The organism is Chitinophaga sp. sic0106 (genome assembly GCF_019219075.1).
Lineage (GTDB): Bacteria > Bacteroidota > Bacteroidia > Chitinophagales > Chitinophagaceae > Chitinophaga.
This window is the reverse complement of the sequence record NZ_JAHUWJ010000014.1, coordinates 57,672-115,342: the sequence shown is the minus strand read 5'-3', so window position 1 is coordinate 115,342 and position 57,671 is coordinate 57,672. Positions and strand designations below refer to the sequence as shown.

53 protein-coding genes and 1 pseudogene (2 of these 54 cut by a window edge) are annotated in these 57,671 nt (G+C 46.0%); 35 read left to right on the top strand and 19 right to left on the bottom strand.

Features of this window, described 5'->3' with window-relative positions; genetic code table 11:
* The 3 genes from KW844_RS19945 to KW844_RS19935 all read left to right on the top strand — a co-directional run.
* Positions 1-1,609, top strand: the end of a protein-coding gene (locus tag KW844_RS19945) for a cadherin domain-containing protein (protein ID WP_218378549.1). Its footprint begins 5,327 nt before the window's first position; only the last 1,609 of its 6,936 coding nucleotides appear in the window; its start codon lies beyond the left edge, outside the window; it ends in the stop codon at positions 1,607-1,609.
* Between the two features lie 13 nt (positions 1,610-1,622).
* Positions 1,623-2,537 (top strand): PorP/SprF family type IX secretion system membrane protein, encoded by a 915-nt coding sequence (locus KW844_RS19940; RefSeq protein ID WP_218378548.1) that lies wholly within the window; start codon positions 1,623-1,625, stop codon positions 2,535-2,537.
* Positions 2,538-2,795: 258 nt separating this feature from the next.
* A complete protein-coding gene (locus KW844_RS19935) occupies positions 2,796-3,026 on the top strand; it encodes a helix-turn-helix domain-containing protein (RefSeq protein ID WP_218378547.1) in 231 nt (76 codons plus the stop codon).
* A 50-nt stretch (positions 3,027-3,076) separates the two neighbouring features.
* On the opposite strand, the gene KW844_RS19930 is transcribed toward KW844_RS19935, so the two are convergent.
* Positions 3,077-3,307 carry a hypothetical protein gene (locus tag KW844_RS19930; protein WP_218378546.1) on the bottom strand — a complete coding sequence of 77 codons (231 nt, stop codon included), beginning with the start codon at positions 3,305-3,307 and terminating at the stop codon, positions 3,077-3,079.
* Positions 3,308-3,404: 97 nt separating this feature from the next.
* On the opposite strand from KW844_RS19930, the gene KW844_RS19925 reads away from it, so the two are divergent.
* On the top strand, positions 3,405-3,758 hold the full coding sequence (locus KW844_RS19925) for a helix-turn-helix domain-containing protein (protein ID WP_218378545.1): 354 nt from the start codon (positions 3,405-3,407) through the stop codon (positions 3,756-3,758).
* Between the two features lie 143 nt (positions 3,759-3,901).
* Here the strand turns inward: KW844_RS19925 and KW844_RS19920 are convergent, their stop codons facing one another.
* Positions 3,902-4,132 (bottom strand): hypothetical protein, encoded by a 231-nt coding sequence (locus KW844_RS19920; RefSeq protein WP_218378544.1) that lies wholly within the window; start codon positions 4,130-4,132, stop codon positions 3,902-3,904.
* 97 nt (positions 4,133-4,229) lie between these two features.
* On the opposite strand from KW844_RS19920, the pseudogene KW844_RS29450 reads away from it, so the two are divergent.
* A pseudogene (locus tag KW844_RS29450) lies at positions 4,230-4,439 on the top strand (helix-turn-helix domain-containing protein); the annotation flags it as partial.
* 24 nt (positions 4,440-4,463) lie between these two features.
* Here the strand turns inward: KW844_RS29450 and KW844_RS29120 are convergent.
* Positions 4,464-4,679, bottom strand: coding sequence for a hypothetical protein (locus KW844_RS29120; protein ID WP_255578537.1), 216 nt, complete (start codon positions 4,677-4,679; stop codon positions 4,464-4,466).
* Between the two features lie 81 nt (positions 4,680-4,760).
* Positions 4,761-5,591 carry a S1 RNA-binding domain-containing protein gene (locus KW844_RS19910; protein ID WP_218378542.1) on the bottom strand — a complete coding sequence of 277 codons (831 nt, stop codon included), beginning with the start codon at positions 5,589-5,591 and terminating at the stop codon, positions 4,761-4,763.
* Between the two features lie 143 nt (positions 5,592-5,734).
* Here KW844_RS19910 and KW844_RS19905 point away from each other — a divergent pair, with 143 nt between their 5' ends.
* Both KW844_RS19905 and KW844_RS19900 read left to right on the top strand, forming a co-directional pair.
* On the top strand, positions 5,735-6,571 hold the full coding sequence (locus KW844_RS19905) for a sulfite exporter TauE/SafE family protein (RefSeq protein ID WP_218378541.1): 837 nt from the start codon (positions 5,735-5,737) through the stop codon (positions 6,569-6,571).
* A gap of 4 nt (positions 6,572-6,575) precedes the next feature.
* A complete protein-coding gene (locus KW844_RS19900; RefSeq protein ID WP_218378540.1) occupies positions 6,576-6,974 on the top strand; it encodes a DUF1634 domain-containing protein in 399 nt (132 codons plus the stop codon).
* A gap of 238 nt (positions 6,975-7,212) precedes the next feature.
* Here KW844_RS19900 and KW844_RS19895 read toward each other — a convergent pair whose 3' ends face one another.
* From KW844_RS19895 to KW844_RS19875, 5 genes are all read right to left on the bottom strand, one after another.
* Positions 7,213-8,919, bottom strand: coding sequence for a RagB/SusD family nutrient uptake outer membrane protein (locus KW844_RS19895; protein WP_218378539.1), 1,707 nt, complete (start codon positions 8,917-8,919; stop codon positions 7,213-7,215).
* Positions 8,920-8,936: 17 nt separating this feature from the next.
* A complete protein-coding gene (locus KW844_RS19890) occupies positions 8,937-12,035 on the bottom strand; it encodes a TonB-dependent receptor (RefSeq protein ID WP_218378538.1) in 3,099 nt (1,032 codons plus the stop codon).
* A 121-nt stretch (positions 12,036-12,156) separates the two neighbouring features.
* Complete coding sequence (locus KW844_RS19885) at positions 12,157-13,680, bottom strand: glycoside hydrolase family 28 protein (protein ID WP_218378537.1); 1,524 nt, start codon at positions 13,678-13,680, stop codon at positions 12,157-12,159.
* Between the two features lie 105 nt (positions 13,681-13,785).
* Positions 13,786-15,180, bottom strand: a complete 1,395-nt coding sequence (locus KW844_RS19880) for an alpha-L-fucosidase (RefSeq protein WP_218378536.1) — start codon at positions 15,178-15,180, stop codon at positions 13,786-13,788.
* A 262-nt stretch (positions 15,181-15,442) separates the two neighbouring features.
* Positions 15,443-16,957, bottom strand: a complete 1,515-nt coding sequence (locus tag KW844_RS19875; RefSeq protein ID WP_218378535.1) for a malate:quinone oxidoreductase — start codon at positions 16,955-16,957, stop codon at positions 15,443-15,445.
* A gap of 329 nt (positions 16,958-17,286) precedes the next feature.
* On the opposite strand from KW844_RS19875, the gene KW844_RS19870 reads away from it, so the two are divergent.
* Both KW844_RS19870 and KW844_RS19865 read left to right on the top strand, forming a co-directional pair.
* Positions 17,287-18,117, top strand: a complete 831-nt coding sequence (locus KW844_RS19870; protein ID WP_218378534.1) for a metallophosphoesterase — start codon at positions 17,287-17,289, stop codon at positions 18,115-18,117.
* A gap of 66 nt (positions 18,118-18,183) precedes the next feature.
* Positions 18,184-18,825 (top strand): SMI1/KNR4 family protein, encoded by a 642-nt coding sequence (locus tag KW844_RS19865; protein WP_218378533.1) that lies wholly within the window; start codon positions 18,184-18,186, stop codon positions 18,823-18,825.
* Positions 18,826-18,918: 93 nt separating this feature from the next.
* On the opposite strand, the gene KW844_RS19860 is transcribed toward KW844_RS19865, so the two are convergent.
* Positions 18,919-19,305 (bottom strand): SRPBCC domain-containing protein, encoded by a 387-nt coding sequence (locus KW844_RS19860; protein WP_218378532.1) that lies wholly within the window; start codon positions 19,303-19,305, stop codon positions 18,919-18,921.
* Positions 19,306-19,408: 103 nt separating this feature from the next.
* Between KW844_RS19860 and KW844_RS19855 the strand changes: the two genes are divergently transcribed.
* The 5 genes from KW844_RS19855 (at position 19,409) to KW844_RS19835 (ending at position 28,515) form a co-directional block, all read left to right on the top strand.
* The gene (locus KW844_RS19855; RefSeq protein WP_218378531.1) at positions 19,409-20,554 is read left to right on the top strand and encodes an FAD-dependent monooxygenase; all 1,146 of its coding nucleotides are present in this window, start codon (positions 19,409-19,411) and stop codon (positions 20,552-20,554) included.
* 132 nt (positions 20,555-20,686) lie between these two features.
* Positions 20,687-23,140 (top strand): glycoside hydrolase family 9 protein, encoded by a 2,454-nt coding sequence (locus KW844_RS19850; protein WP_218378530.1) that lies wholly within the window; start codon positions 20,687-20,689, stop codon positions 23,138-23,140.
* A 45-nt stretch (positions 23,141-23,185) separates the two neighbouring features.
* Positions 23,186-23,971: a DeoR/GlpR family DNA-binding transcription regulator gene (locus KW844_RS19845; RefSeq protein WP_370626504.1), complete on the top strand. Its 786-nt coding sequence runs from the start codon at positions 23,186-23,188 to the stop codon at positions 23,969-23,971.
* Between the two features lie 102 nt (positions 23,972-24,073).
* The gene (locus KW844_RS19840; RefSeq protein WP_218378529.1) at positions 24,074-27,187 is read left to right on the top strand and encodes a SusC/RagA family TonB-linked outer membrane protein; all 3,114 of its coding nucleotides are present in this window, start codon (positions 24,074-24,076) and stop codon (positions 27,185-27,187) included.
* A 20-nt stretch (positions 27,188-27,207) separates the two neighbouring features.
* The gene (locus KW844_RS19835; RefSeq protein ID WP_218378528.1) at positions 27,208-28,515 is read left to right on the top strand and encodes a RagB/SusD family nutrient uptake outer membrane protein; all 1,308 of its coding nucleotides are present in this window, start codon (positions 27,208-27,210) and stop codon (positions 28,513-28,515) included.
* A 95-nt stretch (positions 28,516-28,610) separates the two neighbouring features.
* On the opposite strand, the gene KW844_RS19830 is transcribed toward KW844_RS19835, so the two are convergent.
* The 4 genes from KW844_RS19830 to KW844_RS19815 form a co-directional block, all read right to left on the bottom strand.
* Positions 28,611-29,207: a hypothetical protein gene (locus tag KW844_RS19830; protein WP_218378527.1), complete on the bottom strand. Its 597-nt coding sequence runs from the start codon at positions 29,205-29,207 to the stop codon at positions 28,611-28,613.
* Positions 29,197-29,718 carry an RNA polymerase sigma factor gene (locus tag KW844_RS19825; protein ID WP_218378526.1) on the bottom strand — a complete coding sequence of 174 codons (522 nt, stop codon included), beginning with the start codon at positions 29,716-29,718 and terminating at the stop codon, positions 29,197-29,199. Before KW844_RS19825 ends, KW844_RS19830 begins: the two co-directional genes overlap by 11 nt.
* Positions 29,669-30,514 (bottom strand): alpha/beta fold hydrolase, encoded by an 846-nt coding sequence (locus KW844_RS19820; protein ID WP_218378525.1) that lies wholly within the window; start codon positions 30,512-30,514, stop codon positions 29,669-29,671. Before KW844_RS19820 ends, KW844_RS19825 begins: the two co-directional genes overlap by 50 nt.
* A gap of 105 nt (positions 30,515-30,619) precedes the next feature.
* The gene (locus KW844_RS19815) at positions 30,620-33,046 is read right to left on the bottom strand and encodes an ABC transporter permease (protein ID WP_218378524.1); all 2,427 of its coding nucleotides are present in this window, start codon (positions 33,044-33,046) and stop codon (positions 30,620-30,622) included.
* Between the two features lie 165 nt (positions 33,047-33,211).
* On the opposite strand from KW844_RS19815, the gene KW844_RS19810 reads away from it, so the two are divergent.
* On the top strand, positions 33,212-33,637 hold the full coding sequence (locus tag KW844_RS19810; RefSeq protein WP_218378523.1) for a secondary thiamine-phosphate synthase enzyme YjbQ: 426 nt from the start codon (positions 33,212-33,214) through the stop codon (positions 33,635-33,637).
* Between the two features lie 3 nt (positions 33,638-33,640).
* Here KW844_RS19810 and KW844_RS19805 read toward each other — a convergent pair whose 3' ends face one another.
* Positions 33,641-34,261 (bottom strand): RNA polymerase sigma factor, encoded by a 621-nt coding sequence (locus KW844_RS19805; protein ID WP_218378522.1) that lies wholly within the window; start codon positions 34,259-34,261, stop codon positions 33,641-33,643.
* Positions 34,262-34,524: 263 nt separating this feature from the next.
* Between KW844_RS19805 and KW844_RS19800 the strand changes: the two genes are divergently transcribed.
* The 3 genes from KW844_RS19800 to KW844_RS19790 are packed head-to-tail and all read left to right on the top strand — an operon-like array spanning position 34,525 to position 40,543.
* Positions 34,525-35,544 carry a FecR family protein gene (locus KW844_RS19800; protein ID WP_218378521.1) on the top strand — a complete coding sequence of 340 codons (1,020 nt, stop codon included), beginning with the start codon at positions 34,525-34,527 and terminating at the stop codon, positions 35,542-35,544.
* 29 nt (positions 35,545-35,573) lie between these two features.
* Complete coding sequence (locus KW844_RS19795; RefSeq protein WP_218378520.1) at positions 35,574-39,140, top strand: SusC/RagA family TonB-linked outer membrane protein; 3,567 nt, start codon at positions 35,574-35,576, stop codon at positions 39,138-39,140.
* Positions 39,141-39,145: 5 nt separating this feature from the next.
* Positions 39,146-40,543 (top strand): RagB/SusD family nutrient uptake outer membrane protein, encoded by a 1,398-nt coding sequence (locus KW844_RS19790; protein ID WP_218378519.1) that lies wholly within the window; start codon positions 39,146-39,148, stop codon positions 40,541-40,543.
* Between the two features lie 68 nt (positions 40,544-40,611).
* Here KW844_RS19790 and KW844_RS19785 read toward each other — a convergent pair whose 3' ends face one another.
* Complete coding sequence (locus tag KW844_RS19785) at positions 40,612-41,535, bottom strand: glycosyltransferase family 2 protein (protein ID WP_218378518.1); 924 nt, start codon at positions 41,533-41,535, stop codon at positions 40,612-40,614.
* 169 nt (positions 41,536-41,704) lie between these two features.
* On the opposite strand from KW844_RS19785, the gene KW844_RS19780 reads away from it, so the two are divergent.
* The gene (locus KW844_RS19780; RefSeq protein WP_218378517.1) at positions 41,705-42,589 is read left to right on the top strand and encodes an SDR family oxidoreductase; all 885 of its coding nucleotides are present in this window, start codon (positions 41,705-41,707) and stop codon (positions 42,587-42,589) included.
* Here the strand turns inward: KW844_RS19780 and KW844_RS19775 are convergent.
* Positions 42,574-43,422 carry an AraC family transcriptional regulator gene (locus KW844_RS19775; RefSeq protein WP_218378516.1) on the bottom strand — a complete coding sequence of 283 codons (849 nt, stop codon included), beginning with the start codon at positions 43,420-43,422 and terminating at the stop codon, positions 42,574-42,576. The genes KW844_RS19780 and KW844_RS19775 overlap by 16 nt on opposite strands.
* Positions 43,423-43,512: 90 nt before the next feature.
* On the opposite strand from KW844_RS19775, the gene KW844_RS19770 reads away from it, so the two are divergent.
* Both KW844_RS19770 and KW844_RS19765 read left to right on the top strand, forming a co-directional pair.
* Positions 43,513-43,980, top strand: coding sequence for a hypothetical protein (locus tag KW844_RS19770; protein WP_218378515.1), 468 nt, complete (start codon positions 43,513-43,515; stop codon positions 43,978-43,980).
* On the top strand, positions 43,977-44,492 hold the full coding sequence (locus KW844_RS19765; protein WP_218378514.1) for a hypothetical protein: 516 nt from the start codon (positions 43,977-43,979) through the stop codon (positions 44,490-44,492). Before KW844_RS19770 ends, KW844_RS19765 begins: the two co-directional genes overlap by 4 nt.
* A gap of 34 nt (positions 44,493-44,526) precedes the next feature.
* Here KW844_RS19765 and KW844_RS19760 read toward each other — a convergent pair whose 3' ends face one another.
* Positions 44,527-44,940: a DoxX family protein gene (locus tag KW844_RS19760; protein ID WP_218378513.1), complete on the bottom strand. Its 414-nt coding sequence runs from the start codon at positions 44,938-44,940 to the stop codon at positions 44,527-44,529.
* 130 nt (positions 44,941-45,070) lie between these two features.
* On the opposite strand from KW844_RS19760, the gene KW844_RS19755 reads away from it, so the two are divergent.
* The 3 genes from KW844_RS19755 to KW844_RS19745 all read left to right on the top strand — a co-directional run bounded on the left by KW844_RS19755 (position 45,071) and on the right by KW844_RS19745 (position 48,147).
* Positions 45,071-45,916 carry a helix-turn-helix domain-containing protein gene (locus KW844_RS19755; protein WP_218378512.1) on the top strand — a complete coding sequence of 282 codons (846 nt, stop codon included), beginning with the start codon at positions 45,071-45,073 and terminating at the stop codon, positions 45,914-45,916.
* A gap of 559 nt (positions 45,917-46,475) precedes the next feature.
* On the top strand, positions 46,476-47,345 hold the full coding sequence (locus KW844_RS19750) for a DUF808 domain-containing protein (protein WP_218378511.1): 870 nt from the start codon (positions 46,476-46,478) through the stop codon (positions 47,343-47,345).
* 235 nt (positions 47,346-47,580) lie between these two features.
* Positions 47,581-48,147, top strand: coding sequence for a Crp/Fnr family transcriptional regulator (locus tag KW844_RS19745; protein WP_218378510.1), 567 nt, complete (start codon positions 47,581-47,583; stop codon positions 48,145-48,147).
* A 54-nt stretch (positions 48,148-48,201) separates the two neighbouring features.
* On the opposite strand, the gene KW844_RS19740 is transcribed toward KW844_RS19745, so the two are convergent.
* Entirely contained in the window at positions 48,202-49,581 is a 1,380-nt protein-coding gene (locus KW844_RS19740) for a sigma-54 dependent transcriptional regulator (protein WP_218378509.1), read from the bottom strand.
* A gap of 363 nt (positions 49,582-49,944) precedes the next feature.
* Here KW844_RS19740 and KW844_RS19735 point away from each other — a divergent pair, with 363 nt between their 5' ends.
* The 11 genes from KW844_RS19735 to KW844_RS19685 all read left to right on the top strand — a co-directional run.
* Positions 49,945-51,228: an epoxide hydrolase family protein gene (locus KW844_RS19735; protein WP_218378508.1), complete on the top strand. Its 1,284-nt coding sequence runs from the start codon at positions 49,945-49,947 to the stop codon at positions 51,226-51,228.
* 141 nt (positions 51,229-51,369) lie between these two features.
* The gene (locus KW844_RS19730; RefSeq protein ID WP_218378507.1) at positions 51,370-51,888 is read left to right on the top strand and encodes a YceI family protein; all 519 of its coding nucleotides are present in this window, start codon (positions 51,370-51,372) and stop codon (positions 51,886-51,888) included.
* A 27-nt stretch (positions 51,889-51,915) separates the two neighbouring features.
* Positions 51,916-52,134 carry a 4-oxalocrotonate tautomerase family protein gene (locus KW844_RS19725; protein WP_218378506.1) on the top strand — a complete coding sequence of 73 codons (219 nt, stop codon included), beginning with the start codon at positions 51,916-51,918 and terminating at the stop codon, positions 52,132-52,134.
* 4 nt (positions 52,135-52,138) lie between these two features.
* Positions 52,139-52,873, top strand: a complete 735-nt coding sequence (locus KW844_RS19720; protein ID WP_218378505.1) for an SDR family NAD(P)-dependent oxidoreductase — start codon at positions 52,139-52,141, stop codon at positions 52,871-52,873.
* Between the two features lie 47 nt (positions 52,874-52,920).
* Entirely contained in the window at positions 52,921-53,298 is a 378-nt protein-coding gene (locus KW844_RS19715) for a nuclear transport factor 2 family protein (protein ID WP_255578534.1), read from the top strand.
* Positions 53,299-53,309: 11 nt separating this feature from the next.
* Positions 53,310-54,395, top strand: coding sequence for a nitronate monooxygenase family protein (locus KW844_RS19710; protein WP_218378503.1), 1,086 nt, complete (start codon positions 53,310-53,312; stop codon positions 54,393-54,395).
* A 4-nt stretch (positions 54,396-54,399) separates the two neighbouring features.
* Positions 54,400-55,149, top strand: a complete 750-nt coding sequence (locus KW844_RS19705; protein ID WP_218378502.1) for an MBL fold metallo-hydrolase — start codon at positions 54,400-54,402, stop codon at positions 55,147-55,149.
* 85 nt (positions 55,150-55,234) lie between these two features.
* Entirely contained in the window at positions 55,235-55,927 is a 693-nt protein-coding gene (locus tag KW844_RS19700) for a type 1 glutamine amidotransferase domain-containing protein (protein ID WP_218378501.1), read from the top strand.
* 78 nt (positions 55,928-56,005) lie between these two features.
* Entirely contained in the window at positions 56,006-56,512 is a 507-nt protein-coding gene (locus tag KW844_RS19695; RefSeq protein WP_218378500.1) for a cupin domain-containing protein, read from the top strand.
* A gap of 32 nt (positions 56,513-56,544) precedes the next feature.
* The gene (locus tag KW844_RS19690; protein WP_218378499.1) at positions 56,545-57,393 is read left to right on the top strand and encodes an SDR family NAD(P)-dependent oxidoreductase; all 849 of its coding nucleotides are present in this window, start codon (positions 56,545-56,547) and stop codon (positions 57,391-57,393) included.
* Positions 57,394-57,440: 47 nt separating this feature from the next.
* A protein-coding gene (locus KW844_RS19685; RefSeq protein ID WP_218378498.1) for an enoyl-CoA hydratase/isomerase family protein crosses the window boundary here: on the top strand, positions 57,441-57,671 show its 5' portion. Its footprint extends 636 nt past the window's final position; 231 of the gene's 867 nt are visible here — the first part of the coding sequence; its start codon is at positions 57,441-57,443; the stop codon falls past the right edge of the window.

Genomic DNA, 57,671 nt, shown 5'->3' with positions numbered 1-57,671 from the left:
GGATGCCGGTGACCAGCTTACTTTCAGTTTTGCAGGCGGGGCAGATGATGCGGCCTTTGAGATCAACGGCACTACTTTAGTAACCAAAATTGTATTTGATTACGAAACTAAAGCGCAATTCAATATTAAAATCAAAGTAACAGATGGTGGCGGGTTGAGTTATACCAAGGATTTTGTGATCCAGGTAGTCAACCTCAATGAACCACCTACCGACATTAAGCTGGATAATAATACTATACCGGAATTAAAACCTGTAGGCAGTGTAGTAGGAAATCTGATGGCTACTGATCCTGATGCAAACGAGACCTTCACCTGGACCCTCGTTGGTGGTGCAGATCAAAATAAGTTCAGCATCACGGGTAACCAGGTATTGGTAAATGCCCTGCTGGACTACATGCAGCAGAAAGATTATATCATTCGCGTTCGCGTTACAGACGCTGGTGGTATATGGATGGAGAAGGATTTAACTATTACTGTTACCTCCATTAACTCCGCGCCTACCAACATCTCCCTGGATAAAAATACCATACTGGAAAATGCACCGGCAGGTACGGTCATAGGTACACTGAGCGCCACAGATCCGGATGCCGGAGATGTACTCGCTTATGCGATTGCAGGCGGGGCGGATGCAACCAAATTCAAGCTCAACGGGGCTAACCAGTTGATATCAGATGCGGTGTTTGACTACGAGCAAAAAGATAACTATACCGTTCGTATACGCGTGACCGATAAGCGTGGTTTAACGTTTGAAAAAGATATGGTGATTACGGTAGTGGATGTCAATGAAGTACCTACCATTAACGCAGTAACGAAGCAGGTAGTTTGTGATGGCCATCAGGCACAGGAAGTACGCCTCACCGGCTTAAGTGCAGGTCCTGAATCCGGACAAACGATTACCCTGGTGGCTACCAGCTCGCAGGACTTCTTTACAAGTCTCACCACCCGTGATAACAAAGATGGCACTGGCGCTGTCAGATTTACCTTGAAGGATAATACAAAGGGTACAACCACCATCACGGTGCTTGTGCGCGATAATGGAGGTGTGGCCAACGGCGGAGTGGACCAGGTAGCCATAACATTTGAGTTGCTGGTAAATGAGGTGCCGGATGTGAAAGTGGTGAGCGATAAACCTAACCCTGTACCTGCGGGCAGCATAGTGAAGCTGACAGCCAGTGGGGGCGTGAGCTACGAGTGGGGTGATGGCGCCTATATTATCGATGGTAAAAATACACCGGTGCTTACTATAAAACCAGAGGCGAATAGTGTGTACCTGGTAACGGTTACTAACGTTAACGGCTGTACGGTTACTACCGATGTGAAAGTAGAAGTAAGGGGAGAGGTGCAGGTGGAGGCAGCTAACCTGCTTACACCAAATGGCGATGGTATCAACGACCGATGGGTTGTGAAAAACATTGGCAGGTATCTGAATAACGAGGTGAGAATTTTCGATCGTGCAGGGCGACTGGTATATACCAGAAAGGGCTATAACAACGAGTGGGATGGCAAGCTGAATGGCCAGCCACTGGCGGAAGGTACCTACTATTATATCCTGGATTTGGGTAATGGCAGCAGTATGAAAGGCTTTATCACTATTGTGCGTGAACACTAAACTTAAAGAACTGATGTTAAATAAATTTCTTGGTGGCGTTGTACTATTGTTAACGCTTGGATATATGCCACAGGTGTATGGGCAGGGCTGGTCCAAAGGAACGGCCCCGCTGCAGCCGTTGGGCAGCCAGTATTTCCAGAACCAGTACCTGGCTAATCCTGCGATGGCCGGGATCGACACCGGACTGCATATCAACCTGTCGTACCGAGGACAGTGGAACGATGTACCTGGCTCCCCTGTGACTAAGGCTGGTACAGCGGACTATTATGTAGGAAATCGTGTAGGGGCAGGTTTGAATATATTGAACGACAAGGCAGGGCTGATTAACCGTACAAAAATTGCCATGACCTACGCTTATCATTTGCCGTTGAATGCGAGTGGTAAGGACCAGCTGCATTTCGGTTTATCGTTGGGTATAAACAGTGAGCGCCTGGATAAAGCGGCTATTGTGGGTGAGGTGATTGATCCTGCAATTGGTGCATTTAACCGCAGGGATAATTACTTTGAGATCGATTATGGCATGGCGTACACGAATGGCAATCTTACATTGCAGGCCGCTATGCCTAATATCATGAATAATCTTCGCAGGCAGGATGACCAGACGATTGACGCAACCTCCTATTTTGCGGCGGCCTCGTATAGAGTGCGCATCAGTGATGCGGTGCCGTATGTGGAACCGAAGGTATGCTACCGTGGGGTGCGTGGTTATGATGACCTGGTGGATATCGGGGCCAACATTGTGCTGGCTAATGAGTACCTGAATGTTTTCGGGATGTACCATACCAGCAAGAACTGTACAATAGGTGCGGGTTTTAATTTCCGCTCCATTGCTGGTTTCCAGGTGATGTATACTACACAGACGGCGGGACTGAAAAACTATTCCAGCGGTGTGCTGGAGGTAGGGTTGGTGCTGCATCTGTTCAAATAACTCTATTTGTGAAAACCCACTATTTCAGGCAGTCGCGCCCTCGCGCGACTGCTTCTTTTTTTCTTATCATGATTCCATTGTAATTTGGTAACTTTGAATCTCAGATTTGGACCCAACTTTAGATTTTGAGAATATTTCTTGCATATTAATTCTCCCACATAGCTTACTGAGATATAACTACTTACGCATATAGTTTTAACGAACTAGTGCTGTTGTGCCCGTCTAATCGTGCGTATTCAAGGTATATTTCAAGTTTTAATGCCGGAGAAGAACCCACATATAACCAAAGCCTTTGGTGCTAACCTCAGAAGATTGAGATTGGCGCGCAAACTCACACAGGTAGAAGTGGCATTTGAAGCTGATATGGAGCCCAGTTATATGACCCGACTGGAGAATGGGAAAACAGATCCCAGTTTAAGCACCGTATATGCGCTTGCAGATGCTTTGGATGTATCTCCCAGGGAGTTGCTTCCAGACTTATCTGAATAGCTCAAATCTTTCATAGTCAATGGTTTTGAGGTAATGAATGTTTGTTATGGTTACTGTTCGTAGCAGGTAACATAATAGGGCATTGGTTTACTGCCTTGTTGCTCATGGATGGTTTTGGATACGCCATCTACCTCTAACTGTTGCCTGTAGCCTGCTTTAGGCAGAAATTCTGTTTTAACTGTGAGTGTCACCGTGACAAGGGAGACTGCATTTTGCTCCACAGCAGCTAATTCTGACAGAAATTTTCCAATTATTGCATTTATTTTCTCGTCTTTTACCATTCTTTTTAAGTGAATATAAGTTAAATACACATATTGTACAATATTACCAGTACAATAGTGCTTGACTAAAAATGCTATACGCGATTAAATTGCTTCCATGTTCAATTACATGGAGGAATTATACATTTTTGCCTATAACACGCATGCTGCGCATACGGCCAAAGGTTGGTCGCAGATGCGGTTTGCTGCTGAGGTAGGAGTGGAATCCGCGTACCTGAACAAAATATTAAATGCGCACCGCCAACCAGGATTCGAAATGATCCATCGGATTGCCGATGCGTTACAGATGCCGGCAGGCGACTTACTCAGCAACATTCCGCCCACGGAAGCATTCCATCAGTTTAAGGAGTCACTGATAGCGAAACATCGCAAGAACCTCGAAAAAAAGGCCGCGAAGGCTGCCGCAGAAAAGTCTGCCCCCGTTCGTTCAAAACAAGTTGCCAAAAAATAGAAGTATCACGAGTGAAAAATTCGCCATATGGGTGATCCACGCAGCAAACCAGTGGTATAAGTGATCCCAGCGACCCAAAATTAGGGGCATCAGCGGTAGTAGAATCATTCAGCGGCAAAACCAGCTTACCCAGGCTTGTGGGGTCAATGTTCGTAGCAAGTTAATCTATGGCGGAAGGGAATTCGACCTTCCTGTTCATGAATAGCTTTGGTGATGCCATTTTTTGTAAACAGCTCTATGTTCCCGTTTCTGGGAAAATATTCTCTCTTTAGCGTAATCGATACGCTGACAACAGTAACTGCATTTTGATCCAATGCGGCTAATTCTGATAAAAATTTTCTTAGGATGACATTTAACATCTCGTCTTTTCTCATGTTTTTTATTTGAATATAAGTAATTTATACATATAGTACAATAATGCTAGTACAATAGTGCTTGAACTCAAATGCAGGGCAGGTCTATCTTGCTGAGATGTTTAAATACACAGAGGAACTGATCATCTTTGCTTTTAACGCTGACGCCGCACGGGTGGCTAAGGGTTGGACGCAGGCGACATTTGCCTATGAGGTGGGAGTAGAACCTGCGTATATTAACAAAATACTCAATGCCCGCCGGCAACCGGGGTTTGACATGATTCACAGAATTGCGGAAGCGCTTGGAGTACGGGCAGGAGATTTACTCAATACCATCCCGCCCGAAAATGACTTACTCCATTTCAAGGAGCTTCTGTCGGAGAAGCATTTGAGAAATCAGAAAAGAAGAAACGAGGAAGTAGGCACTGGCGAGCATCATGAGCCCAAGTCCGCCAAGACCAAGCCTGAAAAAGGTTTTGATTCCAATAAGTGAGTTAGTACTGGCAACAAATGCGCTCAGTGCGATGAGGATGCCGAGGGCTGCGGCACCAATTGCGATTTTCTTCATAAATCTATGGTTAGGATAGTAATACTCTAAGATAACACATATGTGTTATCGATGCAAGCGCAGCCCCACGATTTTCCTTTTTTATTCCTCCACAGCTTTGAAACCGGTTTGCGTAAACTCGATCTTTTTTTGCTTGTAAAGGTTCCCGGTAGTCATTTTAAACGTTTTCTTACTCATGCCGAAAAACGCCTGGATCTCTTCCGGGGTGGACTTATCATGATACGGCAGGTAGCCATCATTTTCCTGGAGGAGGCGCAGAATTTTTGCACCTTCATCTTCTACTTTCTTGAAGCCGGGCTGTCCGGGTGCCACATCGATCTTGTTGTCTTTTACCTGACGAACAAAACCTTTCAGCTTGTCACCCACATCTACCGGTTTAAAAATATCACCATGATGCAGGATGCCTAAATGTGCGTTATTCACAATCACCACATAACCGATCTGCGTTCTGCGGTATACGATGAGGTCTACCGGGTCTTTTTCGGTGAGAGATATATTTTCATTGCTGAGCGTGCCCTCGATCCTTTCTGTAGCGGCCACGCGGCCCGTGAGCTCATCCAGATAGATTTTTACCAGGTACTCCTGCCCTGGCACCATCTTGGACAGCTGCTGGGAGGTAGGTACGAAAATATCCTTCATCAGGCCCCAGTCGAGGAAGGCACCCTGGTGCGTAGTACTGACCGCTTTCAGGCTCACAATATCCCCCACCACACCGTAAGGCTTCTGTGTTGTTGCAATTAACCGGTTTTCTGAGTCGTGATAAATAAACACTTTCAGCTCATCACCAACTTTGGTACCTGCCGGTACAAAGCGGGTAGGCAGCAGGATTTCCTGGTCTACGCCTTCGAGGTATACACCAAATTCAGCTTTTTTCTTCACCCGGAGGTAGTTGTATTCACCAACTCGTATCATAATAATCAGTTAATTAACAGCCTGCAAGTTACTTATAGATTGTGGGATTGCCCAGAATCATATTCTGCTTACTTTTGCAACAATCATATAAATTTCAGGGTTTAAGCACCCGGAATTGCATCAAAACACCAACCAACCATCTTATGACGATTTTAGCTTTCACGCTGATCCTGCTGCTCGGTGCATTCACGGCCGGCATGTTGGGGTCCCTCACCGGCCTGGGAGGCGGTGTGGTCATTATTCCTTTGCTCACGCTTGTATTCCATGTCGACATCCGCTATGCCATCGGTACCGCTCTCATTGCTTCCATCGCTACTTCTTCCGGTTCAGCTTCTGCCTATGTAAAGGAAGGGATCACCAATATCCGCCTGGGCATGTTCCTGGAAATAGCTACCACTACTGGTGCCGTGATCGGGGCACTGGTCGCCGTTTTTATGCCCACCAATATCGTAGCCATCATTTTCGGCTGTGTGCTGATCTTTTCCGCGATCATGTCCTTTAAGCCAAAAGCCAATAACGTGAATGAGGAGGATACCAGTGAGCTTGCCCGTAAGCTGCGCCTCAATGGTGACTATCCTACCCCAGCCGGAAAGGTAGGCTATACGGTACACCGCGTAGCAGGCGGCTACTTCATGATGATGTTTGCCGGTATTATGTCCGGATTACTCGGCATCGGCAGCGGTGCACTAAAAGTGCTTGCCATGGATAATATCATGCGGATACCCTTTAAAGTGTCTACCACCACCAGTAATTTCATGATCGGCGTTACCGCCGCCGCCAGTGCAGTGGTATACCTGCAACGTGGCTACATTTCTCCGGGCCTCTGCCTGCCGGTAGTTCTGGGTGTGCTCGCAGGCGCCTTCGGTGGCTCTAAACTGCTGGTACGCGCTAACGTATCAAAACTTCGTTTAGTCTTCAGCGTTGTAATTACGTTCCTCGCCATCCAGATGATTTATAATGGTTATACCGGAAAACTCTAAGCACATGAAACACATTTTTAATAAAGGATATTGGGCAGATAAGGATATTCAGCAACTCATCGGCAAGCAATTGCGGATAGGCGTTGTTACCGCCAGCGTACTGGTGTTTATTGGGGGATTAATCTACCTGTACCGCCATGGCGGCGAACTCCCCGGTTACCGTGAATTCACGGGAGTAAGAGCCGGACTGGACAGCTTTTCGGGTATTATTCAGGGCGTTCGTGGTATACATGGCATGGAAATTATTCAGCTGGGTGTTGTATGCCTCATTGCTACACCCATTATCCGCGTGGCACTGTCTGCATTCGCATTCCTGCTGGAACGCGATTATCTGTATGTGTTTATAACCCTGATCGTATTGGGAGTGATTTGTTTTAGCATGGTAGGTGAACTCGCCGGATAATTTTTTTTTTGGTTCCTGTCTTACACAAACGAATCCAATACCAGGCTTTGGGGAACTGAGTAAAGATGAGGATGTCAAAAGTACGATACACCCTTTTTATTCGGGTACCTGATGGAGACATGTCGACCTTTAGACAACTCTCAGGCGCTTAATTTATTTTTGATACATCCTCATCTTTTATTTTGGGTCAGCCTCGCCGCACTGCGTGCAGTGAGGCTGATCGCCGGTCATTTTAAGTCTACAGCCAATCCTTATTCTGCCCATACGCCGGCCCGGTAGTAACCGCGTTAATCTGATCCAACGGTATTGGTCGCAGCAAATGTTTAGGGCTCTGGAAGCTGGTCCTGCACTCAGGATTATGTTTTCTGATACGCGCCTCCAGTTGCCCGGTACGCGCCAGATCCAGCCAGCGCACATTCTCACCCGCCAGCTCACGGGAACGCTCATCCAATATAAAATCCAGGTTAAGATTCGCTGCTGAAATATCCATCAGTGCTTTGTTGCCGGTAGGATAAGCCGCACGCTCACGTACTGCGTTTACATAAGGCACGGCATCGGCTACACGGCCATCCATCATCAGTGCTTCGGCAGCTATCAGGTAAGTTTCCGCCAGCCTGTAAGCTATTACTGGCCGTACTGACGGTGCATTCATGTCACTGCGTTTTGTATCTATATACTTCATCAAGGCGGGACTCATGCGCGCATTATACTGATCCGAAGGGATCATGGTATACGGTGCTGCTGCAATCTGCTGCGCTGTTTTAGGCGCCAGCGGCAAATAAATAGCCGTATCTCCCAGCTTAAATTTAGGACCACCTGCTACTGCTCCGGCAGGTGCACCCGCAGGCAATGGTGTAGGCCACTTAGGTATACTGTTGGCGTTATTACAATACCATACCGTTTGAAAGGTTTTATGAAAACGTGTGTCGTTCTGCCTTTCAGCAAACACAGTATCCGTAAGCCAGCGGGAAGGCACCGTGCGGATGTAAGGCCGGCCACCCAGAATATCACGCTGCATACCATCCACTTTTTCATATTGGGGAACAAATAAATGTACCAGCATATTATCCGGGGTACGGTTGTCCTGGTTGGGCGATCCGTTGTAGGCCAGGCTGGTGGTATGTTGTACTGCCCATAGTACCTCGGAACTATTCTCATTCCCTTCTGCAAATACACTGGCAAAATCTGGCAGGAGCGACATACCTCCATTGTTGATCACCTCCAGTGCATTCGTATAGGCGTTCAGGTAATCGTCCGGTTGTTTGGCACTGCTGCCTGCACGGGTCAGGTATACTTTTGCCAACACATGCCGGGCCGCCACTACAGTAGCTCTGCCAGGGTCAACTCCCTTGGTGCCGGGACTTTTTGGCAACACAGCAATAGCATCTTTCAGATCCTGGATAATAGTTGTATACACGTCCGCCAGGGGATCGCGCTTAGCGGAGGTAAGCGGTTCTGTGTTAAATTTCGTGGTGAGGGTAACATCTCCCCACAACTGCACGAGCACAAAATAATAATTAGCGCGCAGGAACCTGGCTTCCCCTACCATACGGGCTTTCAGGTCATCTTTAATGCCGGTAACGGTAGCGGCATTTTCAATCACGGCGTTGCAGGAATTGATGTAGGTATAACAGTTGTTCCACAGCGCGGTAACTTTTCCATCGGTGGACTGATAAGCGGTGGACAACAGAAACAAATCCTTGTTGCCATCATTTCCACGCAACCATTCATCGGTGGCAGGGTTAGTGAGTGAAAAATAATCTTCATTGCCCCATACCGTACGTGTGCCGGCGTAGGCCGCATCCAGACCAGCTTTCAGGCCCTGGCTGGTTTTGTAAAAATCAGGCGTAAGTACGCCGTGCGGTTTTTCCTCCAACATTTTTTTGCATCCACCCAGCAACTGTGTGGCAGCAGCGATGCAGCATATATAGAATATCTTTTTCATAACGGAATGCTTTAACATTATAAAGTCAGGTTAATACCAAAAATCATAGACCAGGTGCCAGGCGTATCGGCATTGATGTTGCCGGCCGACTCTGGATCTACCCCATGATATTTATTACGGTACTCAGAGAAAAGAATGAAAGGGTCCTGGGCTGTGGCATACACGCGGAGCGAGCGGGCTTTCATTCGCTGTACAAACGACTGAGGCAGGTTATAACCCAGGCTCAGGCTTCTTACTTTCAGGAAGCTGCCATCCAGGTAGCCGAGTGTGGTATTATATTGGGTTTGGGTAGATGAATTGTTTGGTTTAGGATAATAGGTTTCGCCGTTGGTGGGTGTCCAGTACCGAACATTCAGATTATTATAATTACCCTGGAAGGTATTGGCAAAACCGCCACCATACAGCTTACTGTTCAGCATACCGCCCACCCGCGCAAAAACTACGATCGTGAAGTCAAGTCCTTTGTAGCTGAAACGGTTGGTCATACCACCTTCCCACTTCGGCTGCGGGCTTCCGATCAGCGTTCTGTCCGCCGCGCTGAAAGTGCTGTCTTTATTCACATCTACCACCCGGATATTGCCGATCACGGAAGTAGGGCCACTCACGCTTTGCTTATAAGCTTTGGCAGTGAGGGAATCAATTTTGGTGTTTTGCCAGAGGCCTACCCGCTGGTAGTCGTAGTATTCACCAATGGGATAGCCTACAAACCAGCCGTTGGCAAGATCCTGTTGTATATTATTGTACAGCTGCGTGATCTTCCCGCGATTTACGTACCAGTTGAGGTCAGTGGTCCAGTTGAACCCGTTAGGTTTGTTGGACTGTATATTTACAGTGGCTAAATGAACTTCAACGCCTTTGTTTTCTGTTTTGCCCACATTCACCAGCACGTTGCCGGGAATGCCTGTGGTACCAGGTAGTTTCTGCGGTAACAGCAGGTTACTGGTGTTCTGCGTATAGGCGTCAATGTTACCACTGATGCGGTTATTCAGCAGCGCGAAATCTACCCCGAAGTTGGCGGTAGTAGTGTATTCCCATTGCAGGTTCATATTAGGTGCGGCATTGAGGTAGGCGCCGGTTACATTGGTACTGCCATAGTTGTAGTTGAGCGCATTCAGCGATCCCATGGTTTGATAAGGATCGATGGCCGTATTGCCCACGCGGCCATAGCTGGCGCGTATTTTCATATTAGAGATAATGCGGGAATTGCGGGCCCATTTTTCATTACTCAGGTTCCAGCTTACCACCGCGGAAGGAAATCCTTTGAACTGGTTGCCAGGGGCCAGTCTGGAGCTACCATCCGAACGCATCACGAGGGTGAGCAGGTAGCGTTCATCAAAGCTATAGAACAGGCGACCCATATAGGAGATGATATCCCATTTTGGATCAGTACCGCTGCCGGCAAGGTTGGAAGCGTATTGCGGATTGGCGAATTCGAGATTGTCGGACAGCAGCGTGTTGTTAGTATACTTTGTAGTACGGCCGTCGGACTCCTGGATACTATATAACCCTGTAAAGCTGAGTTTATGTTTACGAATGGTTTTATCGTAATACAACAGATTTTCTACCGTGAAGCTGGTGTTTTGTCCGTAGTTGGTTTCGCTGGTATTGAGGTTGCCGAGGTTATTGGAAGTTTTGCTGGCATAGAAATTACCGTAGTTATCTGTTTTGATTTCAGCACCGGCGTTTAGGCGATACCGTAATCCGGGAAGGATATTCACATCCAGGTAGCCGGTAGTGAAAGTGCCGGTACGCTTGCGTCTTTCTATTACAGCGCCGGGGAGGAAGTTGGCCAGCGGGTTCCAGATCTGCGCGGCGCTGCCGGCAACGAAATCGTTGAGTACATTGCCTGCACTGTCAAAGGCCGGCGCCATAGGACTGGCGCGCAGCACCTGCCCCATAGGGTTGGCACTTTCTCCAATGGTAGTAGAAAAGTTATTCAGTGAGCTGATCCCTACTTTAAAGGTTTTATTGATTTGATGATCCACACCAATTTTTACGCTGAAGCGCTCAAAGGACTGACCAGGATACACGCCGGTTTCCCTATAGTATCCACCGCTGATGCTGTATTGTGTTTTTTCATTACCGCCGGAAACTCCTACCTGGTGATTGGTTTGTATGCCGGTGCGATATACGAGGTCCTGCCAGTCGGTATTGCGGCCGTTAGCGAGGCCCTGGCGCTCTATGGCGTCAAAGCCGTCCTGCATAATTTTGGGATCATCCGGGCTGCTGTACTTCACCGGATCGGCGTTGTAAAAAGCCCACTTTTTTAGTCCTGCATATTGTTCGGAATTCATGAGGTTATACCTGCCGGAAGGCTTTACAAACCCGGCGTATCCACTGTAGGTGACTACTGTACCGCCGGCATTGCCACGTTTTGTGGTAACGAGGATGACGCCGTTTGCACCACGGGAGCCATAGATAGCAGTGGCGGATGCATCTTTCAGCACCTGTATGGAGCTGATATCATCCGGGTTGATATCATTGATATCACCGTTGAATGGAATACCATCTACCACAAATAAGGGAGAATTGGTGGCTTTCAGGGAGCGACTACCACGTATCAGAATCGTGGGTTTGGCGCCTGGTTTACTGTTACCGCCGCTTTTCTGTACATCGATACCGGCGCCTTGTCCTTTCAGGGCCTGGCTAAGGTTGGCTGCTGGTACATCCCGCAGCGCCTGTGAGCTGATACTGGTGATGGAGCCGGTTAGGTCGGATCTTTTTTGGGTGCCGTACCCTACTACCACCACTTCATTCAGCTCTCCTTTATTGGTATTTAGCTGGATGTTGAGATGTGGCATGTCCGTATTGCCGAGGGTAATTTCCTTTGCCAGAAAGCCCGTGTAGGTGATGCGGAGGATGCTGCCGGCAGGAGCGCTGAGCGTGAAACTCCCGTCTACCCCGGTGGCAGCACCTTTGGAGGTGCCTTTAATTTGAACGTTGGCACCAGGGAGTGGCTCTCCACTTTGCGAGGCTACGTTTCCATGGACGTTTATAGTTTGCTGCGCGTATAACGTAGAGGAGTATACGCTGAGTAAAAATACCAGTAACCATTTCCAGCGAAGGAACAGGCCTGGTGGAAGGGCGATTGCTTTACAATCGTACATGTTTTTCATAACGGTGTTTTTTTGGATGAGTAATGGGTGTGGAATGCCTGGCCGGCAACAACGTACGTTGCCGGCAATAGTGAACCGGAACTGCTTTTGGCAGTCCTTGTGGAATTGTTGTTGTTAGTTGCTACTTAGTAATGACGGTGTTTTCCGCTACCTCTTTGTCGGTTGTAACTTTTAGTTTTTTTGCTACAGTAATAGCGGCGTTGTTGCCACCACTAACATGCAGGAAGGTGAGGTGTGCGGGAGCCGTGATGTTGGTAAAGTCTATGTTTTTAGCGTCAGAAATTTTTGCCAGTGGTTCTTGCCCGCTGTTAGCAGGGATTTTCCATTTGCTGATGGTAATGTTTGCCAGGTCGTATCCAATAATTGCCGGTCTTGCGTCTGTATTGTCGGATGTAAATGTTACGTTGTTGAGTCGGATATTGGCTGCATGCCGGATGTAGAGCGCAGATGCAGGGATTTTCTTCCCAAACATTTTGATTTCGGGATAGTCTGCCGGTCTTTCTTCCAATGATAGTTGTGCATCTTCCCGTGTACCCGTTCCCGGTATATTGATGTGAATATTTTCCAGGTTTACGTTTTGGATGGCATGATCAGGAATACCGCTGATGAGCATACCCGTCCACGTGCCATGTTTCACGGTTATGTTGCGGATGTTGATATTGCTGATAGTGCCGGGAGGCTGTTTGGCATCTGCCTCGCGGAAGGTTTTGAGTCGCGCCCCGAGCCGCATGATAACTGGCAGGTGTACCGTATCCATGTCCACATTGGAGATGTTGATGTTACGGATATGTGAGCCATCCACGGAGAATATTTTGATGCCACCTTCGCGGGCGAAATCCACTTTAATATTTTTGACGGTGATATCTTCAAAGTTGCCAGCTGATTCAGTACCGAATTTGATGGCGCCTTCGCCGGTATTGATACGTATATTCGATACCGTTACATTGCGGCAGGGGTACGGGCTGGTGGTTTTAAAGCAGATGGCATCGTCGCCGCTGTTGATGTTGCAATCGCTGATCTGTACATTTTCGCAGCAGTCGATATCGATACCGTCGTTGTTACCGAGGCCGCGACTATAGATCGATACATTTTTGGCGATGATCTGCTGGCAGTGGAAGAAGTGCATGGTCCATGCGGTGGGGCCGGTGAGGTGTACATCCGTAACGCGGATGTTGGCGGATCTGACGAAGCGTACAAGGAATGGGCGGCGTTGATGTCCGCCGGAAGCGTATACCAGCTTACCCTGGCCATTGATGGTACCTTTTCCGGTGATGCCGGTGTTGTGTACTTCTACGGCGCCGATGAGTGCATAACCCATCTGCTGGCCCAGCCCGTCTTTGAAGCCATCTACCACCTGGTAGTCTTTGATGTCAGGGCTTCCGAGCAGGGTTGCATTTTCATCTACCTGAAGGGTTACATCATTTTTTAAGAGGAGTGTACCGGTGAGCCAGTTGCCTGGCGGTACGCGCACGATGCCGCCGCCGGTGCGGGAGCAGCTGTCGATAGCGGATTGTATAAAAGCTGTATTTAACGTTTTGCCGTCTCCGTTAGCTCCAAACGCAACAATGTCGAACAAGGCTTTTTGTGCCTGTGATTTCACTGCAAACAGGATCAGTAAAACAGAGAGTAGGTAGTTCTGTTTCATGGGTTCGCTGGAAAAGAATGAATTTCGAATGGATTCAGGACCGGAGGTCCTGAATCCATTCGAAAAAGTACGCTGCCGAAGGCAGCGTACTTTTTCGAAAAGTGATTAAAGACTTGTTTCTACTTTGATCACCGATGCAATTTGATCAGGTGCCTGTGCTGGCAGTGATACCACCAGTGCATCCGCGTCAACAGCCGTTTTCAGCTTGCTGCCATTGGCGAGCAAAGTAGCTTTTGTTACTTTATTTTTTAGTCCTGGCACTACCAGTTTACCATCTGTTGGCCAGTTAAATACATGTAGATAGTAAGTAGTTTTGTTGCCAGTGGTTTTTTGCGTGCAACGGCCCCAGGTTAAGGCTGGTAGCTGACTTCCGGAGGTGGCGTAGATGGCTTCGCCATTTACTTTCATCCATTTACCGATGCCGGCCAGTCCGTCGATGCTTTGTTGCGGGAAGGTGCCTTCTGCGGTAGGGCCTACGTTGAGCAGGTAGTTACCGTTTTTGGAGGCGATATCGATCAGGTTTCTTACCAGTGTTTCGGTGCTTTTCCATTTGTTATCCCATTCTTTGTATCCCCATGTACCGTTCATGGTCATGCAGGTTTCCCAGTCTCTTCCGTCCAGCTCTTCTTTGGTAGGAATTTTCTGTTCAGGTGTTTTATAATCACCGGGGAAGTTAGGGCGTTTCAGCCGGTCGTTGGTAATGATATTAGGCTGGAGCGACAATGCCTGTTGCAGTTTTTGTGCATATTCATCTGTCATGTTGGTAGGAGTATCCCACCAGAGTACGGCTACATCTCCATAATTAGTTAATAACTCTTTTACCTGTGGCACTGCTACTTTATCGATGTAGTCGGACATAGACGCGGTTGTTTGCAGCGGGTCCCAGTGACCGGTGTTGGCTGCGGTGTAAGCGTCTATTTTAGCGCTGTCCGGGTTAGGCCATCCTTCGGAGGCCACTTTGCGGGCGGCGGCGCCACCAGGGTTATTCCAGTCCTGTGCCTGTGAGTAGTAGAAGCCCAGTTTCACGCCGTGTTTTTTACAGGCGGCTGCGAGGTCTTTTAATACATCTTTACCATATGGTGTGGCATCTACGATATTGAATTTGCTGGCGTTGGATTTAAACATGGCGAAGCCGTCGTGATGTTTGGCGGTGATCACGATATATTTCAAACCGGCGTCTTTGGCCATTTTCACCCATGCGTCTGCGTTATATTTAACAGGGTTGAATTTCTTTGCATATTCCTGGTATTCGGTAACGCCGATTTTTCCTCTGTTCATTATCCATTCCCCGCCACGTTGTACCTGATGCCCTTTGTACCAGCCGGCGGGCACGGCATAGTCGCCCCAGTGTATAAACATACCGAATCTGGCTTCTCTCCACCATTGCATACGTTGCTCGCGGGAAAGTTCGGTGGTAATGGCGGTGGTAGTTTTGGTTTGCGCCGGCAGGCATTGACTAATGGCCAGCAATGCCAGGAGGCAGCAGGTCAGTTTTTTCATAATGGAATTAATTTAATTAATCTATGCAAACGATTGCAAAATGATACCAAAAAATAAGCGCATTTGCGCCTTAATTATTGATTATCAACACTGATTGAGTGTTATTGGTACGCTTGCAAATAATACTACTAAAATCAGTAAAAAACTGATACGATAATGATTTCATTTTGGCTATTGCAGGTATTTTTTTCTCTTAAGAGAAAAACCGCCGCGGTGATAAGCCGGGCGGTTTTAGTCGTATTAAAATTCTGACAGACCTTAATTATGCAGTTTCCATTTGTTGCAGTTCCAATACTGCTGTAGTCCATTTACGCAGTTTAGCGGTAAGTTCAGGATTATTCAGGAGTGACTGGCCGTAGGATGGAATCATTTGTTTGAGTTTCTGCTGCCATGCTTCGGTGTCCACATCTTCTTTGAAGCAGCGTTTCATGAGGTTTAGCATGATAGAAACTGCGGTGGAGGCGCCGGGGGACGCACCAAGCAGTGCGGCGATGGAGCCGTCGGCAGCGCTTACTACTTCTGTTCCGAATTCGAGGATACCACCATGCTCAGGATCTTTTTTGATGACCTGTACACGTTGTCCGGCCATTTCCAGTTCCCAGTCTTTCATTTCTGCATCCGGGAAGTATTCGCGGAGGGCATCCAGTCTGTCTTCCGGTTTCTGACGCACCTGAGCGATCAGGTATTTTGTCAGCGGAATATTATCGAGGCCGGCAGATACCATTGGGTAAATGTTATTGGCTTTGATGGACAGTGGGAGGTCGAGGTAGGAACCATTTTTCAGGAACTTGGTAGAGAAGCCCGCGTATGGTCCGAAGAGCAGGGCTTTTTTACCGTCGATCATGCGGGTATCCAGGTGAGGTACTGACATCGGAGGTGCGCCTACAGAGGCTTTTCCGTATACTTTCGCCTGGTGTTTTTCGATGATCTCGGGGTTATTGCAACGCAGCCACTGGCCACTTACAGGGAATCCGCCGAAGCCTTTACCTTCAGGGATGCCTGATTTTTCCAGCAGTGGTAAGGAACCACCGCCAGCGCCAATGAATACGAATTTTGCGTTGAGTGTATTTTTTTCGCGGGTTTCGCGGTTTTTAACTTTTACGATCCAGCCGCCGTTGTCGGATTTTTTCAGATCACGTACGTCGTGGTTGAAGTGCATGGTAACGCCATCCAGTTGCTGGAGGTAGCGGAACAGCTGGCGGGTAAGTGCGCCAAAGTTTACGTCCGTCCCCATTTCAGTATAGGTGGCAGCTACTTTTTGTGAAGGGTCACGGTGTTGCATTACCAATGGCATCCATTCGCGGAGCTGCTCCTGGTTTTCGGAGTATACCATGGTATCAAACAGGTGGCATTGTTGGAGGGCTTTGAAACGCTTTCGCAGGTAATCCACATTCTCTTCACCCCAAACAAAGCTCATATGAGGAATACTTTGTATAAATTCATGGGGATTGGAAATGATGTTTTTTTCCACCAGATATGACCAAAATTGGCGGGAAACTTCAAACTGCTCTGCAATGTTCACAGCTTTCTTAATTTCTACAGACCCGTCTGATTTCTGTGGTGTATAGTTCAACTCACAGAAAGCAGAGTGTCCCGTACCGGCATTGTTCCATGCGTCGGAACTTTCGGCGGCGGCAACATCCAATCTTTCATAAATGGCGATGGTAAGTTCCGGTTGCAACTCCTTCAGGAGCATCCCAAGGGTAGCGCTCATAATACCAGCGCCTATTAAAACCACATCCGGACCTGTTTCAGACGTACTCTTGCTTCTAAACATAACCCCTATTTAATTCGAGGTGCAAAGTTACAATACAAACAATTAAGCAAGGCTAAATAAATGCTTCTTTTGAAGCAAATTAACAAACTGATTACAATTCTTTCTGAATAAATTGAAAGTTTAATATCAATGACACCGTACAATACGTTATATTAAATAAAATCAAATGTGGGTAAAATATTTTTAGAAATAATTTTTTAATAAACTTATCTAGTTTGATTTCATTCAATTTTTGGGCTTTTTCTGCTCATAGCTAATCTTTGTTTTATATTTATGTTAACCCTGTTTTGAAGCCTATTATCCACCCTTAATCGCTCTACTTTTATATTATGAACAGAAGAGACTTCCTTGGTGGCCTTTCTGCTGCCGTTATTATTTCTGCCTGCGGCTCCATCGCAAAGGCAGCTACCGCCGAACACCTGAATAAAAAGACCGTTTTCCGGTTTGCCGTAGGGTCCGACTGGCACTATGGAGAGCCCAATACGCCCTATGAGCAATATTTTAAGGACCTGAAAGCGGCATTCAACAAAGTACATGCTGCCACACCCTGCGAGTTTTTTGTACTCAACGGCGATGTGATCCACAATGAACCAGACCTGCTGCAGCCGGCAGCACAGCTGTTCAAAACCATTCACCCGAAAGTGTATGCCACCCGTGGTAACCACGACCGTGTAACGCCGGAATCATGGGAGCAGGCATGGGGAAACCCGCTGCAACACCAGCAGACCATAAATGGTAACGTGTTGCTGTTCGGGGATACCTCCAACATCAAGGGCGATTTTCTGGCACCCGACCTGCAATGGTTTGAAGAGCGCCTCGAGGCCAATAAAAAAGCTAAAGCCATTTTTATCTTCCTGCATATTACTCCGGTTAAATGGACGGAGTTTGCCGCGGATTCGCCCGCTTTTGCAGCGTTAGTGCGTAAGTATCCGAATGTAAAAGCGGTTTTTAACGGGCACGACCATGACCAGGATAACGTGAAACTCCTCAATAATAAACTGCCTTTCCTGTTCGACAGTCACATAGGCGGCAGCTGGGGAACCAAATACCATGGCTTCCGGATTGTGGAGCTAAAAGATGACGGTTCAGTACTTACATATATGATGAATCCAGATACAAAAATTAATGAATTCAGTAGCAAAAAAAGTCAGCTGGGATAGTACCTTTTCCCGGTGAAAGTGAGTACCTTGGTACAGCCCAAAAAGCTGCTGAATACTAAGAATACTATGCATCTCGAAGAAATAGAAGACTTGTACAACTTTAGATACCCTGCACTATACAAACAATTATATGCAGATGGTATGCTCAACTGGGGAACGTTTGGTCCGGAATGGCACCAGCGCGTATTGCCGCAGTTACAGGAAAATCCTCCTTTCCTGTTGTATGCGCATGACCTGGAAGTGATCAACACCGCCGCTGTAGCCGATTACCTGGAAGAAGGCATCCTGTTTGCCGATCCGGTACACCGCTTTGTGCCTATTGCCACTACAGGTGCGGGCGATTGGTTTGCGCTCTATTATAATCTGCAGGATGGTGACGATGTGCCGGTAGTGCTGGTATGGCACGATTCAAACGAAGCCTGCATCCTCGCTAAAAACCTGCAGGATTTTATCTTCCTGCAGATGCTGGAAGCAATAACTGATATAGACCCGCATTATCCGGGTTTAATTACAGTGGGAGATATGAAGGTAAATTGTGAGCGCTGGCTCGAATCGCATGAACCTTATCTGACTGCAAGCCAGGTAGCCATACTAAAAGAGGTGTTCGAAAAAGGGAAGTTGACAAATGCTGAACTGAAGGACATCCTGGATGAAGAAATTAATTTCCAGTGGATGGACAGTAGTTTTCCTTACCAGGAGGCAATCTGATATTTTTGAAGGAGCGGGCAGGGGCCGGTGGCCCCTGCCCGCTCCTTTTTTCATCCGGCGCCGAAGGCGCGGGATGAAAAAAGGAAAAATGCATTAATCTTCATAAAACTCAATCAGCGCCCCAAAATACTGGGTCGCCCATCCTTCCGTAATATCTTCAAAAGCCTCATCCGGGATATTAGTATGCTTTAATTCCACATCGGTACCCTTTTTCGATGGATGCAAAATGATCGTTACAATAGAAGGCTCCTCTGCCTCTTCTTCCCCGAAATACCACTCCTGCACAATCTTTCTGCCCTCTTCAAATTCCAGGTTACGACCCACAATGCTGTCCTCCCAAAGGGAGAATTCCGTGCCCGGCTCAGTGCTCATAACTGCCTTTTCGCCAGTCCACAGCTGAATGGTAGCCGGATTGGTGAGTGCTGCATAAACCTCCTCCGGCTCAGCACGTACAATGAAATGCTTTTTGAAATCTTTCATGCGCCAAAGCTAGGCAATTGTTAAAAATAAAAATAAATTAGGCCAAATGTACTAATTTTAAAAGCAGCGTCCTTACCTTTGCATCGGAATAATTCAGATACCCATGAAAGCGATCATCATCGGCGCTGGTATCGGTGGACTCACCACCGCCATAGCGCTGCAACAGCAAGGAATCGACTACGAAATCTATGATGCCGTTCCGGAATGCCGCGCCGTTGGTGCCGGCATCATGCTGGGCGGTAATGCTATGACGGTGTATGAGCGATTAGGCGTAGGTGAAGCCATCCGCAACATTTCCATCTTCCCTGAAAATATTTTTGTAAGCAACTACAAAGGGAAAGTATTGCAGAAAGTGAGCAATGCGTATATCCGGCAACGTTATGGGCAGGGTGCACATATGATTCACCGGGCCACCCTTCAGCAAAAACTGCTGCAAGCCGTAACGAAAGCCGTGCACTGGGGAAAAAACTTTCAGCGCCTGGAACACCATCCCCACGGCGTAGTAGCCTATTTCGAAGATGGCAGCACCGCCACCGCCGATCTCCTGATCGGTGCAGATGGTATCCGCTCTGTAGTACGGGAAAAATATGTGGTACCGGCGCAATACCGCTACTCCGGTCAAACCTGCTGGCGCGCCATCATCCCCATGACCTTATCCCACGACGAACAAATGAACGCCACCGAAGTATGGGGCAACGGTAATGGTTTGCGCGCCTCCTATATGCAGGTAGATGGCGACCTGGTTTACTTTTGGTTTACCAAAAAAATGCCCGCAGGCCAGCCTTTTACCAACAGTGAAGCTATCGCATTTATGAAAAAAGAACTGGCAGGTTTCAGTGAAAGGATGCAACAGATAGTAGCAGCCATCCAGCCGGAAATGCTGCTCCGTGCTGACTTATACGACTTCAAACCTATCAGCACCTGGTACAAGGATAAAGTGGTATTACTGGGCGATGCCTGCCATGCCACCACGCCAAACCTCGGCCAGGGCGCCAGTCAGGCCATTGAAGATGCACTCATGCTGGCCCGCTGCCTGAAGCAGGAAACTACTATTGCGGCAGCTTTTAAAAAATACCAGGACAGCCGGATCGACAGGGTGAAGAAAGTAGTAGGCATCTCCTGGCAGCTGGCGCAAATCACCAACTGGAAAGGCATATTGGCAATCAGTCTGCGTGACAGGTTGGTGCGTATGGTGCCTAACAGCATTACGCAGCAGCAAATGGAATTTTTGTATAGTTTGAAGTGGTAGTCTGCCGGTTAGAAGGGGCCTGCGGCCCCTTCTAACCGTTGTTTTCCGTGCGCCTCAGGCGCACGGAAAACAACGGCCCAAAACCAAGTGAATAACTTTTAATAGCTTTATTCACCTAATCCACGGAAGCTCATGAAAAAACTATTCGCCATAGCATTAACGCTGTTGCTCGCTGGCTTCGCCAACGCACAGCAGCAATGGATACGGATCAACCAGCTGGGATACTTACCAGGCGGCATTAAAGTAGCCGTTTTCGGCTCAAAGGACCATACCACTCCAAAGGACTTTCAACTGATCGATTCCGCGTCGGGCGAAGTGGTGCTCAGTGCCACTGCCAGCAAGGACTTTGGGAGTTACGGGCCATTTACACATACTGCGCGACTTAATTTCTCTCCCTATAAAAAAACCGGTACCTATCGGCTGAAAGCCGGAAATATCTACTCCCCTTTTTTTCGTATAGCCGATAACGTATATAATGGCATGGCGGATTTTTGCCTGCGGTATATGCGGCAGCAGCGTAGCTGGTTTAATCCGGTGCTACGGGATAGTTGTCATACCCACGACGGCTATACGATGTATGGCCCCATGCCCGACAGTACCCGCATTGATGTAGCTGGTGGCTGGCACGATGCCACGGACTACCTGCAATATGTAACCACTTCTGCCAATGCCACCTGGCATCTGCTGGCGGCGTACCGCGATTTTCCGCAGGTCTTTACTGATCAATATGCTGCCAACGGTTTGCCTGGCGGCAATCAGGTGAGTGATGTATTAGATGAGGCCCGCTGGGGCCTGCAATGGCTGCTTAAAATGCATCCTGCTGATAATATTATGTTTAACCAGATCGCGGACGACCGTGATCATAAAGGCCTGCGCCTGCCTAAAGAAGATCCGTTTTATGGGAAAGGTTTTGAGCGCCCGGTGTATTTCTGTACGGGCATGCCGCAGGGCCTGGGGAAGTATAAAAATAAGTCTACCGGCGTGGCCTCTACCGCAGGTAAGTTTTCCAGTGCATTTTCTTTAGCGGCTGGCATTTATGGAGATGCTGATCCTGCGTGGGCGGCACTGCTGCGCAAACGGGCGCTATCCAGTTACCAGATGGGCGTCCGTCAGCCGGGCGTATGCCAAACCGCCTCTGTATTATCGCCCTATATTTATGCGGAGGACAACTGGACAGATGATATGGAGCTGGCTGCTGCCAGCCTGTATCAGCAAAGCCGGGAGTCGCGCTACCTGCAGGATGCCCTGCAATACAGCAGTCAGGAAAAGATTACGCCCTGGTTGGGAAAAGATACCGCCAATCATTACCAATGGTATCCGTTTATTAACCTGGGGCATTATGAACTGGCTAAATCCTTGCCAGCTGCGGAACGTACAACAGTTACCGGCTATTACCGCGAAGGCATCAGCCGCGTGTGGAAAAAGGCGGCCGGGAATGCCTTCTACCGGGCTATCCCCTTTATCTGGTGCAGTAATAACCTGACGGTATCTTTTGCCATGCAATGTTATTGGTACCGGCAGCTCACTAAAGACACCGCTTTTCGGGAGTTGGAGCAGGCGAATATAGACTGGTTGTTTGGCTGTAATCCCTGGGGTACCAGCATGGTGTATGGCTTGCCTGCTAACGGGGATTACCCTACGGACCCGCATGCGGCTTTCAGCACCGTTGCCAAGTTGCCCGTGGATGGAGGTTTGGTGGATGGGCCCGTGTATACTGCCATTTACCAGAACCTGATAGGTATTAAATTATCGGAGCCGGACGAGTACGCGGATTTTCAGAGTAACCTGGCCGTGTATCACGATGATATGGGGGATTACAGTACCAACGAACCAACGATGGACGGTACAGCGTCGCTGGTGTACCTGCTGGCAGCCATGGCCGGCGAGGCGCCGAGGCAGGCCGCTGGTGGCATCATCCGGGGTAACCCTGCTCAAAAGCAGCTGGCACTCGTATTTACCGGCGACGAGTTTGCCGACGGTGCCGCTACTATCTCCCAAAATTTAAAAACAGCCAATATCAAAGGTTCCTTTTTCCTTACCGGAAATTTTTATCGGCATTTTCCAAAAGTTATTCAACAATTAAAGCGGAATGGGCATTATTTAGGTACACATTCGGATAAGCATTTATTGTATTGCGATTGGGTACATCGGGATAGCATGCTGGTAACACGGGATTCGTTTCGAACAGATCTGGCAAATGCTTACCGGGAGCTGGATAAAGCGGGGATCAAAAAAGCGGCTGCACCTTATTTTTTGCCGCCGTATGAGTGGTATAACCAGCAGGTGGCGGACTGGACAACAGCAGAAGGATTACAACTGGTTTCTTTTACCCCAGGTACGCGGTCAAATGCGGATTATACTTATCCCGGTTTAAAAAATTATATAGGTAGCCGGGAGATACTGGAGGCTGTGCTGGCATACGAAAAAGGACATGAGCAAGGGCTCAACGGGTTTATGCTCTTATTACATATTGGAACTGATCCTCGTCGTACAGATAAATTTTACCCCTATTTACCTGCGCTGATCAGCAGCTTAAAGGAAAGAGGATACCGATTTGTGCGGGTTGACGAATTACTCCGGCCTTAATTCCGGCACGAACCCGCAAAATTTTGCGGGTTTATATTTGGTTTCATGCATTTTTTTGCCGAATTTGACGGAAGATTTGTATCCATGTTAAAAGAAGAACGCCAGGCCTATATACTCCATCAGGTAAACCTGCACAATAAGGTATTGTCCTCCCACTTGAGCGAGCAGCTTCAGGTATCGGAAGACACTATCCGCAGAGACCTTACCGAACTGGCCCGGGAAGGAAAGATTCTGAAAGTACATGGGGGCGCATTATCGAAGTCGTACCGCGATGGTATTGTATCCCACGACGTATACGCTGCCGCAGAAAAACGCATTATTGCCATGAAGGCCGTGCAGCTCATACAGGACGGGATGTTTGTACTCACCACCGGTGGTACTACCATCATGGAAATGGCGAGGATGTTACCGGAAGATTTACGCGCCACGTTTATTACCGTGAGTTTGCCGGCCGCCTTTGAATACGCCAATCACCCGAACATCGAAGTAATAGTGATCGGGGATAAGCTGGCCAAAGATTCGAAAATCACCGTAGGAGGAGAAGCGATTACCAAAATCATGAATATCCGTGCAGACCTGTGCTTCCTCGGTGTAAATGCAATAGACGCTGATGCAGGCCTTACAGATAATGACTGGGAGGTGGTGCAGGTGAAGAAAGCTATGATTGCCACCTCCAGGAAAGTGGTGGCCCTATCCATTTCAGAAAAAGTAGATACAGCAGACCGTTTGAAAGTCTGTGATATTGATGCAATAGATATTATAATAACGGAATTACAGCCAAAGGCAAAGAAATTAATACCGTACGGCAAGAAAGGAGTAAAAATCCTGTAATGGAAGCCATCCTTTAATTGCCCAACTATTCGAATGTAACCAGAAGCTTTGCCTGGAACGGGTGGTACAATACCCATTTATCAACAAGTCTAAACAACAATTATGAAATTGCTCCGATTCAAATGGGCAGCGTGTCCGCGCACCATGTTGCTCTTTCTGCTATGCTGCTTCCTGTCCCTGGCAGCATCCGCGCAATTCGTTATTTCGGGAAAAGTTACGGATGAAAAAGGCACTGCAGTTCCCGGTATAACCATTGCCGTTAGAAACACCAACCAGGGCGCACAAACGGATGCGGATGGTAAATATACCGTTCGTCTTACGCAGCCCGCAGGTACTTACACACTTGTGTTTTCCGGCATTGGTTTTCAGCAACAACAAAAACAGGTGACCGTTAGCGCCAGTGGCAGCACTACTGTAGATGCTACTATGGCAGAAGACGTATCCAAACTGGATGAGGTAGTAGTAACCGGTACTTCTGCCGGTACCACCCGCCGCCAGCTGGGTAGTTATATCAGTTCTGTAAAAGCAGATGCATTGAACAAAGGCGCTACCAGCAACGTGCTCACCGCGTTGCAAGGTAAAACCGCCGGTGCACAGATTATCCAGAACTCCGGTGATCCTTCCGGCGCTATGTCGGTAAGGCTTCGTGGTATCAGTACTATCAGCGGTTCTTCTGAGCCTTTGTATATTATTGATGGGGTAATTATTGATAACAGTACTACCCGCGTAACCAATACAGACCCTAACTATAACGGAGGTAATACCGTTGGTACCATTGGCCAGAGCCGTATGGCGGATATTAACCCTGCGGATATCGAACGGATTGAAGTACTCAACGGCGCTGCCGCAGCAGCTATCTATGGTTCCCGTGCAAATGCGGGTGTGGTACAGATATTCACTAAGAGAGGTGCAGAAGGTAAGCCGGTAGTTAATTTCTCTACCAGCTTTAACCTGAACGAAATCCGTAAAAAGCTGGAAGTAAATAAGGCGCCAACAAAGTTTGGAGGCGATCCTAATGAGTCCACTCAAAACAATATCGGTACCCCACCTTTAACTACTGCTACTACTCCTGTAAGTCGTTACGATTACCAGGATTATATTTTCCGTACCGGCGTAGGTACAGACAATAACGTATCCGTAGCAGGCGGCCGCGATAAAACGAAATACTTTGCTTCTGCCAGTTATATGTATAACCAGGGTATTATCAGAAACACTGATTTTAGTCGTTACAGTTTCCGCCTGAACCTGGACCAGGAAATTACCAAATGGCTCACCTTCAATGGTTCTATGAACTATGTGTATAGCAAGTCCAACGAAAAACCTGATGGTAATACTTTTTACTCACCAATGAACTCTATCACTATCCTGGGTAACTACTATGATATCCAAAAGCGTGATGCCATTGGTAACCTTATGAAGGTGGGTAACCTGGGCCGTGTGAACCCGGTGTCTATCATTGAAGATTTCGACCAGCGTCAAACCACTGGCCGTATTATTGCCGGTGCAGGCTTATCTATTAAGCCCATCAAGAATTTGAGTATAGATTATAAAATGGGTATAGATAATTACTCCCAGAACGGAACTACTTTGATTCCGCCATATGCTTACTTTGTAAGCACCGGATTTTACGGAGGAGGTAACCCTAATAACCCTACGCTCAATGGTTATTCCAGTGCGGCTACCAATGTATCGTTCATGATCAATCATGACGTGAATGCTACTTATAATGCGCAGATCAGCGAAAACTTTTCTTCCGTTACACAGGTAGGTTACTCCGTGCAATACCAGAAGATGAACTATACTATGATTCAGGGAAGAGGTTTGCCACCATTTGTACAGAGTGCTGCCAAAGCCGCCACCATCATTCCGGGCGAAGATCAGCGTACAGAGCTGAGTATTGCCGGGGAGTTCATCCAGCAAAACTTTAAATACAAGGACCAGTTGTTCATTACCGGTGCATTGCGACTGGACGGTTCTTCTGTATTCGGAAAGGATGAGCGCAATCAGCTGTACTCCAAGCTGAGTGGTAGCTATGTATTGTCCGGCGCCGATTACTGGAAAAATTCCAATATCGCTAAATGGTGGACTTTCCTGAAATTCAGGGCTGCTTACGGTGAGTCAGGTAACCTGACCGGTATTCCGGCATATGCACGATTCAATACCTATAACGCAACCGCTTTCATCGGTGCATCTGCATTCCAGTCGCCACTGACCTACACCGATCCTAACGTGAAACCTGAAAGGCAGCAAGAGCTGGAATTCGGTACAGACATGGCTTTCCTCGGTGATCGTATAGGCCTTAGCGTTAACTACTATCGTAAGAAAGTAAAAGACCTGCTGATTGCCAGAGCTATTGCACCAACCGATGGTTTTACCTCTTACCAGGCCAATATTGGTACCCTGGAAAATAATGGTATTGAAGTGGTATTGAATGCCACTCCGGTAAAAACCAAGGATTTCAGATGGGATTTCACCGGCATCTTTAACAGAAACAGAAACAAAGCTACTGATATTGGTGGTGGTCTGATCCTGTATAATAATATCGGTGGTGCCAGCGTAAGTATCGCTCAAAATGAGCCTATCGGATTTTTCTATGGCGCATTTTATGCGAGGGATAACAGCGGTAATATTATCAAAGATGCCAACGGGATTCCACTCACTGAAAGAGGCGTGCAGAATACTTCACTTACGTATACCCCTGGCCGTGATGGCAACGGCCTGCCTACCGGCGCTGTGCTGAATAAAAAAATCGGTGACCCGAATCCGGATTACACTTCTACCATTACCAACGACTTCACCTGGAAAAGCCTGACTTTACATACCCAGCTGGATATCGTACAGGGTGTGGATGTATTTAACGCTGACTACAGAACCCGCCAGGGTGTGGACAACGGTAAAGTTGCAGAAGCAGAAGACCTTGGCCTGCTGCCTCGCGGATACATCAACGGTGTATACCAGATACAGGAATTCAGGATTGACGATGGCTCTTTCGTAAAACTGCGTGAAGTAGCACTCTCTTATAATTTTGGAAAAATAAAAGGATTCAGTGATCTGACGGTGATGGCCAGCGGCCGTAACCTGGTGTCATGGGATAACTATAAAGGATATGATCCGGAAGTAAATGCTGCTGGTCAGAGTACGCTGCTGCGTGGTATTGACTTTGGTGCTGTTCCTATTCCCAGAACCTACAGCATTGGTGTACGTGCAAAATTCTAAATCCTTAAAAGAGAAAAGTCATGAATCAATATATTAAATATTGCCTGATAGGAACGCTGGCCATTGCCACCTCCTGTTCCAAAAATTTTTCAGACCCGAGCGGACCCTCGTCTGATCAGGCTTACAGCACCCCTGCCGCCATTGCGGATGTAGCAGTGGGTTTGCAGGCCTATTATGTAAAGGATCGTACAGGATTGCTTTATAATTCGGTTACCGCAGGTAGCATCCTTACCGGTGAAACGTTTGTAACCAACACGGGTAACGTGGATGAAGCGCAGCTGCAAACCGGTGGAGTTGCGGTATTAAATACCAATTCCGTTATAAACCAGCTGTGGGCTACCAGCAACAAAATAATTTATGAGTCTAACAGAATCTTAACTACTACACCGAAAGTAATTACTGATCCAGGTTTTGCAAGTGGTGTAATCGCCTATGCTTCCTTGTATAAAGCCTGGGCGATAGGTACGCAGGCCGCTTTTTTTGAGCAGGTACCTGATACCAGTGGTTTTCCTGGCGCTAATACAGCACCGGTAGCTTTCATTAGCGGTCAGGCTGGTTATCGCAAGGCAGTAGGTGTGCTGGATAATGCGATTAACACCATCACGGCAACGCCTATAGGCAGCAATTTTACACCGTATGTACCGGCAGGGGTAAATGTGCTCAACTCGTTGTATGCGCTGAAAGCAAGGTATGCCCTTTGTGCAGGCGATTATGATGTAGCTTTGGCCGCAGCAGATAAGGCGAGCCTCACCGTTAAATCCACTCTTAACTTTAATGACCAGGTAAACAACCCGATCTTTTTCCTGGTGGCTTCTACCAGCAACATCTACCAGGCTACGGATTCTACCATGGGCTTACCAGTTGGGTTCCGCCCGGAGAATGCTGACCAGCGCCTGCCATTTTATTTGCTGAGAAACCCTACCTCTTCACTCAAATGGGGTATCAAAGGTTTCTGGACTTCTACTACCGCGCAGATTCCAGTGTATTTACCAGGTGAAATGACTTTGATTAAAGCAGAGTGTTACGCGCGTAAAAGCGATGTCACCAACGGCCTGATAGAACTCAATAAGGTGGTTACCAAACAACCTGCCGGTGATATCTATGGCGTAGGCGCCGGCCTCCCCGCCATCACCAGCGTAGCCTCCCCAGCAGCATTACTCGATTCCATTTATAAGCATAGGAGAATAGAATTATACCTGGCCGGACAGGAACTGGAAGATAGTCGCCGCTTCGGCAGACCAGCGTCTGAACGTAAGCGTACCTACTTCCCTTATCCGCTCGTTGAACGGAATGATAACCCCAACACCCCAGCCGACCCTGCACAATAACAGGGAAGCTCGTTTTGGTATATTTACCATGCATGTGAATGTAAAAAGCCAGGTCCTGAAAAAGGAACCTGGCTTTTTTCGTATATTGATTTACGTTAGTTTTTGGTATCTGCTATTACTGCTTCCAGTTTGCTGATAACAGCCCCGAGGGATTGCTCCTGCTTCGCAATTGCTTTCTTCCTGAAATAAAACCAGTTGATCAGCCCCCAAACCGTTACTGCTCCATACACCAGCGCCGCAGTAGTGGCCGGTAAACGACGGGCATACTCAATCATATACAACGCCAGCCCGGAGAACAACAGGATGAAGTAAGCATTTAATATTCCACGTTGCAGGTGACGCTGCTTTTCCCGTATCTGCAACATATTTTGAAGGTATTCCTGCACCGGTACTTCTTCCTGCCCTTTAGCAAACAGTTGTTTTATCAGGCCCGCAGAAGAAGCCAGGTATAGCAATATGGCTACAATCGCCAATACTACACCTATCCAGGTAGTGATCATTTTAGGGTGTGACCACGCTACAATGCAGCAAATCCAGATAATGGTGGCAGTCAGCAGCACGTACGACAAAATAAGCTTACGTTTTACAGCGCCTTTTACTTTGGCAGCCTTCGCCAGTAAGGCTTTGATATCTGGTGCCGGCGCTGTTTTCTTACTACGCCACAGCTGTTGAAATTTATCGTCAGCGTTCATATGCCTTGAATTTTTCCGTCAGTTTTTCTTTAATGCGATGTATTCTTACCCGCACATTTGATTCGCTCATACCCAGGATGCCCGCTATCTCTGCTTGTTTCACATCTTCCAGTTCCATGGATATTATCAACCTGTCTGTTTCATTTAAAGTAGCAATACATTGGTACAGAAAGTTGACTTCGTCTTCATTCACCACCGGTCCTTCCTCTGCTTTATCCACTTCTTTTCTTACAAATTTGCTGCTTCTTTCCAGTTGGCGTAAACAGTTGTTACATGCGATGCGGAAGATCCAGGTACCGATGGCAGCTTCGTTCCGGAAGTTGGACAGCTGCTGCCATACGGTGATAAACGTATCCTGTGCTATATCCTTGGCCCAGTCATCATCATTCACATAACCCATGCACAGGCGGAAAACTTTGTCCCAGTAATCGGCGTATAGCTCATCAAAAGCTCGCTGCTGGCTACTGGAGGAATTGGGTGATTTGGTTAAGATACCATTCTGTATCGTCATACATGATAAAATGTAATCCCTTGGTGGCGTATTTCAGGGTAGCTGTTGTCAGATTTTTATACTGTTCTTCTATCGCCGGTTTAAAGTTAATAAAAGAAGATTCTAAAAGCACCAGTGTAGGGATTTTTACGGCAGAAATAGTAGCCCGCTGATCCAGGTTGGAAAACTGGCAGTAGGTATCCACGTAGGTTTTACGGTCTGTTTTTACTCCCCACATAATAATCTGCTCGCGGTGTACGGTATCAGTGGTGAGGCGTGGGATGGTTACCTTTTGCATTTTGTACATGGCGGAATCGTTCATGGGCATGATACGATTCGCAAAGGCAGAGCAGTCAGGTGTTTCGGCCTGTTTGAACTCAGGGTTCATCAGGGCGCCAAGGCACGGTAACGCATCTACGATAACTGCCTTACTGAATAAGTCAGGGTAACGGGCAGTAAGCGTCATTACCAGTCCACCGCCAAGACTATGACCTATCAGTATCGGATGATCCAGTTTGTTTTTGCGTACGTAGGCAGCAATTTCTTCTACCCAGTTATTGATGTTGGGTGCCGCTTCAGCAGGTGCGCCGGCATAGCCTGGCATGGTTAATATATAGCTGGTATATTGATTGCCGAGGCCGGCAGCAGTGCCGTCAAATACATCACCGCTGCAGGTAAAGCCAGGAATCAGGATGACTGCCTGTTTTCCTTTTCCAACAGTTTTTACCTGGAAGCCAGGCTGTGTAGTTTGTGCAAATGTATTCAGGTAAAGCGCAGCCAGTGCGAATATCAGGAAGAGAACGAATAACTTTTTCATGGGTGTTTGTTTTTAAATTTCCTTTTAGATACGCGACCTTTCAGAATGTTACACCGTATCGCAAGAAATTTTTAAAATTTTTTTACACCCATGAAAATCAATTACTTATTCGCTGCGTAAACTTTTGATAGGGTTGGCCAGGGCTGCTTTTACAGCTTGCAGACTCACCGTTAATAAAGTAATAATGATAGCCCCCGCTGCGGTAGCCGCAAAAATCCACCAATGAATATCCACGCTGTATGCAAAGCCTTGCAGCCATTGCCGCATCAGGTACCAGGCTACAGGTACAGATAATAAGAAGGCCAGCAGCACCAGCTTCAGGAAGTCGGTGGATAAAAGCGTAACAATGCCGGAAACACTTGCTCCCATTACTTTACGTACGCTGATTTCTTTGGCGCGTTTACGTGCCGTATAAGTAGCCAGACCAAATACACCCAGGCAGGCAACAAAAATGGTAAGGCCGGCAAATATGGCGAGAATGCGGCCTGTATTGGCTTCCGACTGATACGAATCTGCATAATGCTGATCCAGGAAAGTATAATAAAAACTCACGTCCGTGTTGAATGCCTTCCATTGCTGCTCCAGGCTGGCCACCAGCGCTTCGGTATGCGCCGGATCGTGTTTAATAATAAACATAGGTCCCCAGCCATTACTCAGCTCCATCACCAATGGTGAAATAGGCGTGTGCATGGATTTGAAATGGAAGTCTTTCACCACGCCAATTACCTGAAACGTTTTGCCAGCGCTTCTGATATCCATATGCCTGAACGTTTTGCCAATGGCATCGTTCCCCCAGCCCATGGCCTTGGCGGTGGCTTCATTGATTACGGCCGAAGAGGTGTCGCCGCCGAATTTGGCGGAGAAGTTGCGGCCAGCTGTCAGTTGCATCCCCATCACATCCAGGTAGTTTTCATCCACTTCGTAGCGCAGCGTTTTTATCTGTGCATCGGAGGTTTTTTCATAGATGAAATAGTTGTTGGAGTAACTGGGGCCTGAGGGCAGGTAGGCCGACACCGTAATTCCTTTAACGCGGGAGTCCTGCAGGAGCTTGCTGCGCATGGCTTCCCGCTGCGATCCGCTGATACGGTCAGTCTGATGCAACAGGAGCACGTTATCTTTATTATACCCCAATTTCTTATGCTGGATATACGACAATTGGTTATACACAATCGCCGTGCTCACCATCAGCGTAATAGATACAAAAAACTGGAATACCACAAGACTACTACGGATACGGGTACCCTGTTTGCCGCCTGGGCTGAAGCTCCGCTTCAGCGCGGCTTCCGGCTTAAAGGAAGCGAGAAAAAAGGCTGGATAGCTGCCGGCAACCATGCCGGTAATTACTGCAAACAACAGGATGATGGGTACCAGCCAGGGGGTGCTGAGCCAGTGTAATTCGATATTCCGGCCAGCCAGTTTATTGAACGTAGGGAGTAACAGAAACGCGAGAAGCACGGCTATGATGGTGGCAATAAGTGTAAGTGCAATGGATTCCAGCATAAACTGAATCACCAGTCGGCCCCTGGCTGCGCCCAATACCTTCCGCATGGCTACTTCCTTTACCCGGCCTACTGCATTGGCGGTGCTGAGGTTCATAAAGTTGATACAGGCAATCAGGATCATGAACAGCACAATGGCGCCGAAGATGTAGATATAGCGGATATCGCCGGGCGTATCCAGGTCATAGCCGTAGTCGGAATGCAGGTGGATATCTGTCAGCTTTTGCAGTCGCAGGTCAAACTTGTTGCCTACTGCTTTAAATTCGCTGAGCGACATATGCATATACTGCTGCATTTGTGGTCCTACGTATTTCTCAACCAGGGATGGCAGCTTTGCTTCCAGTTTACTGCGATCATACCCTTTGGGTAGCAGCAGGTAGGTAAAGTAGCCGGAGGTAAGCCATGATTCAGAGCGGGAGTCGGGCACGGAGCTCATAGAGGCGATCATATCAAACCGCATATGAGTATTGGCGGGCTGCTCTTTATAGACGCCGGTGACGCGGTAGTACTGGTTTTCGTCTTTAAAGAAGAGCATTTTGCCCATGGGGTCGGCTTTGCCGAAATATTTTGTGGCCATCCTGTCGGACAGGATGATGGTAAAAGGTTCCGTCAGGGCCTGGGCTTTATTGCCATCGAGGAGGGTGAAGTCGAATATGTTGAACAGGGATGGGTCGGCATAGCCTACCATATACTCCTGGTATTTTTTGTCGTTATATACAATGGTTGGTACGCCGGCATTTCTGAGTCGCACGGTTTCCTCAATTTCGGGGAAAGTGCTTTTGAGTACTGCGGCCAGCGGTGGGAATACGTTGGCTTCTTTCATGGGTTCACCTTTCACCTGTCCCCGCAGTACTACTCTTACGATGCGGTCTGAATTTTTATTGAACTGGTCATAGCTGAGTTCATAGCTGATATACAGGGAAATAACGAGGCAGGTGGCGATGCCTATGGCCAGCCCGGTGATGTTGATGGCGGAAAAAGCTTTGTTTTTCCACAGGTTGCGCAGCGCTATTTTCAGGTAATTGCGTATCATGGTGGTGCAGGATCAAAGTGGATGCCGCATAGTATTGTTATTGATTTTCAGGGAGATGTAAATGCTGCATGCTCCCAAAGTGTCCGTTTTTAGTACACGATTTGTCCGAAAGCAGACGTTTAGTATAAAGATAGGGATGTATTAATTTTGTGGCAAACGGATAATATGAAGATATATCAGCAAGGGGTGAGGTTACGGCCGAGAAGCAGAGGGTTTCATTTAATAACAGGGGAGGTATTGCAGGCCATTCCGCAGGTAACGAAGATCAAGGCGGGCATGCTGCAGGTATTCATACAGCATACCTCTGCGGGGCTTACCATTAATGAAAATGCTGATCCTACGGTGCGTGCCGATTTTGAGATGTGGTTTAACAAAGCGGTACCGGAAAATGATCCTGATTATGAGCATGATTACGAGGGGGCGGACGATATGCCGGCGCACATCAAGGCGTCGTTGCTGGGGGCGTCGGTAATGATACCTGTACATAATGGCCGGTTGGCGTTGGGCACCTGGCAGGGTATTTATTTATGTGAACACAGAAACGATGGCGGTTCCCGCAGTTTAGTGCTGACGGTTTGGGGAGAGGAATAGTTGCTAGCTGCCTGTTTGCTGCAGGGAGGTTTTATAAGCCTGCAGTAGTATCATGAGTCCCGGCATGCTGAGCTGCATGATATCCCGCATGCTTTTCAGGGCTCTTGCAGATAGTTTGTAGGCGCCCTTTACAGAGATACCCATAATTTCTCCTATCTGGTCATAATCCAGTTCTTCAAAGTAGCGGAGATAAATAATTTCTTTCTGCCGGCTGTTTAGCTGGTTGAGTGCTTCCGTGATCTGTTTATGTTGCTGTTGCTGACTTTCCTTGTTGATATAGGTTTGTTCGTAGGAAAAATTGGCCAGGAAATCGTGTTGTTCCTTGTCAAAGGCCACCAGTGTCACGTTTCGTCTTGGCCTTAAGCGGTTGTAGAGTGTACTTCTGAGTGCTACAAAAAGGTAGGGTCGGAGGTCTACGTTTTCGCTGAGGTTATGGCGGTTGGTCCAGAGTTTAATAAACAGTTCCTGGATGGTGTCTTTCACTAGTTCTTCGTGCTGGTGTAGGCGCATAGCATACTCGTATAACCGGTTGAAATACCGGTCGTAAATTTCTGCAAAAGCTAATTCGTTGCTGTGTTGTAGTGCTTCCCAGAGCGCCGTATCAGATGCTGATGAAAGATCCATGTCCCAACTTCTCGCCTTAAAATTACAAAAAAATAGTGTAGCCGTTGGTGAAGGCTGTTAGTAAACTGTCCGTGGCTGAATAGATATAAGGATATTAATATGGATGTAAAAGTATAAAAACAATTGGTTTAAAAATTCATTTAAGAAAAATTAAAAAAATTAAAAAAAAGTGGGGTGTTTTGTAAAATCCTTGTGTTCTGTTTAAGGTAAGGGGTTATTTTCTCCATACTGATTGAGATTGTGGTACTAACTATTGTTAGGATTTGAAAAATAGAAATTATCATTCATACACTAAAGAAGAGTTCCTGGAAGATGCGTTCTTCATGGAGTGGGTACGTGATGCCCGGCCTGATGCAGCGGCCTTTTGGGAGTCCTGGGAAGCCGAAGGGCATGGGAATGTAACGGTGATGCGGGAAGCCAGGGGGATACTGGAGGGTATTTATGGTTTGGAGAGAATTCAGTCGCCCGTAGCAGCAAAGGCAGAGGTATGGGCAGGTATTCAGGCGGGGATGCAGGAGCAGCCGGTTTTGGTTAGTACTCCTTTGTATCGCCGGTTCTGGTACGCGGCAGCTGCGGTAATTATACCGGCAGCCATTATCGGAGGATATTACTTATTTAGTGACAGGGAGAAGACATTTACCACGGGGAATGGAGAGCATTTAGTGGTAACTTTGCCGGATTCTTCGGTGGTCACCATGAATGCAAATACGACGATCACTTATCAGAAGTGGAGTCAGGAAAAAAGGGAGGTTTGGCTGAGTGGGGAAGCGGTTTTTGAGGTGAGGCCTTCCGTTAAACATCTTGCGGCGCCGTTTACGGTACATGCCGGGGAGATAGATGTAGAAGTATTAGGGACAGTATTTAATATAAAGAACAGGAGAAACAAAGCAGAAATATTTCTGCAAAGCGGTAAAGTAAGAGTTACCGAGCTACAAAAACACACCAGTGTAGTGCTGGCGCCTGACCAGAAAGCCAACTATGAGTCAGAGAAGCTACAGGTAGTGTCAGTTCCTGCCAATAATACCAAAGCAATGGCCTGGCGGGAAAATAAAATGGAGCTTACCAATACTTCTGTTAAAGAGATTATAGAAACATTGCAGGATCAATATGGCTATACCATCGTACTGCAGGACTCATCCATTGCCAGCAAAACCATCGAGGGAACTTTAAGGTTACAAAACATCAACAGCGTCATGTTTGAATTGTCGGCCATCCTGAATGTCACCATCGAAAAGCATAATGATACGCTGACGTTTAAAAACAACGGTCCGCGGGGCTATTAAACTTACTATTTTCTAAAAAACCAAGATCAATGGGGATTTGTAGCAGACAAAGCCTAAGGGGCTTCCTGTACCTATGCGTACTTTTGCTCACCTTCAACTATGCCGGTGCGCAAAGCAAGGCAGGTAAAGTTTCTGTTAAAGAGGCTTTAACGCAGGTGACAAAAATTTACGGAACAACCTTCATGTATGAAGGGGCGCTCGTGAATGGTAAAACTACTACGGTAGATGTTAAAGCACAGAGCAGCCGGCCTGTGGAAGAAGTGCTGAAAGGCATTCTCTATCCTAATGACCTGTTGTTTTTGTATGTTGACAAGAACCACTATACAATTGTAGCGAAGCAGAGCAAGCAGGGTATTGAGGCGCAGCGTGCAGCTGCTGCTCAACAGGCTTTACAGCAGGTCCCAGCCAACAAGGTTTTTGGAACTGTTGTGGATGATTCCAATAATCCTGTGCCGGGTGCCATCGTGATGGCTGCAGGTAGTAAGTTTTATACCGGCACTAATTCAGATGGTAAGTTTGCTTTCACACTCCCTGATAGTGTAAAAACAGTAACGGTGAGTTTTCCGGGTATGGACAGGCAAGTGGTACCTGTAGTAATTGGTCAGCCATTGGCAGTAAAGCTGGTAACTAAAGTACTCAATGAAGTAGTAGTAACAGGATACCAAACCATCAGTCGCGAACGCGCTACCGGTTCATTTGCTACCGTAAAAGCTGCGGATCTGGATAAACGCCGTATCTCTTCACTGAACCAGGTGCTGGAAGGTAACTTGCCAGGCGTTATGGTATATAAAGATAAAATTCAGGTACGTGGTCAATCTACTTTTGATACCAGAGGGGCTAATCCATTATATGTTATCGATGGTTTCCCTGTAGAAAACAGCACCATCGATGCTAATGGATGGGTGGTGGATCAAACCCCCAATATTAACCCGGAAGATATTGAGAGCATTACCGTATTGAAAGATGCAGCTGCTGCTTCTATTTACGGTGCACGTGCTGCAAATGGTGTGATTGTTATCACTACCAAAAAGGCAAAAAAGGGTAAAACAAGCATTAATTTTAGTGCGGATTATGCCGTAACTCCTAAATGGGACCTGAGTTACCGTAAGCGGGCCAGTTCAGCGGAGATGGTTGACCTCACTACTTATTATTTCGATAATAACCCGCTTTTTGTAACCAATCCTATCGGTACTGCTGCCAGCATCCGAGAGTCTGCCAGCTATAATAACCCGGCCATGGAGTTGTTGTTGCAGGTGGCAGAAGGTAAGATTACCAGAGCAGAAGCGGATGCGCAACTGGAGGTACTGAAAGGCACAAATCAATATAACCAACAGATTCTGGATAGACTGATTCGACCTAAACAGAACCAACAGTATAATCTTTCCATTGGCAAAGCCAGCGAGTCAAATGTATTTAATTTGTCTGCTACGTTCAGAAATGATCAGGCTTACAGTATTAATGATAATAACAAATTTCTAGGTGTAAACATGAGGAACTCTACCCAGATTTCCAAATGGTTGACAGCAGATGTTGGCGTATACCTGAATTACTCAGATGGTCAGTCGCCCGATAACTCCACCGGCCAGATTACCTCTGGGAGTGGTTGGTTTGATTACCTGATGCCATACGAATCAGCCCTGGATGAATATGGTAACCTTACCACCCTTCGTTTGAAAGAGTCCAAAGCTACACAGGATATCATCAAGAATAATGGTTTATTCAACTTGGGTATCAATCCTGCGGATGAAATGAACTACAACCTGGTAAAAAGTAAAGGATGGGATGTTAGAACGAATCTCCGCCTGAACGCAAAAATTACCAAATGGCTGAACTATGATGTGATGTTCCAATATGAACGTAACACAGATAAAATAGAGCAGTTCATGGATCAGAATTCCCGTTACATGCGTGGTTTCCTGAATTCTTTTTCTTATAAAGATGCCGGCAATAACCTGAAATTTAAAGTACCGGTAGGAAACAGCCTGCGCAATACTTTGGCAACTACCCGTGCATATACGTTCCGTCAGCAATTAAATTTCAACCATACCTTCAACCGTAAACATGAACTTGTGGGCTTGTTGGGATCGGAGGTACGGGAGTCAAAAATTAACAGAGATTATTTTGCTTTATTCGGTTATGACTGGCAAACCATGTCATCCATGCCGGTGAATGTGGATGATGTTAAAAATGGTTTCTTAGGCTTGAATGGAGTAAGAGGACAACTCAGTGCTTCTGATCTGGGTAAAGTGAGAGAAGTCATCAATCGCTTTGTGTCCTTGTATGGTAACGTGGCATATACCTATAATGAAAAATATATGTTATCGGGTAGTGCACGTATGGATTTGTCGAACCTGTTTGGCACCAATCCTAAATACCAGTATCGGCCATTATGGTCTGCGGGTGCAGGCTGGATTATGTCCAAAGAAGATTTCATGTCAGGCATTTCCTGGCTGGATATGCTGAAACTGCGTGCTTCCTATGGTGTAAATGGTAACGTATCTAAAGAGGCTAGTCCTTATATGGTGGCCAATTATGGTGCCAGCAACCAAACGGGTAACCTGGTGGGCTCCATTGGTTCGCCTCCTAATCCAAATCTTCGCTGGGAAAAAACAGCTACCACCAACGTGGGCTTCGACTTCGCCACTTTAAGTAACCGCCTCTCCGGTACGATGGATTTCTATGTAAGAAACAGTACTGATTTATTGGCTAATCTGACCTTAGATCCGGCGCTAGGTTTTTCTACATCTAAGGTGAACAACGGCGGCATGCGCAACAGTGGTGTGGAAGTATCCGTAAGGGGTAATGTGCTCCGTAACAGAAGCTTTAACTGGGATGTTACCGTAAATGGTTCTTATAATAAAAACAAGGTGACCAAAGTGGATTATGATCCTAAGCTCATTTCTGAATTGATTCCAAATGCGGCCAACTACTACCTGCAGGGCGATCCGTTTTACAGTATTTACAGCTACCGCTATGCTGGAGTAAACGAAAAAGGAAATGGTATGATCTATGGTTTGGATGGTAAGCCTACCGATGCACTGGTAACCAATCCTGATGTGCTGATCTACAGTGGGACCTACCTGCCACGCTACACTGGAGCAGTGATCAATAACCTTAGCTATAAACAGTTTCAGTTCTCTTTTATGCTGGTGTTTAATGCAGGCCATATCATGCGTTATGAAGTACCAACCATGAATGGAGGTTATCCTTCAGGGGTGTATATGGAAGGTATCATGAATGCCTGGAAAAAGCCAGGTGATGAGCTTACAACGGATATTCCTAAACTGTCGTTCGACTTCGATAAAACCGTGGTGTCGCAGAGTCGGAGCTATTACATGTATTCTGAAAAATCTATTGCGAACGCCAGCTTTATCAAGGCCAGAAACCTTTCATTGAGTTATAATCTGCCGCAAGATTGGCTGAAGCGACTGAAAGTGGCAAATGCGCGCATCAGGTTCCAGGCGGATAATTTGTTCTATATCGGCTTTAATGGTCAGGGAATAGATCCGGAGGCTGCATCCATCAGCAACGGCTCCATCTCAAGAGGATTGCCGATCATGCCTACTTATAACTTTGGTATCAACCTTTCAATTTAGTACAGATGAGAAAATTAATAACTACTATATTTTGCGGTGCGGTGTTGATAGGAGCTTCCAGTTGTAATAAATACCTGGAGATTGTTCCGAGAGGTGATAAAATTCCCCAGACATTTCTGGATTACAGGGGCCTGATAGAAAGTGCTGATGCGCACGTTATCGACTACTCGGTGCATGCCGGCCTGGTAAATGACTGGAGGTTGTTGCCTACTGCGCAAACAGCAGTCAACCTGGGAACTGTCAACTATAACTGGCAGGAAAGCATTGACAGAACGCAGTTTATTCAGACAGACGCAGGCTATTCATCTGCTTATAAAAATATTTTTATTTCCAATATAGTCATCAACAATGTTCCTGATGCAACTACCGGTACAGAAGCAGAAAAAGCAACGTTAATTGCACAGGCGAGAGTAGCACGTGCGATCACCTACTTCTACCTGATTAATACTTATGCAAAAACCTACGATGCAAAAACTGCCGCTACAGATCCCGGCGTTATCATAAATGTTGCGGAAGAAATGGAGCAAACGCTGACGCAATCTACAGTGCAGCAGGTATACGACTTCATGTTGAAAGACATCAACGAGTCTATTGCCGCATTGCCAAATATGGGGGCCAACCCAATGATGGCAGGTAAAGGAACTGCATACGCATTGCTGACAAAAATTTACATGTTCCAGCAGAAGTATAAGGAGGCAGAGGAAATGGCGAATAAAGCACTGGAAATGAACAGCCAGTTATTCGACTACGTGAAGTACTATACCGATAATAAAACAGTGGCTGATGGTACCTCGCCGTCTATTGGTCTCACCAAATACGAGTTCAATAACCCGGAAAACTACTACTTCAACTACGGCGGTACGATCGTAAAAAATCAAGGATTCTATGCATCCCTGTTGTTACCTTCAGACAGCGCTAATTATGAGCCGGGGGATGCACGTTTCAAAATCAACTTTGTTGGTCGTGTTCTCTCAAATATGCGGGTATTCACGCAACGCCGCATGGATGATGTGAATAGTGGCGGTATACGTACGCCGGAAGTGTATTATGCTAAGGCAGAGTGCCAGGCAAGAAGTGGTAATTATGCTGCAGCAATGGAAACACTGAATACCGTACGTCGTAAACGCATTATTACTTCTTTCTACAAGGATCTGACTGCCAGTACAGAAGCGGAAGCTATTGCATTGATTCGTAAAGAATCCCGAAGCGAGTACCGTGGATATGGAAACAACTACCTGGATACCCGCCGCTTCAACAATGATCCGGTGTATAAGGCGGCCATTACCAAAACGGAGAACGGTAGTACCTACACGATTTCACCTGATTCCCACCTGTGGATATTCCCATTCTCCCAAACGTCCATCGCTTACGGAGAAGGCCGCCTGGTGCAGAACAGTCACTAAGATATTGTCTTAACAAATGCCAACTATTGAGAAGTAAGAAGGGGAGCTGTGAGGCTCCCCTTTTTCAGTTATACTACTTTAACAAAGGTTTTTATACAAAACAAAAATCTCCGGAAGGCGGACCGTCTTTTAAAAGCCAGAATTTCATGCTGGTATTTAAAAAACGTATTCATCCTCACAAACCGATTGAGCAACGTGGGGTGCTGGTAAGCACGATTCAGTTTTTCGAAAACCGCCTTTATATCTCCCGGAGGGCATTTCTGATAAAATAGCTCCATGTTATGCCTGGCCACCTCCGCGTCACTTATTTTTTTCTCCGCCCTTTTTCTTGCCTTTTTTGCATCTTTATTTCCTGTATTTACATTGGTATCATGCTGCCGGTATTTCACCAGTGGCTGATCAATATAGCGGATCGGGCCAAAAAAAGTGGCTACAAACGCTATCCAGCGGTCGTGAATCATTGTATTCGGAAATGGAATAGATTGATCTATTACTCCCTTTCTTATCAACATGGCATGTCCGGAAATGCTGTTGCCGATGGCAAAATTGAGCGGTGTGTCAAAATCCTGCTGGTTCCTCCCGTCCGATATGCAGCGGCCTAATGACTTTCCTTCAAAGTCTACCACCTCAGAATCACAAAATGCTGTATGGTAGCCCTTGGCCATTTCTGCCATCATGATGCTGACCTTTTCAGGTAGCCAGATGTCGTCCTGGTCGCAGAGTGCCATATACTCCCCCTTGGCTAGCTGCAGGCCTTTTTCAAAATTTTTGATATAGCCCAGGTTTGCTTCATTGCGGAACACATGAAAATTTGGATACCTATCCTGATAGCGCTGAAGGATTTCAAAAGAGCTATCCGTTGAACAGTCATCTACCGCTATTATTTCCAGGTTGCTGTAAGTCTGGTTTAACACGCTGTCCAGCTGCTCCTGCAGGAACCTGGCACCATTGTAAACAGCAATGATAATCGATACCAAAGGGGATTGCGTCATGTTTAACACGGTTTCTATATTGTATTAACAGGCGATAAATATAGGATAAAAGCTTACAAAAGATTGTTAAAAACAGACGGATGGGTTACTTATATCGACCGTTTCTTTCGTTTTCTTACAATTTTTCAGCCAGGCGTTTATCGAGTTTTGTAGTATAAATCATAAAGCTATGAACACAATTAGTACAACTCCAACGATTCTGCTGACAGGTGCCACCGGCAAAGTAGGAACTTATCTGACCCGGCAGCTTGCTCAGCAAGGCATTCCATTTCGTGCGATGGTGCGTAATCGGGAGGATGTCCCTAAGCTCTCCTCCCTGCCTGGTGCCGAGGTGGTATTGGGAGATTTTGATCACCCGGACTCATTGCGACAGGCAGTGGCCGGCATTGAAAGCGCCTTTTTGCTCACCAATTCAACGGCTAAGGCAGCACAGCAACAAATCACTTTTACGGATATTGCGGCCGGTGCAGGTGTAAAACAGTTGGTGAAGTTATCGCAGTACAAGGCAGATGCGGCTTCGCCGGTAAGGTTTCTGCGGTATCATGCGGCGGTGGAAGCGCACATTAAAGCCAGCGGTATGGCATATACGTTCCTGAGGCCCAATTTATTTATGCAGGGATTCCTGCTTTTTAAAGACAACATTATCCATCAGGGAAAATTTTTTGCCCCCGCAGGAAGTGCCAAAGTAAGTGTGGTGGATGCCCGGGATATTGCCGCCGTGGCGGCGCAGGTACTTGTTACCCAACACTGGAATAATCGGGTGCTTGATATTACAGGGCCCGAAGCACTTTCCCATGAGGAAATAGCAGCAATATTATCTGCAATAACAGGAAGGCATATACGATATATAGATGTGACACCTGAAGATATGTTGCAAGCGGTACTTTCGTTAGGCTTTCCTGTGTGGCAGGCAGAAGGGTTGATAGAAGACTATGCCCATTATGCACGGGGAGAAGCAGCCGCTGTCAGCAGTACGGTGCAACTGGTAACGGGTAAGCCTGCACGTAGTTTTGCGGCTTTTATTGCTGACCACGCGGCCTATTTCAAATCCTGATTTTTATCTCTCCCTGAACCTGCCACAAAGAAATTATCATCTTTCAGGGCCTTGATAAATTGCTGTGGGGTGGTGTCCAGGTATAGCCTGAAATCTTTTATCAGGTGACTCTGGTCATGATAACCAAAGGTTTCAATCAGGTCAAATACATCCGGTTTATTTTCCTTTTGGGAGATGATAGTGTTGATGACTGCCTTAAACCGAAGGAACCGCAGTAGTTCTTTCGGGGAATAACCGGTGTATTTCTGAAATCTTAACTGTACGGTTCGTTCAGACAGACTTGCATTAGCAGCAATAGCTTTAGCAGGCTGAATAACGGGATCATGAAAGTAATTTTTTCCTGCTATTAATGGTTTTGAAGCAGGCTCGCTTTCCATCACCAGCGATAGGAGATAGTCGTTCAGTAAATCAATTCTTTGCTGCACTCCTGCTGACTTCACCTCCTGCCACAATTCCTGTATATACGGCAATGTTATGGGGATAACAGCACCTTCATACTGATCCAGGGGTGTCGGAAATACCCGGTAAAATCCGTTCAGGTGAAAGTTAAGCACAATAGCATCAGCACCGGGAGGTAGAGAATAATTGAGCATTTTCCGCAGCGGGCCGGCTGCCGTAATTTGTTCCAGGTGATAGGTGCCTGGTGGCTCACTGCCAAAGGAAAATGGTATGGGCGGTCCGAAGTTCAGTACCAGGATCATCTCCAGGTTTGGTGAGAGGTGCTTGGTAACGCTGTTGGTGCCTGCAGGGTTATAAATATGATAATAGTGACTCAGCACCTCCTGGAGAGCAGGGGCGGATTTGTAAAGGTCGCCGTGTTGGTCAGTTATCATGGTAAAGTAAGTTATTGCATAAAGGTATGGGAAATTGGAGGAGGAGATAAAAAGTTTACATTTTGTGTAAACTTTTTTGTAATTTAGAAAATGTTCATTGTTGACGTTGCCACAAAAAATAAAAAGAAGGTACTAATAAGGCCTGTCGAAAGAAAGGATTTCAGCATCCTTACAAAAAAGCGTTTTCTATTCGACTGGAAAGCTATCCAGTCAGAAACCTCCATATATATATTATTTGACCCGGATGATCAGATTATCCTCGGTGCTATGGCGGTATTAAAACTGGACGCTGAAGAGCGGATTGAAATAAAATTATTGACTTGTTCCAGAGAAAATATAGGACGTGGAAAGAATTACGACAGAATAGCTGGTTGCTTGATCGCATTTGCATGTCAGCTGGCCGTTGAAAAGTTTGGTTACCATGCATGTGTTTCATTGGTTCCTAAAACAGAGCTAGCTGTTCATTATATAGAAAAATATGGGATGAAAAATGCCGGATGGCAACTTTATCTTGATGGTGAGCGGCTGGGAGAACTTATAAATGAGTATTTATTATGACTGTTGAAAAAAAATATACTCCAAAAGAATTGGCTGAATCTGTAGTTTTTCCTGTTGAACTTACGGATGCTCAAAAAAAAGAAGCGGCAACTCAGTTAGAAGCTGTGAGGAAGCGAAGGCAACATGATATGTCAGACAGGGAAAAACTGATATTACAGTTATTACAACTGAAGTTTCAACTAGAAAAATATCTTGAGGATGGTAAGTACGATGTAAAAAAGAACTTTGGTTTTTTCCTTAAAAAATATATCGATATTTTGGAACTCAGACATAAGGCTTTTGCGCAGGCCATCAGTATTGATGTAACGCTTTTAAGTCAGCTAATTAATAAGCACCGAGATCCTCCTGAATATTTGTTTATCAGGCTGGAATTACATTCTAATAAGAAAATACCAGCAGAATATTGGTTTAAGCTAGTAGAAAAGGAAAAAGTACATCAAATAAAAACCGACAAGAAGCTGAGAACCAGAGAAAAAGCATTCGTTCTCAGCACCATTGCCAATATAAGTTAAACCTGCGCCTGTGTATCCAGGCGCAGGCGTTTTATTAAAACCGCTTCCATAACCACCTGTCCAAACTATATTTCCCAGCCCCCGTGAACAATAGGAAAACAAAAAGCACCAGTAACAAAAAAGGCAACTCGTCATCCGTGAAAACATGACCGGAGCCCATGATAAAAGCAATAACGCCCATATTAATCACCAGCACCGCTGCGGCAATCCTGGTCAGCAATCCCAGGATAAGGAAAATTCCACCTATCAGCTCCGCACCTTTACCCAGGTAGGCCATAAAAACCGGTAGTGGAAAATGTAAATCGCTAAGCCAGGCAATATTTCCTTCCATATGGCCGGAGTTGAAAATGCCAAAACCGTGTATCATGATCACGAGGCCGCTGATGATTCTTAATAGTGCCAGGCAGGCATCGGGATTTACTTCGGCAGTTAGTAGTTTTTTGAACATAACATTTTTTTGTGTCTGCCGAAAATAGCGCCGCCTTCTTCCTCCATTTGCAAAACGCCTGTAAAAAAGTGTAAATTGAAATGTAAAATCTCTTAAACGGGTGCCTGGCAGGAAATTGCTTATTCTTTGTGTGTTGATTATCAATGGTGTGCATTTATTTGCGCAGCAAAAATCAATGGCCGAAAGTATCGTTGAAATACAGCTTCGTCAGCTTGCACACCGATTTTTACTGGCTTCGGGGGATAGCAGTTCCTATATTTTGCCGCTGAAGCAGCTGGGAAATAACGGCTACCAGATCTCGTTTGAAAATGAGCTGGCTTTTATTCCGGATTCTCTCGCTGTTATAGCTGGGCAACTGGCGCAACAGCACCAACTACCGGTACCGTATACACTGAGTATTACGACGCTTACATCTCCCGATATTATTTATGGTTTTACCAGTGAAAATCTGGAAAAAGGAAATGTACCCTGTATTGGGCGGCCTTTACCAATAAATAAGTATGTGATCAATATTTACTTTCCTCCGGTTGGTAACAGTAACGCTTACACGAATATTTTTCTGGCGGCGATTCCGGCCCTGGGACTGCTGATTTATGCTTTCCTGTTACGCCGCAGGAGAGTGCACCAGGAACCATTGGAGGTGCTACCGGTTACAGATGCGCAGGAAACGGTGATGATCGGCAGGTATAAATATCTGCCAGCTACCGGCCTGCTTACTTTTGAAAATAGCACGACTCCCCTTACAGGTAAAGAACAGCTGCTATTAAATATCTTCATAAAGCAAATAAACCAGGTGATCGACAGGAGCTACCTGCTAAAGGTAGGTTGGGAAGATGAAGGGGTTATTACTGGACGTAGTCTGGATATGTATATATCTAAACTAAGAAAGAAATTGCAGCAGGATGAAGGGGTAAGTATTAAAAATGTGCATGGAAAAGGATATAGTCTGGTGGTGGCAACGCATAAGCCTGCGTGAAAATGTCACAGGGGAATTCCCCTGTGACATTAGATCTCTTGTTAGATACAATCATTAGTCAGTTTGCAACCAGCAGGGCAGGTAGTTTGGTCTGCTGAGGTCACACAGATTTTGTTTTTCTGTTTTGTTGTACTGAGATTAGCGACTTTGATTTTGGTTAACTGGAGTTTCTTGGGCGTGGTGCTCTGTTTCATGTAAATAGTATTTATTGTTTGTCCTCTCCTGTCTTCAGCCGGAGGCAATGCCATGGAGGGGTTGTTCAGCATATAAGGTTATGGGAAATAATTACAGGCTTTGGGTTATATGATATATAAATGTAAGGACAGATAGATGTGGTGGCATTGCAGTGGGCTAAACGGGAACATGAAAAGAATAGGTTTGTCAGCTTGCGATAAAAGGTAACAAAGTTGAGTCCAGGAGTGCTTCCTGCGTTTCTTTTTGTTGCACATGTGGAAAAAAACCAGCAGCTTTGTCCTTCCATTCGGAAAAACTGCGTGCGCAAACAACGGTACGCAAATTGATGAATACAAACCTATATTGAACTAAAACAAACCATACAATGGCCTCGGGCATATTTGCGATTCTGGATGATATTACCGCATTATTAGATGACGTTTCTGTAACAGCTAAAGTAGCCACACGCAAAACAGCCGGCATCCTGGGGGATGATCTCGCTGTAAATGCAGAAAAGGCGACCGGCTTCCTTTCCTCCAGGGAACTCCCTGTGCTGTGGGCTATCACTAAGGGCTCCTTCGTTAACAAACTCATCATCATCCCTGTTGCATTACTGTTAAATGTATTTTTTCCAATCGCCATCAAAATTGCGCTGATACTAGGCGGGCTATATCTGGCGTATGAAGGTGTGGAGAAAATTATTGAATACCTGTTTCACCGTTCTGAAGAAAAACCACAGGAGCAGGCAGCAGAAGTGCTGGAAAATGACCTGGCTGCCGAAAAAACTAAAGTTAAGTCGGCGGTTACCACGGATTTTATTTTGTCTATAGAGATAGTAATTATCGCGTTGGGGTCAGTGCTGGATAAACCACTTGTTACGCAGATCATCACGGTTTGCATTGTGGGTATTCTGGCAACGATAGGTGTATATGGTATCGTGGCCCTGATTGTAAGGATGGATGATGCCGGTTATAAATTGATCAAACGCTATGGTAATAAAGGATTCCTCGCTTCCATTGGTATGATGCTCGTGAAGGCCTTGCCTCTCATTATCAGGTTGCTGGCGGTAGTGGGTACTTTTGCATTGATCCTGGTGTCCGGGGGTATTTTCCTGCATAATATCGAATATTTCCACCATTTTCTGCCAAATGTTGCTTCCATTTTGAAAGAGTTTGGAATAGGTCTCGCAGCTGGGTTGGTAATGGTAGGGTTGATGATGATTGTGAAGCAGGTGAAAAAGTTGTTTACGAAGTAAGTCTGACAACATCCGGAGGCGAACTCCGGGGAAAATAAATGAAAAACAGGGCAGGGATGAATTATTCCCTGTCCTGTTTTTCATTTACCCATTTTGCCTTTGGTTTAAACTGACAGGTATCAGCCGTAATTGCCGCCGCGCTGGTGTCTTTTTGAAACAAGATTTCAATACAGTAACTTATTTAGAATAATACTTAATTTTATTAAAGAAAGTCATTGCATAAAATAAGCTAATTATGGAAGTTAAAGAAACTTTAAAGGCCCACATATCTAAATTAGCCGTTCTTAGCGACGAAGAATTCGACTACTTCTTTTCTCACTTTAAACAACAAACCTTCAAAAAAGGTCAGGCCATCATTACACAGGGCGATACTGTTGATTGCGAATACTTTGTGATTTCTGGTTGTCTGAAAACTTTCTACATAAACGACGATCTCAAAATGTTCATCCTTCAGTTTGCAATGCCTACGTGGTGGGCATCGGACTATAATGCATTATACAATCGTGGCAAAGCAACAGTCAATGTTGATTGTATCTCGGAGTCTGAAGTGCTTGGTTTAAGTAATGCTGATCGGGAGAAATTGTGCAAAGAGCTTCACCAGGTTGAATATTTTTTCAGATGGCGAACTAACAGGGGATATGTGGCTGCGCAAAAAAGGTTACTGTCTTTTATGAATAATGATGTCAAACGCAGGTATGAGGAACTTTTAGACTTATATCCAGAATTATATAATGCCGTTCCTAAACAACTCATCGCTGCTTATTTAGGGGTATCTCGTGAAACGCTCAGTAGGTTACACTAATCTAAAGGGATATACGAATATTAGGTCACATAATCACCTGTTAAATCCTGGAAATTACAGACTATCATTTTTTGCATATTTTTTTTCAATGCCTAACTTTTTGATTCGTGAGTTCAAAGTAGAGGGGTGAAGTTCCAGTAATGCTGCAGCACCGTCTTCGCCATATATTTTCCAGTTGCATTGTTCCAGCGCATATAAAATATGATCCCGTTCATTGTCGACCAGTGACTTTACACGGCCGTTACTTGTAGCTTCTATCTTTTTATTTGAACCGGATAGTGTAAGCGAATTAACCATAGGGCCGTTTGTTAAAAGCACAGCCCTGGCCATAGCGTTTTCCAATTCCCTGATATTGCCGGGCCAGTTATAATTTAGCATCGATTGGATCACGTGGTCTGCTATTCCCATGATTTCTTTCTTTTCTTTGCTGGCATAAATTCCCACGAAATATTTAGCCAGGGCAACAATATCATCTTTACGTTCGCGCAGCGGTGGTAATAAGATAGGGAAGATATTGATCCGGTAGTATAGGTCCAGCCTGAACCTGCCTGCTGCGACCTCTTCTTCCAAATTACGATTAGTCGCTGTGATAATACGCACATCTATCTTTTTGGTTTTTCCACCAATGGATTCAATTTCTTTTTCCTGTAGCACTCTGAGTAATTTTACCTGGAGATCCAGCGGAAGCTCACCAATCTCGTCTAAAAACACCGTCCCTTCGTTAGCCTGTTCAAATTTTCCAATCCTCTTTTCAGTGGCCCCGGTGAACGATCCTTTTTCATGACCGAATAACTCCGACTCGATAAGATTGGATGGCAACGCCGCGCAGTTTACGGCAATAAAAGGCTTTTGTCTACGTTCGGATAGCCGGTGGATACTTTGTGCAATTAATTCTTTCCCCGTACCACTCTCACCTAGAATGAGCACCGATATATCCGAACTACCCACGATACGGACATTTTTCATTACTTCCGCCATACATTCACTCTCCCCGATAATTTCCTTGACGTCTGCCGGCTTTGTATTTTTCCTTATCTCTTTAGCCGTTTCAGTTAAGCCGTGATGTTGGCGATGCAGGTACCAGGCAACATCTAACATCACCAACACATCTTTTTCCCTAAATGGTTTTACCAGGAATCCGTAAGGCCTGGTAGCCTTTGCTGCATCAAGGGTTTGTTTGTTTGAATTTGCAGAAAGAAAGACAAATGCAATATTTCTCTCTCGTAAGGTTTTGGCCAGATCAATACCTGTTAAGGAGCCTTTTAAATAGATGTCGACTAAAACCAGGCTCGGTTGTTCATCTTCAATAATTTGTAGAGCCTCCGGAACCGAACGGGCGATCTTGCAAACAATATAACCTGCACCGCGTAGTATCCCGCGTAGGTTGTCTGCCTCTATAAATTGATCTTCAACTATCAGAATCTTTGTATTCATATCTATAAATTCTTTTATGTTCTTACCACTTTAGAACAAAAATCGTTGCCTGGTTTACTGTTGGGTGTTGCGACCAATAGCATGTCTGCTTTTGTTATTGCCTGGAAAAGATCCTTATTTCTTCATATAAGTAGCCTAACAAACGATGAATTAATAGAGTTAAATTTTTTTGAATAAAAATACGGTGCCCGTTTTAATTAATCAGATTTTTTAATGTCTCGATATCTCGCTGCATGCCCGCGTGTTTTTACGATATTTAAATAAAGTATAATTAATTAATAACTGTAAATTATTGTTAAATAATAGTATAAAAGTGGCATGGGATTAGGTTTGCGAAATTCATTGATAAAACAATCCTAAAAAATGAAAAATACCAAAAAAACTATTGCACGTACGATCGCTGCAGGGGCATTGGTGATGCAAAGTGCACTTGGCATTGCGCAAAAAGCTCCATTGGGAGAAGCTGCCGACAATGAGGCAATACGGCCCTTCCATGTAAAGGTCACGGAAAATAAGATCGCTGATCTTAAACGACGAATATTGGCAACCAAATGGCCGGAGCGCGAAACAGTAGCCGATGAGTCCCAGGGCGTAAAGCTCGAAGTAATGCAAAAGCTGGCAAATTACTGGGCAGCAAAATACGATTGGCACAAGGTAGAATCCAAACTGCAGGCACTGCCACAATTTCTTACCACGATCGATGGGCTGGATATCCACTTCATACACGTACGCTCCAAACATAATAATGCATTACCGATCATCATTACACATGGTTGGCCAGGCTCTGTTATCGAGCAGTTAAAAGTTATTGGTCCGCTCACTGATCCAACAGCGTTTGGTGGAAAGGCAGAAGATGCATTTGACGTGATTATTCCGTCGCTACCAGGATACGGTTATTCTGCAAAACCAACAGCAACAGGCTGGGACCCTCAACGCATAGCCCGCGCATGGGTTACCCTGATGAAACGGCTGGACTATAAGCGATTTGTAGCCCAGGGAGGTGACTGGGGCAACGCAGTTACAGAACAGATGGCGCTGCTAACCCCACCGGAGCTAATCGGTATACATACAAATATGCCTGCAACCGTCCCCGCCGATGTTGCAAAAGCCCTTCAGTTTGGTGAACCTGCTCCTGCTTCTCTTTCCATTGATGAAAAACATGCCTTTGATCAACTCGATTATTTTTACAAACATGGTTTAGGTTATGCCAATGAAATGGCAAACCGTCCACAAACATTATACGCTTTAGAAGATTCACCAATTGGTTTGGCTGCGTGGATGCTTGATCACGATGCGGCAAGCCTCCACCTTATATCAAATGTTTTTAACGGGCAGTCTGAAGGTTTAACGATGGATGACGTCCTTGATAATATCACACTGTATTGGTTAACCGGAACCGCAGTTTCCTCAGCACGCCTTTATTGGGAAAGCAAACTTTCCTTTTTTGCACCGAAGGGTGTTACAATACCTGTAGCCGTCAGTGCATTTCCTGACGAGCTTTATCAGGCCCCGAGGACCTGGGCGGAAATGGCATACCCCAAACTGATTTATTATAATAAACTTGAAAAAGGCGGTCATTTCGCTGCCTGGGAGCAGCCGAAAATATTTGCAGAAGAAATGCGGGCTGCATTCAAAACCTTGCGCTAATACAAAAAAATCTTGCTCTCGCTCCGGGCCAGAGGTGATCTACATCACTAAAAATAATCCTGGTTACTCTGTGATGCAGGTCACACTCCCGGCAGCGAAATACTATCGAAATTTGTTCTGTAATTTAAAACACTAAATAAAATGGGAAATCAAAAATTTGCAATTGTAACTACGCAAAGCAATATTGATTGGGTAGGAAAAAAAGTGACCGGTGCACATAACGGCACCATCGGTATTAAACAAGGTGAAATAACATTAACTGATGGAAAACTTGCCGGCGGCAAATTTGTTGTCGATACAACATCCATCAAAATATTGGACGTAAAGGATACTGCGCTGAACGCACAATTCTGGGGTCACCTGGCATCCGATGATTTCTTTTCATCTGAAAAATACCCCGAAGCATCTCTCGAAATAACTTCGGTTTCAGGCAATCGTGTTGATGGTGACCTTACTATTAAAGGGATTACACACCCTGTTAGCTTTGATGCCATGATTAACGTAAACGGCAATGTATTAAACGCAACCGGTAAAATCATCATTGACCGTACCAAATACGAAATGAAATTCCGCTCTGGCAATTTCTTTAAAGACTTAGGCGATACGCTGATCTATAATGATTTTGAACTGAATATCCACATTACCGCTAAATCTGCCTGATAAGCACTTTAGCCTAAAAATTAAATCATGCCATACGTAAAAGTAGAAGTCACCCGCGAAGGTGTTTCAAGGGAACAAAAGCAAACGCTCATCAAAGGCATAACTGATCTGATAACAGATGTACTTAACAAAGACCCGCAATTAACCCATGTGGTAATACAAGAGGTAGAATTGGATGATTGGGGATATGCGGGGGAACAAGTATCAGTTTGGCGGGAAAAAGGGATTACGGCAGATAAAAAGTAACATCATGAAAAAGCAAACAATAATCGTTACCGGTGCCTCCTCGGGAATCGGCAAAGAAGTAGCCCGCCACTTTTTGGCCAATGGAGATAATGTAGTCATCAATTCGTCCACGGCTCATAAATTAGAGCAGGTTTACAAGGAATTGGGTGCGGGTGCAAATCTGGCATGGGTTGCAGGCAATGTAAGCGATAAAAGTACCGGTGAAAAATTGGTGGCAGTAGCACTAGAAAGATTTGGTTCGGTTGATGTACTGATTAATAACGCCGGTATATTTGAAACTAAACCGTTCCTGCAGGTGGATGAAGCCTATCTTGACCGCTTTTTGAACACCAACCTTAAAGGTACCTATTTTACGACACGAACTGTTATTCCGCAGATGCTTAAACAACGTGACGGTGTGGTAATCAATATCGGGACACCCCTGGTGAACCACGCGCTTGGCGGAGTGCCCATCACAGCACAAATGGCATCCAAAGGAGCAATACATGCGCTTACGATACAACTGGCAGCTGAATTTGGAAAACAAAATATCAGGGTCAATACCATCGCGCCGGGCACCATTCGAACACCAATGCACGGAGCCGATGCCGATAAAGGCGCTGGTTTGCATTTGTTAAACCGGATAGGTGAAGTAGAAGATATTGCACAAATGGTTTATACCGTTGCTAAGAGTAACTTTATTAGTGGTGCTATTATCAATGTGGACGGTGGTATGTCCGCAGGGCATCACTTAAACTAAGCAAAATGGCTGCATTTTCCAGTTCCAAAAGCACAAATCAAAATAAAATGGAAACTAATCAGGATAAATTAGCGATTACCCAGGCATTGGAGGATCTGTATCTGAAAGGCATCTACGAAGGTGATATCGACCTGCTTCGCGAAGTATATCATCCGGGTACTTTGCTATTTGGTGATATCAAAGGCGAACCATATGCCAAAACGCTCATCCAGTACCTGGATGCCGTGAAGAATAGGGTGAGCGTTAAAGACTCTGGGAAACTTTTCAGGGGTATTATTCATACGATCGATGTAGTAAATTCAATAGCCGTCGCTAAACTTCATGTCAAGATGTACGACTTTAATTATGATGAATTCCTGTCTTTCCATAAAATCAATGGTAAATGGGTTATTGTCAATAAAATGATGACAGACATCGCACAATAAACAACAGCATTATGTGGTATCAAACAACAGCAGCTCAGATCCTGGGGATCCAATACCCGATTCTCCAGGGGCCATTTGGTGGTGGCCTGTCGTCAGTAGAGCTGGTATCGGTTGTATCAAATGCGGGCGGACTTGGCGGATATGGCGCATACACGCTAAATCCAGAGGAATTGAGTGACATTATCCGTCAGCTTAGGGTGGCAACTGATAAGCCTTACAACATTAACCTGTGGGTCTCAGATACTGATGCAGCGGGTGGTAATGTTTCGGATGATCAGTTTACGCAGACGCAGGAATTGTTCAAACCTTATTTTGATGAGTTAGGCATTATTATGCCGGAAAAGCCTGCACCATTCAATACCCGTTTTGAAAACCAGGTAGAAGTGATCCTGCACGAACGACCACCCGTGTTTAGCTTTATGTTTGGTATCCCATCTCCTCATATATTGGAACAATGCCGTAAGCTGGGCATTACTACTATCGGGGCTGCTACTACGCTTGATGAGGCTATTGCACTGGAGGCTGCGGAGGTTGACCTTATCATCGCGTCAGGTTTCGAAGCGGGTGGCCACCGCCCTTCTTTCCTTGCCTCAGCCGAATCATCGACCATCGGAACATTTGTATTATTACAACTGATCAGGGAAAAAGTAAAGACGCCCGTTATAGCTGCAGGCGGTATTGCTAATGGGAAAGGTGTGGCCGCAGCACTGACACTTGGCGCGGATGCTGCACAGATAGGGACCGCGTTTCTGGCTACGGACGAATCAAATGCTTTGACTGTTCATAAGCAAATGCTGTTCTCAGGTGCTGCGAAGTATACCAGATTATCACGCGCTTTTACCGGGAGATTGGGCAGAGGAATCACCAGCCGTATTGCTACAGACCTTGTACACCGCGAAAAGGAATTTCTGCCTTTCCCACTGCAGGCCCAGTTTATCTCGAGCCTCCGTAAAGCAGCTATTGAACAGCAGCAATGGGATATGATTTTATTTTGGGGTGGCCAGATAGCTCCGGTATTAAAACACACCAAAGCCGCTGATCTGATGAATGCTTTAATAGCAGATACCAGTGCACACTTTGAACGCTTAAAGGCTTAAGACGATGGAAAATGCGATCAATGTAATTTATCTCGGCGGCCCAACCATCATATTGGAGATAGCAGGAGTACGCTTCATGACCGATCCAACATTGGATCCTGCTGGTGAGGTATTTGAAATCAATGGTAAGCCTGCCTATTCGAAAACAGAAGGACCGGCAAAAGTCGATCCCGGTAAAATTGATGCGGTATTGCTGAGTCACGACCAGCACGGTGATAACCTGGACCATGCAGGCAAGGAATTTCTGCGATCAGTATCTAAGGTATTTACCACCAGGGTAGGAGCAGATAGGTTAAAAGGCAATGCAGTTGGTATGGCTCCCTGGGAAACGATTATTTTTAAGGAGAACATCACTATTACTTCAACGCCAGCCAGGCACGGTCCGGCCGGAAGCGAGCCTCTCACAGGCGATGTTACAGGGTTTATTGTGGCAACCCCGGAGCTGCAAATCTACCTCACCGGAGATACCGTTTTTTATGAAGGCATAAAAGAGGTCGCCGAAAAGTTTAACCCCAAATACATATTCATTTTTGCGGGCGCTGCCCGGCCACGCGGACCTTTCAATGTCACGATGGGTAGCAACGACGCCATAGATACTTCGTTTGCTTTCCCTGGCGCTACGATCATCCCTGTTCATTTTGAAGGCTGGTCGCACTATACTGAAACGGGTGAAATGCTCCGGCAGTCTTTTACTGCACTGGGGATTTCCAATCGATTAAAAATTCTAAATGCAGGTGTAAAAACACCGCTGTAAGCATTAATCATAAGCATTTTTTAAACCGGGAAATACCCGGTGAGGATTGCTTTGCCCAAAAATTCAATTTTAAAATGTAAAAATTATGAAAATCAACAAAGTTCTATTCGTTGTTACCTCTCATGATAAGTTGGGTAACACGGGCAAAAAAACAGGCTTATGGATAGAAGAGTTCGCGGCACCTTATTATAAGTTGCGTGACCTTGGGAAAGAGATTGTAATCGCATCACCGAAAGGTGGGCAAGCGCCAATTGATCCTAAAAGTGACCTGCCCGAAAACAAAACAGCAGCAACCAGGCGGTACTACGATGACCCTGAAACACAGAGCAGATTGAGTAATACGGTAAAACTGAATAGTGTTTCAGAAAATGATTTTGACGCCATTTTTTATCCGGGTGGTCACGGCCCAATGTGGGATCTGGCGGAAGACAGAGACTCTGTAAAGCTGATAGAAGCCTTCTATGAAAACCGGAAACCTGTAATACTGGTTTGTCATGCTCCTGCTGCGTTGAAATATGCAAGAACGCCGGATGGTTTGTGGCTGATTGAAGGAAAAAGAGTGTCCGCCTTTACGAATACGGAAGAAGAAACCGCTGAACTTACTGAAGTGGTCCCTTTTCTTTTGGAAGATATGCTGAAGCAAAGAGGCGCAAATTTTCAAAAAGGTGAAGACTGGAAACCGTTTGTTACCCGCGATGGTGTATTGATCACTGGCCAGAATCCGGCATCGTCCGTATTGGCAATCGACACTTTACTTAACTATGCTGACAGGACCTGATGAAGTAAACTGCAAAAGCCAGCATCTCTAAAGTTGGCATGTACCGGGTACTTCACTGGGATTAAAAATTGTTAGCTCATGAAAAAAATAGAATATCCTTTAGTACTCTGTTTCCTCTGTGTATTGTCTGGAATAGTCCCCGGCAATGCCCAGGGACTGCCAGGTAATAAGTTTGGTGACATCTATTCAGAGAGTATTAAGTGGTTACCGTTTCCCGCATTTCCACCAGAGGCACGCCTTGCCGTACTCGTGGGCGAACCCCAAAAAATCGGGCCATATGTTATCCGCGTAAGGGTACCTGCCGGAGTGATACTGCGCCCGCATATACATCCCGAAAACAGGATTTATACAGTCATCTCCGGTGTTTTTTACATCGGCATAGGTGCAAAATTTGATGCTTCCAAACTAAAGGCATATCCGCCGGGGAGTGTTATAGTGCTGCCCGGCAATACACCACATTTCCATTGGGCGCAATCCGGGAATTACGAAACACAAGTTACCGCAAACGGCCCGTTGGGAATAAGTTACGTGGATCCGTCAGATGATCCGAGGAATAAACGCAGACACAATAAGGATGTGCGCTGACAGAGTCATTATAAAATTCAAAAGTTAAGACAATGGAAATCATCAAAAATAGGGATGCAGCAACAAGTCCCAAAGTAATCTTAATAACTGGCGCTTCGCGTGGATTTGGCAAACTATGGGCCAAAGCGTTTTTAGAGCGTGGCGATAAAGTAGCAGCAACCGCAAGGGATCTTAAACATCTTGACGAACTTGTGGCGCAGTACGGCGATGCGGTACTGCCAATAAAGTTGGATGTAAACAACAGATCTGAATGCTTCGAAACGGTACAGAAAGTTAAAGCAAAATTTGGCCGCATTGATGTATTGATCAATAATGCAGGCTACGGTTTATTTGGAGCGATCGAGGAAACGACCGAGCAAGAAGCCCGGGATCAAATGGAAACCAATTTCTTCGGCTTGCTGTGGATGACGCAGGCAATATTGCCGTTAATGCGCAAGCAGCAAACTGGCCATATTTTGCAGGTGTCCAGTATGCTGGGTTTAGCCACACTACCAGTTTTAGGCTTATACAATGCCTCCAAATTTGCAGTGGAAGGCTTGAGCGAAACTTTAGCTACAGAAGTAGCTGCTTTTGGCATTAAAGTTTCTTTAATAGAACCTAATGGTTATTCAACAGACTGGTCAGGCGCATCTGCTTTCCGCACCAAAGAAAATGACGTTTATACGCCGCTGAGAAAAGCTTTTTATGGAAGCCTTTCGCCAGAGACCTGGGGCAAACCTGAAGCCACGACGGACGCTATTCTTAAACTCGTCGATTCAGCAAATCCACCACTCAGATTACTCTTAGGTAAAGTTGCCTATCCACTGGTAAAGCAAAACTACGAAAAGAGGTTTGCCGAGTTCGAGGAGTGGAAAGATGTTACGGAAGCGGCACATGGTTAATCGGGATCATTAAATTTTTTATACAGTATAATTTATAATCTAAAACGATGAAAGAACCCCTGAGAATTACAGAGCAACTGGAAGGAACCCCGGTTCGTTTAATCCGCCATAACCCTGGTTACTGGCAGGTAACCTTCGATGCCCCACCGCTTAACCTGTTCGGTCCTGAATTACTGACCGGCCTGGAGGAAGTAGTGCGCCGTATGCAGGCCTCGCCTGAATTGAGGGTGATTGTGTTTGACAGCGCACTACAGGATTTTTTTATTGCGCACTTTGAT

Excerpts from the sequence above, each read along its gene's own strand:
- KW844_RS19940 (WP_218378548.1), top strand. The coding sequence starts at position 1,623 with ATGTTAAATAAATTTCTTGGTGGCGTTGTACTATTGTTAACGCTTGGA.
- KW844_RS19935 (WP_218378547.1), top strand. The coding sequence starts at position 2,796 with ATGCCGGAGAAGAACCCACATATAACCAAAGCCTTTGGTGCTAACCTC.
- KW844_RS19930 (WP_218378546.1), bottom strand. The coding sequence starts at position 3,307 with ATGGTAAAAGACGAGAAAATAAATGCAATAATTGGAAAATTTCTGTCA.
- KW844_RS19925 (WP_218378545.1), top strand. The coding sequence starts at position 3,405 with ATGTTCAATTACATGGAGGAATTATACATTTTTGCCTATAACACGCAT.
- KW844_RS19920 (WP_218378544.1), bottom strand. The coding sequence starts at position 4,132 with ATGAGAAAAGACGAGATGTTAAATGTCATCCTAAGAAAATTTTTATCA.
- KW844_RS29120 (WP_255578537.1), bottom strand. The coding sequence starts at position 4,679 with ATGAAGAAAATCGCAATTGGTGCCGCAGCCCTCGGCATCCTCATCGCA.
- KW844_RS19910 (WP_218378542.1), bottom strand. The coding sequence starts at position 5,591 with ATGATACGAGTTGGTGAATACAACTACCTCCGGGTGAAGAAAAAAGCT.
- KW844_RS19905 (WP_218378541.1), top strand. The coding sequence starts at position 5,735 with ATGACGATTTTAGCTTTCACGCTGATCCTGCTGCTCGGTGCATTCACG.
- KW844_RS19900 (WP_218378540.1), top strand. The coding sequence starts at position 6,576 with ATGAAACACATTTTTAATAAAGGATATTGGGCAGATAAGGATATTCAG.
- KW844_RS19895 (WP_218378539.1), bottom strand. The coding sequence starts at position 8,919 with ATGAAAAAGATATTCTATATATGCTGCATCGCTGCTGCCACACAGTTG.
- KW844_RS19890 (WP_218378538.1), bottom strand. The coding sequence starts at position 12,035 with ATGAAAAACATGTACGATTGTAAAGCAATCGCCCTTCCACCAGGCCTG.
- KW844_RS19885 (WP_218378537.1), bottom strand. The coding sequence starts at position 13,680 with ATGAAACAGAACTACCTACTCTCTGTTTTACTGATCCTGTTTGCAGTG.
- KW844_RS19880 (WP_218378536.1), bottom strand. The coding sequence starts at position 15,180 with ATGAAAAAACTGACCTGCTGCCTCCTGGCATTGCTGGCCATTAGTCAA.
- KW844_RS19875 (WP_218378535.1), bottom strand. The coding sequence starts at position 16,957 with ATGTTTAGAAGCAAGAGTACGTCTGAAACAGGTCCGGATGTGGTTTTA.
- KW844_RS19870 (WP_218378534.1), top strand. The coding sequence starts at position 17,287 with ATGAACAGAAGAGACTTCCTTGGTGGCCTTTCTGCTGCCGTTATTATT.
- KW844_RS19865 (WP_218378533.1), top strand. The coding sequence starts at position 18,184 with ATGCATCTCGAAGAAATAGAAGACTTGTACAACTTTAGATACCCTGCA.
- KW844_RS19860 (WP_218378532.1), bottom strand. The coding sequence starts at position 19,305 with ATGAAAGATTTCAAAAAGCATTTCATTGTACGTGCTGAGCCGGAGGAG.
- KW844_RS19855 (WP_218378531.1), top strand. The coding sequence starts at position 19,409 with ATGAAAGCGATCATCATCGGCGCTGGTATCGGTGGACTCACCACCGCC.
- KW844_RS19850 (WP_218378530.1), top strand. The coding sequence starts at position 20,687 with ATGAAAAAACTATTCGCCATAGCATTAACGCTGTTGCTCGCTGGCTTC.
- KW844_RS19845 (WP_370626504.1), top strand. The coding sequence starts at position 23,186 with ATGCATTTTTTTGCCGAATTTGACGGAAGATTTGTATCCATGTTAAAA.
- KW844_RS19840 (WP_218378529.1), top strand. The coding sequence starts at position 24,074 with ATGAAATTGCTCCGATTCAAATGGGCAGCGTGTCCGCGCACCATGTTG.
- KW844_RS19835 (WP_218378528.1), top strand. The coding sequence starts at position 27,208 with ATGAATCAATATATTAAATATTGCCTGATAGGAACGCTGGCCATTGCC.
- KW844_RS19830 (WP_218378527.1), bottom strand. The coding sequence starts at position 29,207 with ATGAACGCTGACGATAAATTTCAACAGCTGTGGCGTAGTAAGAAAACA.
- KW844_RS19825 (WP_218378526.1), bottom strand. The coding sequence starts at position 29,718 with ATGACGATACAGAATGGTATCTTAACCAAATCACCCAATTCCTCCAGT.
- KW844_RS19820 (WP_218378525.1), bottom strand. The coding sequence starts at position 30,514 with ATGAAAAAGTTATTCGTTCTCTTCCTGATATTCGCACTGGCTGCGCTT.
- KW844_RS19815 (WP_218378524.1), bottom strand. The coding sequence starts at position 33,046 with ATGATACGCAATTACCTGAAAATAGCGCTGCGCAACCTGTGGAAAAAC.
- KW844_RS19810 (WP_218378523.1), top strand. The coding sequence starts at position 33,212 with ATGAAGATATATCAGCAAGGGGTGAGGTTACGGCCGAGAAGCAGAGGG.
- KW844_RS19805 (WP_218378522.1), bottom strand. The coding sequence starts at position 34,261 with ATGGATCTTTCATCAGCATCTGATACGGCGCTCTGGGAAGCACTACAA.
- KW844_RS19795 (WP_218378520.1), top strand. The coding sequence starts at position 35,574 with ATGGGGATTTGTAGCAGACAAAGCCTAAGGGGCTTCCTGTACCTATGC.
- KW844_RS19790 (WP_218378519.1), top strand. The coding sequence starts at position 39,146 with ATGAGAAAATTAATAACTACTATATTTTGCGGTGCGGTGTTGATAGGA.
- KW844_RS19785 (WP_218378518.1), bottom strand. The coding sequence starts at position 41,535 with ATGACGCAATCCCCTTTGGTATCGATTATCATTGCTGTTTACAATGGT.
- KW844_RS19780 (WP_218378517.1), top strand. The coding sequence starts at position 41,705 with ATGAACACAATTAGTACAACTCCAACGATTCTGCTGACAGGTGCCACC.
- KW844_RS19775 (WP_218378516.1), bottom strand. The coding sequence starts at position 43,422 with ATGATAACTGACCAACACGGCGACCTTTACAAATCCGCCCCTGCTCTC.
- KW844_RS19770 (WP_218378515.1), top strand. The coding sequence starts at position 43,513 with ATGTTCATTGTTGACGTTGCCACAAAAAATAAAAAGAAGGTACTAATA.
- KW844_RS19765 (WP_218378514.1), top strand. The coding sequence starts at position 43,977 with ATGACTGTTGAAAAAAAATATACTCCAAAAGAATTGGCTGAATCTGTA.
- KW844_RS19760 (WP_218378513.1), bottom strand. The coding sequence starts at position 44,940 with ATGTTCAAAAAACTACTAACTGCCGAAGTAAATCCCGATGCCTGCCTG.
- KW844_RS19750 (WP_218378511.1), top strand. The coding sequence starts at position 46,476 with ATGGCCTCGGGCATATTTGCGATTCTGGATGATATTACCGCATTATTA.
- KW844_RS19745 (WP_218378510.1), top strand. The coding sequence starts at position 47,581 with ATGGAAGTTAAAGAAACTTTAAAGGCCCACATATCTAAATTAGCCGTT.
- KW844_RS19740 (WP_218378509.1), bottom strand. The coding sequence starts at position 49,581 with ATGAATACAAAGATTCTGATAGTTGAAGATCAATTTATAGAGGCAGAC.
- KW844_RS19735 (WP_218378508.1), top strand. The coding sequence starts at position 49,945 with ATGAAAAATACCAAAAAAACTATTGCACGTACGATCGCTGCAGGGGCA.
- KW844_RS19730 (WP_218378507.1), top strand. The coding sequence starts at position 51,370 with ATGGGAAATCAAAAATTTGCAATTGTAACTACGCAAAGCAATATTGAT.
- KW844_RS19725 (WP_218378506.1), top strand. The coding sequence starts at position 51,916 with ATGCCATACGTAAAAGTAGAAGTCACCCGCGAAGGTGTTTCAAGGGAA.
- KW844_RS19720 (WP_218378505.1), top strand. The coding sequence starts at position 52,139 with ATGAAAAAGCAAACAATAATCGTTACCGGTGCCTCCTCGGGAATCGGC.
- KW844_RS19715 (WP_255578534.1), top strand. The coding sequence starts at position 52,921 with ATGGAAACTAATCAGGATAAATTAGCGATTACCCAGGCATTGGAGGAT.
- KW844_RS19710 (WP_218378503.1), top strand. The coding sequence starts at position 53,310 with ATGTGGTATCAAACAACAGCAGCTCAGATCCTGGGGATCCAATACCCG.
- KW844_RS19705 (WP_218378502.1), top strand. The coding sequence starts at position 54,400 with ATGGAAAATGCGATCAATGTAATTTATCTCGGCGGCCCAACCATCATA.
- KW844_RS19700 (WP_218378501.1), top strand. The coding sequence starts at position 55,235 with ATGAAAATCAACAAAGTTCTATTCGTTGTTACCTCTCATGATAAGTTG.
- KW844_RS19695 (WP_218378500.1), top strand. The coding sequence starts at position 56,006 with ATGAAAAAAATAGAATATCCTTTAGTACTCTGTTTCCTCTGTGTATTG.
- KW844_RS19690 (WP_218378499.1), top strand. The coding sequence starts at position 56,545 with ATGGAAATCATCAAAAATAGGGATGCAGCAACAAGTCCCAAAGTAATC.